Here is a 57,151-nt window from a genome sequence, read left to right as displayed (position 1 = left end):
TAGGCGTTCATGCCGTATTGGCCGTTGTCCCGCAGACAGCTGTGCCGCACCTCCTGGCGATCACCGGCCATCAGCCCGGCGCCGGTGTTGTGCTGCACGGTGGTGTTTTCGATGATCCAGTGCTCGCCCGAATCGTGGTTGACGACACCCTGGTTCTGTGGCGCGACGAAGTTCTGGACGACCAGGCCGCGGATGACGACGTCCTTGGCCTGCTGGGTGAACGCGGCCCGGTTGAGCCGCTGTCCGTCGAGCACGGCGCCGGGCGCGCCGAGGTAGACGTCGCCGTCCTTCGGGATCACCTGGCCGAACTGGTCACCGGCCAGGGTGTGCGTGCCCGGCGGCAGCCAGAACGTGGTGCCTGGCGGGGAGTCCCGCGTGCGGATGGTCAGATCGCCGGGCACCGCCGGGTCGATCACGACGGCGCCGGGTGGCGCTTCCCGGTCGGCGGCGGGCTGGTGATCGCAGACCGCCCACCCTTCGTCCGCGAGCGCGGACGAGGTCGTGAGCGCCGGGGTGACCAGCGAGCTGAGCAGAAGAATGGCGAGCGCGAAAGCGAAGCGCGACATGCCGCCGAACCTACGCAGCGAAGAGTCAGAGTGGCTTCATCCAGAAGTGTTTTGTTTCGCGCTTTCGAGTGGTCGAAATCGGAGTCTGAATGGTGATCAGTTAACAATAGAACGTGAGCTAATTCGGTGCCACGACGCTGCGCTCGACCGCTTCGGTGGCGAAGGCGATCAGCCGTTCCGGCCGGATGCGGTCCTGACGGGAACCGCCGAGGAGCAGATCGTCCGCGACCCCGATGAGCGCGTCCCACACCCAGTGCGCGAGGGCGGGATCCTCGATCAGGGCCTGGCCGTGTGCCTCCGCCGCCTCTCGCAGCGTCTTCACGAGCGCGGTCAGAGTGTGCTGGTACACCGTCGCCGAGGTCGTGACGCCCTTGGACCGGCGCCCGCCCGCGAGCACCTTGGCCTCCCACTGTGGAGCGGACCGGCCGAGCCTGCGCCACAGCTCGACGACCTGCGGCAGGATTTCGCGGAGCACCCCCGCGACACCGATCTTCACGTCCACTTCGGACAGTGTGGCCTGGATGTCCTCGAGGCGCCGGGCCGTCAGCGCGACGAAGACGTCCTCCTTGCCGCCGAAGTACTGGTACACGGTGCCGGAGCTGACGCCGGCCCCGGCGGCGATCGCGCGCATGGTCAACGCGCTGTAGCCGGCCTCCTCGATCAGCTTCTCGGCGGAGGCCAGGATGTCGCGCCGCCTGCCCTCGGCGTCACCCCAGGCGGTCGGCGCCGGCTCGGTGGCCTCGGTCTTCCCCATGGATCCCAGCCTAGCGCACGGCTGGACGATGTTCATTTTGACTATTGGACGTTGTTCATTTTGGCGTTATGGTGGCCGCATGGACGAGATGGACTCGGCACTGGCCCGCCGCCTCGCGGACGCGGCGGGCACGGTGCTGCTGGAGCTGCGGCGCACGGTCCGTGACCGGGACGCCCTGCGCGCGGCGGGGGACCGGCGGGCGCAGGAGGTGCTCGACCGGGAGCTGCGCGCGCATCGGCCGGCGGACGCGGTGCTGTCCGAAGAGGCCCCGGACGATCCGGCCCGGCTGTCCGCCGAGCGGGTGTGGATCGTCGACCCGCTGGACGGCACCCGGGAGTTCGGCGAGCCGGACCGCACCGACTGGGCGGTGCACGTCGCCCTGTGGCGGGCCGGGAAGCTGATCGCGGGCGCGGTCGCGCTGCCCGCGCTCGGCCACACCTACGCCACCGACGGGCCCGTTCCCCCTCCGCCGGCGCGTACCGGCCGGGTGCGGATCGCGGTGAGCCGGACGCGGCCTCCCGAGGCGGCGAGCCACCTGGCGTCCACAATGGATGCCGAGCTGGTGCCGATGGGCAGCGCGGGCGCGAAGACGATGGCCGTGGTCCGCGGCGAGGCGGACCTCTACCTGCACAGCGGTGGCCAGTACGAGTGGGACTCCGCGGCGCCGGTGGCGGTGGCCATGGCCGCCGGGCTGCACGCCTCGCGGCTGGACGGCGGAGCTTTGGCCTACAACAGCCCCGATCCGTACCTGCCCGATCTGCTGGTGTGCCGCCCCGAACTGGCGGACACGGTGCTGGGACACCTGAACGGGAGGGCGGCATGACACTGGGCCATCTCGACCGGCTGGAGGCCGACAGCATCGACATCTTCCGCGAGGCGGTCGCGGAAAGCGAGCGGCCGGTGCTGCTCTACTCGATCGGCAAGGACAGCTCGGTGCTGCTGCACCTGGCGCGCAAGGCCTTCCACCCGAGCCCGCCGCCGTTCCCGCTGTTGCATGTGGACACCACGTGGAAGTTCCGCGAGATGATCGCCTTCCGGGACGAGACCGCGCGACGTCTCGGCCTCGACCTGATCGTGCACCGCAACCCGGACTGCCTCGCCCGCGGGATCAACCCGTTCGACCACGGCTCGGCCACGCACACCGACCTGTGGAAGACCCAGGGACTGCGGCAGGCACTGGACAAGCACCACTTCGACTTCGCCTTCGGTGGCGCCCGGCGGGACGAGGAGGCCTCCCGCGCCAAGGAACGGGTGTTCTCCTTCCGCACCGCCCAGCACCGGTGGGAACCAAAGAACCAGCGGCCGGAACTGTGGCGGCTGTACAACACAAGGATCGGGCCCGGCGAGAGCATCCGGGTGTTCCCGCTGTCCAACTGGACCGAACTCGACGTCTGGCGCTACATCCGGCGGGAGCGGATCCCGATCGTGCCGCTGTACTTCGCCGCGAAGCGCCCGGTCGTCGAGCGTGACGGCGCGTTGATCATGGTCGACGACGACCGGATGCCGCTCGCGGACGGGGAAAAGCCGTCGCCGCGCAGCGTCCGGTTCCGCACGCTCGGCTGCTACCCGCTGACCGGGGCGGTGGAAAGCGAGGCGGCCACCGTGGACGAGATCCTCGCCGAGATGCGGACGGCCACCACGTCCGAGCGGCAGGGACGGGTGATCGACCGCGACCAGTCCGGCTCGATGGAGCGGAAGAAGCAGGAGGGCTACTTCTGATGACCCGGACGATCGCCGAGACACGGGACGACGACGAGGTGGACCGGACCGGGCTGCTGCGGTTCATCACCTGCGGCAGCGTCGACGACGGCAAGAGCACGCTCATCGGCAGGCTGCTGTACGAGTCGCGGCTGCTCTACCGCGACCAGCTGGACGCGCTCACCGCCGACTCGAAACGGCACGGCACCCGTGGCGACGACCTGGACTTCGCGCTGCTGGTGGACGGCCTCGCCGCGGAACGGGAGCAGGGCATCACCATCGACGTCGCGTACCGGTTCTTCGCCACCGAGCGCCGCCGGTTCATCGTCGCGGACACCCCCGGCCACGAGCAGTACACCCGCAACATGGTGACCGGCGCGTCCACCGCGGACGCCGCGGTGATCCTGCTCGACGCGCGCAAGGGCCTGCTCACCCAGACCCGCAGGCACACCAACGTGGTCGCCCTGCTGGGCATCCGGCACCTCGTGCTCGCGGTGAACAAGCTCGACCTCGTCGGCTACGCCCGCGACACGTTCGACGAGATCAGCGCGGAATACCGCGCCTTCGCCGCCGGGCTCGGCATCACCGACGTCACCTGTGTCCCGGTGTCCGCGGTGGAGGGGACGAACGTGGTCGTCCGCAGCGACCGGACACCGTGGTACGACGGGCCGACACTGCTGGAATGGCTGGAGTCGGCGGAGGTGGACGACGGCGCGTCCGACGGCCCGGCCCGGCTGCTCGTGCAGTGGGTGAACCGGCCGGACGAGGGCTTCCGCGGGTTCTCCGGCCGGATGGTGCGCGGCACCCTCGGCGCGGGGGACCGCGTCCGCGTGCTGCCGGGCGGCCAGGAGTCCACTGTGGAGCGAATCGTGACCATGGACGGCGACCGCGCGCACGCCGCGGACGGGAGCTCGGTCACCGTGGTGCTGGCCGACGAGGTGGACGTCAGCCGGGGCAGTGTGCTGGCCGCGGCCGAGGCGCCCGCCGAGGTCGCGGAGGGTTTCCAGGCACATCTGGTCTGGCTGGACGAGCAGGAGATGCTGCCCGGCAGGCGGTATCTGGCGAAGTTCGGGGCCCGCACGGCCGGGTTCACCGCCGAGCACCCGAAGTACCGGATCGACGTGGACACCCAGGCACACCTGCCCGCGAAAACGGTGCGCCTCAACGAGATCTGCGTGACGCACCTGCACATCGACCGTCCGGTGGCCTACGAGCCGTACCGGATCTGCCGCGATCTCGGCTCGTTCCTCGTGCTCGATCCGCTGAGCAACCGGACGGTCGGCGCGGGCATGATCGACTCCGCCACGCGCCGGCCGGCCGAGGTCCGGTGGCAGTCGGTCACCGTGGACAAGCGCGCGCGGGCCGCGCGCAACGGGCACCGGCCCTGCGTGGTGTGGTTCACCGGGCTGTCCGGCGCCGGCAAGTCGACGATCGCGGACCTGGTGGAAAAGGCGCTGCACGCCGACGGCGCGCGCACCTTCCTGCTGGACGGCGACAACGTCCGGCACGGCCTGAACTCCGACCTCGGATTCAGCGACGCGGACCGGGTGGAGAACATCCGCCGGATCGCCGAGGTGTCCGCGCTGATGGTGGACGCGGGGCTGATCGTGCTGGTGTCGTTCATCTCGCCGTTCCGCGCCGAGCGCGCGTTCGCCCGTGGCCTGGTGGAGTCCGGTGAGTTCTGCGAGGTGTACGTCGACACCCCGCTGGAGGTGGCCGAGCGGCGCGACCCGAAGGGGCTCTACGCCAAGGCGCGGCGTGGCGAACTGGCCGACTTCACCGGCATCGACAGCCCGTACGAGCCGCCCGCGGAGTCCGAGCTGCGCCTGGACACCACGACGACGAGCGCCGGGGACGCGGCCGCGGCGGTGCTCGCCAAGCTGCGCGAAATGCGCGTGCTCGACGACCATTGAACGTTGTCCAGATTCCTGTACAGTCATCGCTAGAACGTGTTCTAGGAGGTGTCGTGGCCGAGATCGCCGAGGCCTGGACCGAGTTCTGCCGGGCACTGGAACGGTCCGGGCAGGCCGTGCTGCGGGACGCCGCGCCGGACACGCCGCTGGACCGCGCGGAGGGCTTCCGCTACCTGAGCAGGCTCACCCGCGAGATGCTCTACTCCTGCGTGGACAACGCCGATCCGGACTTTCCCCGGCTGCACGAGCTCGACCTGGTGAAGATGGGGGCCGACAACCCGGACAACGTGTACCTGTCGGCGAACATCCGCGGCGACCGCGACTACCGGATCACCGGGCGGCGCGGCACGATCGCGTACTTCAGCATCGGGTCGAAGGCCAACCGGTACGCCAAGGACGGCACCATGGCCTCCACCGGCGAACTGACCGGCGCCGACCTCGTCCCCGAGCCGGACGGGACCGTCGAGATCATCGCCAGCGCGACCCGGCAGGGCCGCAACTGGCTGCCGCTGGCCGCCGACTCCACCGGGCTGGTGGTGCGCCAGACCTACCTCGACCGGGCCGCCGAGGAACCGGGACAGTGGCGGATCGAGCGGATCGGCGGGCCGGCCGAACCGGCGGAGCTCGACCCGGGGTTCCTCGCCAAGGCGCTGGGGCGGGCCGCGCTGTCGGTGCACGGCACCGCCGAGACCTTCGCGCGGTGGACCGAGAAGTTCATGGCCCGCCTCAACGAACTACCGGACTTCGGCCAGGACTTCTTCCAGCGTGCCGGTGGCGATCCGGAGATCTTCTACCTGCACGGCTACTGGACGCTGGCGCCGGACGAGGCGTGGGTGATCGAGACCGAGGTCCCGGACTGTCCCTATTGGAACTTCCAGCTGGACAACTGGTGGATGGAGTCGCTGGACCAGCGCCGCCGGATCACGGTCAACAAGCACACCGCCGTCCCGGACGAGGACGGCGGCGTCACCATCGTGGTGGCCGGGCGCGACCCCGGCGTCGCCAACTGGATCGACACCTGCGGGCACGCCACCGGTACCGCGCTGCTGCGCTGGCTCGGCGCGAAGGAGCACCCGATCCCGCGCTGCCGAGTCGTTCCGTTGGATTCTTTGACGCGTAAGGAGAATCGATGAGCGCGCCACTGCGCGTCGACGAGTTGCTGGGCACGGCGCGGGACAAGACCGGGCTGACCGAGTTCGGCGACGACTGGTTCCTCGAACCGCTCGGAGTGCTCGTGACCGCGCTCAACGACGAGGCGCGGCTTTCGGAGATCGGGCTCGCGATGACCCGGCGGCGGCTGACCGCGCTGCTGGCCGACCGGCTCCGGCTGCGCGCGCTGCACCGCGAGCACCCGGCGATCCTCGACGTCGAACCGGTGGTGGCGGCCGAGATCTGCGGACTGCCGCGGACCGGCTCGACCCTGCTGTACCGGTTGCTGGCCGCCTCGCCGAAGCTGACTTCCACGCTGTCCTGGGAAACCTCCTACCCGCTCCCGTTCCCTGGCGAAGGGGCAGGGGCCCCCGAGCGCAAGCGCCGTGCCGAGGAACGCGCGAAGGCGTTCCTGGAGCTGTCCCCGGATTTCGGGGACATCCACACCATCGCGTGGGACGCGCCGGAAGAGGACGTGATCCTGGTCGATCGCTCGTTCGTGTCGATGAGCTTCGACTCGTTCTACTGGGTGCCCGGCTACGGCGACTGGCTGCGCGCCGCGGACCAGACCAGGGCGTACGCGGAGCTGTACCAGTGGCTCCAGGTCCTGCAGTGGCAGGATCCGGCGCGGGCGGGCCGGAAGTGGGTGCTGAAGTCGCCGCATCACCTGACCGCGGTGGACACCGTGCTGGACACCTTCGAGGGCTGCAAGATCGTGATGACGCACCGCTCCCCGGCACGCGCGGTCCCGTCCTACGCCTCGATGGTGTGCACGATGTCGGCGCAGTACAGCGAAAAAACCGACCCGGTCGCGGTCGGCCGGTACTGGAGCGACCGGTTCGCCGCCACCCTGCGCGAGTTCTCCGCGGTGCGCGCGAAGCGGCCGGAGCGGTTCGTGGACGTGCGGTTCGACGCGATGCTGACCGAGCCGGTCACCCAGGCCCGCCGGGTACTCGGCGAGCTGGGCCTGACCGCCGACGAGGCCGACGACGCCGCCTTCCTGTCCTATGTGGAGCGTGACCGCGCGGAACGGAAGGCCGCGCATTCCTACACGGCGGAGGAATTCGGGCTTTCGGCCGGGCAACTCGACCGCGACTTCGCGGCTTATCTGGAGGAGTACCTGTGATGCTCGACGGTGAGGTCGTGCTGATCACCGGGGTGGGCCCCGGCCTCGGCGCCAAACTGGCCGCGCGCGCCGCGGCGGAAGGGGCGAAGGTCGTCATGGCGGCCCGGTCCACCGAGGTGATGGAGCAGGAAACGGCGAAGATCACCGCCGCGGGCGGGGAGGCGTTCGGGCTGTCCTGCGACGTCCGCAAGCCCGAGGAGGTCAGCAGGCTGGTGGACGCGGCGGTCGAGCGGTTCGGCCCGATCACCGGGCTGGTCAACTCGGCGTTCGGGCATCCCGGTTTCGCCGCGCTGCTCGACGCCCCGGAGAAGGCGCTCCGCCGGTCGATGGACATCATCCTGTTCGGCGCGCTCAACGTGACCCGCGCGGTGGTCCCGCACATGAAGGCGGCGGGCCGGGGCTCGATCGTCAACATCGGCACGATGGCCACGCGCAAGCCGATGCTGGGCGACGGCGGGTACGCGCTGGCGAAGGCGGCGATGGGCTCGGCGACCCGCTCCCTCGCGGTGGAACTCGGCGAGCACGGCATCCGGGCCAACCAGGCGGTGCTGGGCTGGCTCGACGGGCCCGGTGTCCGCTACTTCCTGCGGATGACCGGCGAGCAGCGCGGGATTGCGGAGCAGGAGGTCTACGACGAGATCGCGGCGCGCAACCCGCTCGGCCGGATCCCGCCGGACGAGGCGTGTGCCGGTGCCGTGCTGTTCCTGCTTTCCCGCTACGCCAGCGAGATCACCGGCGCGACGCTGGATGTCAACGGCGGGGAGTACATGCCCTCATGAGCGAAGCGAGTCGATCGCATGAGTGAGAACGTTGTCGAGTCCATCACGGTCGAGATCGAGGCGCCCGCGGAGTTCGTCTGGGCGGTACTGGTCGACTATCCCCGTTACCCCGAGTGGAATCCTTACACGGTGGAGGTGAGCACCACCCTGAAGATCGGGGATCCGATCGACCTGACCCTGCCCACCATGGACGGTTCGGGGGACACCTTCGTCAACCGCGAGTACCTTCGCGTCGTCGACCCGCCGCGTCACCTGCGTTACGACACCGGCGACGAACTGCCCGGCATCTTCGCCTTCCGTGACCAGTGGGTCGAACCGCTCGGACCGGGGCGGTGCAGCTACCGCACCACGGACAGCTTCAACGGCCGGTACGCGCGGACGGTGCTGGAGCGGACCGGCGCGTGGGTCAAGGCCGGGTTCGACGACGTCGCCCGCGCGCTGAAGAAGCGTGCCGAAGAGCTCTGGGCGGCCGAGGGGAAATGAGGACCGCGGAATCGACCGTCGCGATCGTCGGCGCGGGTGCGGCCGGGGTACTGACCGCGCTCCGGCTGCTGGCCGTCGCCACGCGGACCGGGCGGCGGATCGACCCGGTCCTGGTCGACCCGGCCGGGGAGATCGGGCACGGGACGGCCTTCCGGACGCACGAGCCGGCACACCTGCTCAACACGCCCGCGGGCAAGCTCGGCGCGGACCCCGCCGATCCCGGCGGTTTCGCGCGCTGGTGCGGGGAAACCCTGGGGCGGCCGGTAGGTCCGGAGGAGTTCCTGCCGCGTCGTCTCTTCGGTGACTACCTCGGCGCGCTGCTCGACGTCACGGCCCGGCGCGGCGGCGCGCATCTGGACTACGTGCGCGAACGGGTCGTCCGGCTGACGCGGTCCGGGCCCGGCGTGACGCTGGAACTGGCGTCCGGTTCGCAGTTCACCGCGTCGGCGGCGGTGCTCGCGGTCGGGGCGGGCGCCCCGGACACCGGCTGGGCGCCGCGCGCGCTCCGGGAATCGCCCCGGTTCGTCGCCGATCCCTGGGCACGCGGCCTGACGGCACCCGGGGACGAGGACGTGCTGTTCGTCGGGACCGGGCTGACCATGACCGACCTCGCCGTCCAGCTCGACCGTCCACATCGGACAATGTACGCGGTGTCCCGCACCGGGCTGCTGCCCCGCGTGCACGCGCTGCGGCCGGGTACGCCCGCGGCGGCACCGGACCTGTCCGGTCTCGACCTCGACGAGGTGTGGCGCGCGGTGTCGGCGGGCCGGGGCTGGCGCGCGGCGGTGGACCGGCTGCGCCCGGTCGTCCCGGAGATCTGGCGCGGTCTTTCCCCGGCCGAGCAGCGCCGCTTCCTCGACGAGAAGGCGCGGTACTGGAACGTCCTGCGGCACCGGATGCCGCCCGCGGTCGCGGACAGGCTCCGGCGTATCCGGCGGGACGGCCGTCTGCGCCTGTACACCGGCGAGGTCACGGGCGCGGTGGAGGACCGTGCCGGGCTGTGTGTCGAGCTGTCCGGCGGCCGGGTGCTGCGGGCCGGCCTCGTCGTCAACTGCACCGGCCCGAACCCGGACCCGCGATCGGGCGGGCGGCTGGTGCCGGGGCTGTTCGAGGACGGGCTCGCGATGCCCGGCCCGCACGGGCTGGGCATCGACACCGCCGCCGACGGGCGCGTGCTCGCCCGCACCGGCCCGCACGCTCCTTTGTGGACACTGGGCGCGCCGAGGGTCGGCGGGCTCTGGGAGTCCACCGCCATCCCGGAGATCCGGGACCAGGCGGGAACCCTCGCCGCCGCGGTACTGGCGCACGTGGCCGTGCCGGCGGCCGTGACCGCCTGAGCGGTCCCGTGCCACGCGATTCGGCGCTACCATCGTCGGATGACCCCGGCGAGCGGTCTCGCCCTCGCGCGCGACCCGGTGCCGGTCGAGCGGACCGGCTTCGCGACCTCGGACGCCGAGGTCGCGCAGGCGCTGCTCGGCGAGTTGCGGGTGCGGTGCCGGGTGCATCGGGGCGCCACCGGCGCGTTCACGCTGCGGGTGACCCGCGAGGTGATCGGCGAGCTGTGGCTGGACCAGTGGCGTGTCGAGGGCGGGTTGTCGCTGGACGCCGATCCGTTCCGGGACTTCGTGTTCGGCTTCCTGACCGGCGGCCGATGGGGTGGGAGCACCCGGCGTGAGGAACTGCGGGGGCGCGCCGGGCTGGTCTTCACCCACTCGAACCGGGACGCGGGCGTCTACACCCTGCGTGACGCCGAGTGGTCCGGCCTGCGCCTGCCCGCCGGGACGGTGCGGCGGGTCGCGGCCGAGGAGAGCGGGCACGGGCGGGTCCAGTTCCTGGGCATGGGCCCGGTGAACACCGGCATGCGGGACTACTGGCGATCCGCCGTCGAGTTCGCGCGCGGGCAGCTGTCCGCGCCGGACGGGCCGGGGCGGGACCCGCTGGTGTACGCCGAGCTGGCGAACCTGCTCGCCACCGTCGCGCTCGGCACGTTCCCCAACACCACCATGACCGCCGAGCACCTGCCTTCGCCCGGCACGGCGGGGCCCGCCGCGCTGCGCCGGGCGATCGCCTTCATCGAGGCGCACGCCGACCAGCCGCTCACGCTGTCCGGGATCGCGGACGCCGCGCGGGTCGGCCCGAGGGCGCTGCAGCACGCGTTCCGGCGGCACCGCGCCACCACCCCGCTCCGGCACCTGCGCCGGGTGCGGCTGGACTACGCGCACCGGGACCTGCTCGCCGCCGACCCGGCGGCCGGCGACAGCGTGTCGGCGGTCGGGCGCCGGTGGGGTTTCCCGCATCCCGGCCGGTTCGCCGCTCACTACGGTCGCGTCTACGGGTGCTCACCGCATCGGACCCTGCTGCGGGACACTCCATGACGTTTTTTTCGCCGCGCGGCGAAAGAAAAGGCCGCCGATCGCCCGCGCAAGCCGGATAACGCAATTCGTACCGCCCGATCGGGCGAATTCGCCGTGATTCTCTGCTCCAACCGCGTGGCGCTCCCGCACGCTCTCCTCCTTTTTCCCGCCGGGAGGAGCACACTTCGGGCCGGATCGGCGCTCGGACCCGTGTCGCAGAACCCATGCCAGGCCCAGGAGGCTCACCATGGCCACCTCGCTGCCACCGCAGCCGGACGTTTCGTTCGAGACCGGCGACTGCGATCACGCGGGCGAGTACCTGAGCGGTGCCTACGGCAGCGAGATCCGGCTGCGCAGCAGCGGGGACGGCTACCGCTGCCGGTTCTCCAGGGCGGCCTCCGACGCGTTCGCCGTCGACGTGGTGGGACAGGACGTCCGGATGACCTACGCGGTGGAGGAGTCGCTCCCGGTGCTGGGACTGATCCGCCCGCGCGGCACGGTGCTCGGTTACCGGTGCGGCGACGTCGAGCACCGCGTCGGCTCCGGTGAAGCCATTCTCGTCTCCCGGGCCGAACACGGGCCCGGGTACCAGATCGGCTGGGGCGACGGCGACATCGAGGCCGTCACCATGGTCTTCCCGCTGCTGGACCAGGTCGCCGCGGGCGCGGGGAACCAGCGGAACACGCCGATCCGCTTCACCGACCCGCTGCCAGGAGATCCGGTCGCGGCCCGGCAGCTGGGCGCCACCCTCGACTACCTCACCGGCGCGCTCCGCGACCGGCCGCGGTCGATGAACGAGCCGCTCGTGGTCGGCGCCACCGGGCGGCTGCTGGCCGCGACGTTCCTGAGCGTCTTCCCGAACACCGCGGATTCCGATCCCACCATCGAAGAACGGCACGACGCGCATCCGCACACCCTGCGCCAGGCCGTCGCCTTCATCGACGACAACGCGCACCGGGACATCAGCGTGGCCGACATCGCCACCGCGGCCCACGTCACCATCCGCGCCGTCCAGCACGCCTTCCGCCGCCACCTCGACACCACGCCCATGCGCTACCTGCGGCGGGCCCGGCTGGAGCACGCCCACCGGGAACTCCTGGCCACCGAGCCCACCACCGGCACGGTCACCGACATCGCCGCCCGGTGGGGGTTCTTCCACCCCGGTCGTTTCGCGCGGTACTACCGCGGTGTCTACGGCCGCACGCCCCAGCAGAGCCTGCTGCGCGACGGCCGCTGAGGTTTCCCCGGGGCGAGGTCCGCCGCGCGGCAGTACGCTCGGGAACTCGGGGAGGGATGCGGTGGAGATCGTTTTCGTGCCGTACGCGGCCCGCGGTCATGTCGCGCCGATGCTCGCCGCCGCCTCCGCGCTGGTGACGCGCGGGGTCCGGGTGCGGATGGTCGTGCCCGCGCCGTTCGCCGCCCACGTCCGGGCGGCCGGGGCCGTTCCCGTCGTGCCGGACGTCGTCCACGACGTGCGCGTGCCCGCCGGGAAAGGACCCGGCGCCGTGGGGGAACGCGCCCGGCTCCGCCGGGGTCGGCGAGCGCTGGCCACGGCCACCGCGGAGACGTCGCGGCGCCTGGTCGCCGAACGCCGCCCGTCGCTCGTGGTGATCGACCCGCACACCGCCTGGCTCCGCGGCCTGCCCCTGCCCGGCGGCACCCCGGCGGCGTGGCTGTGGACCACGGCGGGCCGCACGGCGCGCGGGCATCTGCCCGTGCTCGTCAACGGCCTGCCCCAGCTGCGTGCCCGGCGGGGCCGTCGCGACCGGCGGGTCAGGTTCGTCGGCCCGCTGGTGGGCGCGATGACCACGCCGGATCCCGGTCTGCCGTGGGACCGGATCCGGGCGGGGCGCGTCGTGGTGGCGTCACCGGGCACCGTCTTCACTCCCGGGGCGGCGGAGCTGAAGCGGCTGATCGGCGCCTTCGCCGGGACCGAGTGGACCCTCGTGCTGGCGACCGGCCGCGTGCCGGTCGCGGACCTGGGCCCGCTGCCGGGGAACGTCGTCGCGCACCCGTGGATACCGCAGCTGGAGGTGCTGCGGCACGCCGAGGTCCTGGTCACCCACGGTGGGATGAACTCCGTGCTGGAGGCCATCACCTGCGGGGTGCCGATGCTGGTGCGTCCCCGGATCGGGGAACAGCGCCGCACCGCGTCCCGGATCGTCGAACTCGGGGTGGGCCGCAGGCTGCGCCGGTGGACGGACCTGCGCGCGACGGCCGAGCGCCTCGCGGACGAACACACGGTGCGGGCCCGCCTGAGCGGCTTGCGGGAACGGGCACGCGCGGTGCTGGCGGCGGGCGCCGCGGCCGAGGAACTCGTGCGGCTGGCGGAGGCCAACACGAAGTGCTGATCCCCTCACGCTGCGCGCGGAACGCGATAGGGTCGGACAGGCTTGCGACGTTGGAGGGGAATCGTGGTCACCGATCGACTGAACGCGCCGAACATACTGCCGCTGGAGCCGTGGTGCTACGACCGGGACATCGAACGGGAGCTGGTCAAACGGCTGCGTGCCGGCCTGGGTGAGCAGGAGGCACTGCTGCTGGCGGTCTCCGGTCCCGAGGGCGTCGGCAAGACGGTGTTCGCGCTGAGCACGGCGTATCGCCTCCTCGACCACTTTCCCGGTGGTGCGCTGTTCTGTGACGCACAGGGATCGGCGGCACTGGCCGAGGCGTGCCCCGCCGACGAACTGGCGCGGCAGCTGCTGGTCCAGCTCGGCATGCCCTCGGAGAGGGTCCCGGCGGTTGCCGCGGACCGGATCTCCTTACTGCGTAACAGGATCGCCGGAGCACGGGTGCTGATCGTGCTCGACGACGTCCGGCTGGCCAGTCAGGTCGAGCCGCTGCTTGGCAGCCTGGCGGGCTCCGCGGTGATCGTTACCAGCCGCCCCCGTATCCAGACGCTCGAAGGTCCTCGGCGATTCACCCACATCGGTCTGAAACGATTCGACCTCAAGACCTCGCGCGAACTGGTCACCGCGACCGTTGGTGACCTGCCGGAGGAAGTCGTCACCAAGGTCTGTGCCGCCTGCGCCGGACTTCCGCTGGCACTCGGGGCCAGCGTGCGGAGACTCAGCAACGGGGGCGACGTGGAGGGCTTCGCCGACCGGCTCACCCTCGGCGCGCTCGACGAGCTGGAGGTCGACGGTGAGTACGTGGTGAAGCGTGTGTTCGACGCGGTGTACCGCGACTTCGAGCCAGCGCTCCAGCGGGCCTACCGGCTGTTGAGCCTGCTGCCGGGGCCGCACTTCGGCGTCGCGGCTGCGGGGGCCGTCCTGGACGTGAGCAGCCGCATCACCACGAGGGTGCTCGCCGAGTTGGTGCGGGCGAACGTGCTGGAGGACCTCGGCGCGGGGCGCTACCGGTTTCACCTGCTGGTCCGGGAACACGCCGAGGGGAAAGTCCGGGACGACGAGGGAGAGGCCGCGATCCGTCGCGCCGACCGATGGTACGCACGCCGCGCCGTCGCACTGGACAAATCCTTCCTGCCCCGGCCCTTCCCACACGGCACCGGCGACGTCTACGAGATCGTCGGCGAGGCGTTCCCCGAAGCGGGCGGTGCGCGCCGGGCGGCGGCGGAATTCGGCGTGGAATGGCCGAATCTGCTCGCGGCGGCCCGCCGGTCCGCCGAACTCGGCGAGGAGATCTTGGCGCTGACCTTCCCTGCGGCGATGTGTTCCTTCGCCTACCAGTCCGCGCGGTGCGCCGGGGTGATCGACGCCTATCGACGGGCGGAGGGATTCGCGAACACTCCGGCGGCGCGTTGGCAGGTCTACCGCGATCTGGCTCAGCTGCACGAAAAACTGGAGGAGTACGACCAGGTCGAGCACTACGCGCGGCAGGCGGCCGAGGCAGGACACCCGGAAGGAACCGAGAGTGCCTATGCCTGGCATGGGTTTTCCGAGGAAGGGCGGGGCCGGTACCCGCAGGCACTGGACCTGTTCGACAAGGCTCGCGCCGCTGTTCCTCTGATGAGTAGTCCCGCACGGCAGGTTCGGGCGTTAGCGCTGCTGGACATGCACGTCGGCCGCACGAAGCTCAAGATGGGGCTCCACGATGAAGCGCTGCCGGGGCTGCGGCGGGCTCGGGCGTTCTTCGCGGCGAGCGAGAAGGACGAGCAGAACGCCGCGTTGTGCGACGAGCTGCTGGGGGTCATCGCTTCCGCGCAGGGCACCAAGGCCGAAGCCCGGACGCTCTGGAGCGCCGCCCTGGAAGTGTTCCTCGCCTTCGCGATGCGGAAGGAGGCGAGCCGGGTGCTCGGCAAGCTCGCCGCTCTCGCCGAAGCCGAAGGACGGCAAGAGGAAGCCGGAGAACTCCGGGCCAGGGTTGAAAAGCTGGCGGAAGAACCGGAGTCCGATTAGGACACTTCGATGGCGACCCGATGTGTCGTGCCACCGAGTTCGACCGACAGGGCAGACGGCAGGGCCGACCACGAAAGCCCCTCCGCGCGCCAGGCATACAGGATCGAGGCCAGCGCCTCCGGCGGCGCGCCCGGTGCGGTCAAGGTGATGGCCGGACCCTCGCGGACGAGCACCTGGCTGCTCTTCTCGCGGAGGACCGCGGTGAGTACGCAGGCCGGGTGCCGGGCGAGAATGGTTTCGTGCCATCCGCGGACGTTGTGTCCGGCGTCGGCCGCCAGTGCGGTGATGATCGCGGCATTGTCCACAAGGGACCGGACGGGATAGTCCGCTGAACAGCTGAGGTGCGTTTCCTGGTCGTCAAGGCCCGCGCGCTGGACCTCCGCGGGACGGCGGATCAGCCGGACGAGGGTTCCTTCGACGCTTCCCTCGACCAGGTCGGCGAACGGCGGCGTCCCGGCGGGATCGGGGCGGTACGGGGGCACGACCTCGACCGCGACCTCCGCGGCGGGTTCGTCCAGCCTGAGCAGGCGGTAGAACAGTGCGCGCAGCGTCGCGAGCGACCGCCCTGGCAGTGCGGACACCAGATCCCGCACGGCCGTGAAGTGGTCCGGCCGGTGCGCGTCGATCGCGGCGGCGAGGTGCGGTGCGTACGGTCCTCGTGCGGGAAGCCGGGGTGCCGCCGAGCCGAGCATCGTGATCGGGGTTCCGGGCGGGACGTCGTCGAACGCGCCCAGCACGGTCGGTCTGCCGAGGGCGGCCGCGTAGCCGGTGACCGAGCCGTGGTCGCCGACGATGACGTCCGCGGCGAGCAGCCCGGCGCGCCAGCCGTCGAACTCCGGCAGGAACAGCACTCCGGCGCGCTGGCAGTCGGCGTGCCATCGGGTGAGCTGTCCGGGGCCGTGGCCGTGCCAGGTGTTCGGGTGCGGGGCGATGGCGAGTTGCCAGGCGTCCCGGGGTAGTTCGGCGGCGAGTTCTCTCAGGAGTGCGGGGCGGGTGCCGAGCAGTCCGGTGTCCGACCAGGTCGAGGACAGCAGGACCAGCCGCCGGTCGCGGGTGCCGAGCGCTGATCGGTAGCGCTCGCGGAAGGGAACGCTCGCCAGGAGCCGGTCATAGCAGGGGTCGCCGCCGATGGTCGCGCTGGGAAGGGCGGCGGGTGCCGCGTCGGCGAGTTGGCGGAGCTGGCTGGGGTGAGAGAGAACCAGGGCCGCCGCGACCGGTTTTCCGTTGCGCAGGGTCCATTCGGGGCCGATACCGAAGTGGCTCCTGGCTCCTGGCTCCTGGCTCCTGGCTCCTGGCTCCTGGCTCCTGGCTCCTGGCTCCTGGCTCCTGGGCGAGTACTTAGTGTATCCGATTCCGTGGGAAAGAATTGCTTGGGGGTGGGAGAGTTTGCCGAGTTTTCCGTGGTGGCTGGCGGTGATGACGAGGTCGAATGTGGTTGTTTTCGCCTGGCGCCAGGGAATGACGATGATGCCGGTGTTTTCGAGTGCGGTGGTGATTCCGTGCTGGAAGGGGTCGCCGGTGGTCAGGGTGAAGACGAGTTGGACGCGGGTGTCGTTCTCGAACGCCGGGATGATGTCGAGGAGCCGGGTCAGGGTGGTCACGTTGTGTGCGACCAGCAGGACGGTGCGGGCGGGCGTGATGCTCGTCCACCGGCGGGCGTCGCGGCCCACGGGCACCTCGGCGTGTGGCTCCCTGCTCACTCTGTGTATGTCCCTCTGTGCTCGTCCGGTTGTTCTCCGACCGTAGCCGATCCGGGTCGCGGGTGGTGTGCCGGTGGCCCGTGTCGGGTGGCCGGGAAGAGCGGCGGGAATCACAGTGGCTTCGCGGTGAATGCGCGGCCGGTATTTCGCGGGAAATGCGCCGGGTGGTTCAGTCGTTAATGGTCATCGGGCCGGAGATGGTGCCGGATTCCACGGTGATCCGATGTGGACGGTCCGGGGTGAGCGACCACCAGTGGAGGCCCGAGCAGACCAGTGAGATCGGGAGCTCGCCGAGGACGGTCGGCTCGCGGCCGTCGCGGAGGACGGCGGCCCGGCGGCCGTCGATGGTCTCGGCCACGGCCATTCGCGCGCCGCGGAAGGCATTCAGCAGTCGCCGTGCTCTCGTGCGTGCCTGGTCGAAGGTGGGGTGTGGGACGCCGCTGAAGATCGCCGAGGCGTTTTCGAGTGCCTCGATGTCGTCGGAGTACTCGTTCACGACGAGGTGTCCGTCTTCGGGCCGCTCCTCGACGGGGTTTCGGGGCGGCTCGGCGACACGGTGCAGCCGCAGGGTCGCGTGCCCACCGGATTCGTGTGCCCCGGTGAGCACGACGCGGAAGGCGGCTGGTTCCCGGAGCGTGACGTCGGGTGCCGGAAGGGCGTCATTCCCGGTGGGATAGGGGGAAACGGGCAGGTCCATGATCTCGTAGGCGCGGGCGAGAATGGCCGCGAGCGCGTCGTGGGCGGCGAACGAGGAGGCCGCGAGAGCGACGTCCCGTGCGCCGCGCGCCAGCGCCGCGGTGATCTGCGGTTCGAGCGGCTCGCCGGTGCGCAGGTGTGGCAGGGCCCGGCGGAGCCGGTCCATCATCGAGCCCGGCACGACCTCGTCGCCGCCGTCGGCCGCGAAGAGTACCGGCCTGCCCGCGGCGGCGCCGTACACGGTGAGCGAGCCGTGATCGGAGATCACCAGATCGGCGGCGACGAGCGCGCTGCGCCACTCGCCGTGCGCGGGGATCAGCCGCAGTCCGCCGTCGGTCGCCGTCCGGGTCAGGGCCCGTACCTCCAGTTCGAGGTGCCGGGCCCAGACGTTGGGGTGCATGGTCATCGCGACGGCGAACTCGTCGACAGGCAGCGCGTACACGAGGTCGTGTGGCAACCGTGGGTTGCGGCCGAACAGTGAATGCTCGCCCCAGGTCGAGCAGAGCAGCACGAGCTTGCGTTCGCCGACCGCCAGTGCGTCGCGGAAACGCTCACGCAGCGGAAGGTTGCGGACGATCCGGTGGTGGGCGGGGTCCCCGGCGACGAGCGCCCGTGCGGGCAGCCGCGGGTCGATGGCGCGCAGCGTCGCGAGGTCCCGCTCGTGCGCTACGACGACGCAGGCGGGGACGATCCCGCCGTCGTGGACGAGTGCGGTCCGAAGCAGCCCGGAGATTTCGTTGGCGTTGTCCTTGGTGCGACGGTTGAACCCGGCGCCGTGCGCCATGAGTACGACGGGTGTCTTGACGCGGTGCAGCTCTGTCTTGTCGCTCGCGGCCAGTGCGAGGTCGAATCGCTCTTCGATCGCCTCGGCCCAGGGCAGCCGGTGAGCGCCGAGTTCGGTCAGCCGTGCGGGCAGCCCGCCGGAGAAGTCGGAGCTGCTGTCCTCGGAACCGTCGTCAGTGGGACCGTCGTCGACGGTGAACACCACTGCGAGACGCGGGTCGGCGGCGAGTGGCCGGACGAGGTCCCACAACCGGTTCTCGGCGGCCGGATTGCGAAGGACGACCAGCACCCGGCGGTCGTGCCGGACCGTGTCCCAGATATCCGGGTTCCGGGTTCCGGGTTCCGGGTTCCGGGTTCCGGGTTCCGGGTTCCGGGTTCCGGGTTCCGGGTTCCGGGTTCCGGGTTCCGGGTTCCGGGTTCCGGGTTCCGGGTTCATGTTCGCTTACCATGCGGCATTGCCCAGGTCAATTCCTCGATCGGTAGAGCATGCAGCTCGGGGACGGACGCCGGGCCACGGTAGCAATCGATGATCCGGAATGCCCGTGTCCGCGGTCGGCGTCCAGTACCGTGTCGGTCACAGGGAGCCAGCGCGGAGGGAGCGGCGGAATGCACAACGCACTGTCCGGATCGGCTGGGCAGGTGGTGCAGGCGCGCGACATCGGCTCGGTGACCTTCGCGGAGGCCGCGATTCCCACGGTGGTCCCGGCGCTGGTGCCCGCGGCCCCGGCCACCTTCGTCGATCGTGATCTCCAGTTGGAGAAGGTGCTTTCGGAGGCGCGGTCGGCGAGCACCGAGCGCGGACGGCCACCGGTGATCGTGCTGCGCGGTATGCCCGGTGTGGGGAAGACGGCGTTGCTGCGCAGGGCCGCCGCGAAGCTGGGCACGCGGTTCCCGGACGGGACGTTGCACGCGGCGTTCGGGGCCGAAGGTACTTCGCCCGCCGAGGCGCTGGGACGGCTGCTGTTCGCGCTGGGCGTCCCGGAAAAGCTGGTGCCGGCGGATTTCGCACGGCGGCAGGATCTGTACCGCTCGCTGACCGCGAGCAAGGGACTGGTCGCCGTGTTCGACGACGTGACGAGTGCTGCCCAGGTGGAGGCGCTCCGACCGAACTCGGGCGCGAGTGTGGTCCTGGTAGCGGCGAACAGCGCGCTCGACGAACTGTACGCGGACGGTGCCGTCGACGTCCGATTGGATCCGTTGCCACCGGAGCACGGCGTCGAGTTGCTGGGAAGGATCTGCCCGGATGGCCGGATCTCGGCGGAGGGTGCCGCGGCCGCCGAGCTGGTCGAGTTGTGCGACGGACTGCCACTGGCGTTGCAGGTCGTCGGGGCCCGGCTGGCCAGTCGTCCACAAAGGACGGTCCAGTGGCTGGTCGACGAACTCGCGGAGACCAACGCCGACACGGTCAACGAAAAGCTGGCGCGTGTCGTCGACACGGTGTACACCGACCTGCCGGACGAGGCGCGGACGGTCTATCGGGTGCTGGGCGTACTGGTCGGGCCGCACTGCAGCGCGGAACTGGTCGCGGCGATGATCGGCAGGCCGGTCGCCCGCGTGCGCAAGGACCTTGAGCAGCTCTACGCGTGCGCGCTGATCGACGAGAAGGCGGACGGTACGTACACCATGCACCGGATGGTGCGTACCCACGCGCTGGGCAGGGCGGAAGCCGAGGACAGCGAAGCGGACCGGACCGGGTGGCTCTCTCGCGCGGTGGACTGGTGGCTGTTCGGTGCCACGGCGGCCGACGTCGCGATCACCGGCCGGCAGCGGCTGCGCATTGCCGACCCGGCGAGGCTGCTGTCCGCGGACGCGAAGACCCCCGGTGCGCTCGCCGGGCTGGCGTGGTTCGAGCGGGAGCTGAGCAACATCCTCGCCGTGCTGGACGCGGCGGCGGCCCGTGGCTGGCACGAACGGGTTTGGCAGCTGTTCGAAGCCAGCTTCGCCTACTTCGACGCGCGGCGTCCGCTCGCCAGCTGGTACCGCGCGGCGAACGTGGCCGTCGAATCCGCGGGGATCGCCGGCAACGTGGCGGCCGAGGCGCGCTGCCGGTGCCTCCGCGCAAAGGCTTTGCAAGAGCTGGAACGTTATCCCCAGGCGGCGGCCGATCTGGATCGGGCAAGGGAACTCGCGTCCGGCGACGAGTGGCTGCTCGCGTCCACTTACGACTTCACCGGCAACCTGGCGTTGCGGGAAGGGCGGTTCGACGACGCGCTCGGGTGGTTCCGGCGGGCGCTGGAGATCAACATCGCGCTCGAACACGGCCGGGGCACCGCGATGCAGACGTTGTTCGTCGGCCGGGCGCTGGCCGGGCTGGGCCGGAACGAGGAAGCACGCGAGACGCTGGAGCGAGCGCGTGCGCTCGCGGTCGCGGCGGAAGCGGAAAGTGTCGCGGCGAAGGCACTGCTCGCCACGGCGGCGGTGTGCTTGGCGCAAGGCGAGTTCGATCAGGCGGATCTCGTGCTCGAACGGGCGGCGTCCAGCGCGAAGGACGTCGGACAGAGCGCCATCGAGGCCGAGGCGGCGACGCTGCGCGCGTCGGCGGCGCGAAAGCGCGGGCGCGCCGAGGAAGCCGACCGGCACGCGCGCTTCGCCGCCGAAGTCTACGAGCGTATGGGAAGTCCGCGGGCCGGGCAGGTGCTCGCCTGGCTCGGGGTCTGACCGCCGCCGCGGTCCGTCAGCTGCTGCGGTCGACCACTTCGTCGTAGGTCCTGAGGTCTTCGGCCCCGCGGTCGCGGCGGTGGAGCCACTCGACGCGTGCGGCTCCTCGCTCGCGGTCGGCGGCCGCTTCGGCGTCCATGATGCCCCGCAGTTCCTCGGCGGGCTTGTCCGGGTAAAGCTGCCGTAGGCGGGCGAAATAACGCTCCCACAGCTTGTGGTGGGCGTCCCGCAGTTCCCGGTGGTCCTCCTTGTCGTTGTGGCAGTACTCGATCATCGTCTGCTGCAGTTGCCGCCGGGAGAGCTTGAGGTCGTCGACCTCGGTCCGCAACTCCTCGTTCTCCCTGGCGAGCGGATCGTCCTCGGGCTCGTCTCGCAGGAAGGTCACGCGCGGGGTGGGTGCCTCGGTGTCGATGCCCAGGTCGCTGCCGGTGCGGATCATGTCCACGGTGACCTTCGGCCGGCCCGCCCATGAGGGGAGCCGCACCTCGTCGGGCCAGGACGGCACCGCGCCGAGGGCGTCGGGTCCCGCCGCCTGCCGGTACAGGCCCGCCGCGACGGCCATGATCGGCGCGAGCCGTTCCGGGGGGATCTGGACGCGGAGCGCGTCGGCGATCCGTTCCCACGAGGGCCGCCGCAGTGCGCATTTGCCGAGGGTTTTGCCCAGCATGTTCTGGAGCCGCTCCGGTGTGCGCCCGTATGCCCAATGGCCGGGGTCGGTGGCGTGGGCCTCGACCAGCCGCCGGAACATCGTGGCGAGGCACCCGTCCTCGTCGACGAGGACGACGACCAGGAACAGGATCAGGACCCGGTCGGCGAGGCCCAGTTTGCTCTGGTTGGTGAAGTCGTCGGTCGAATTGAGCGATTTCAGGACCGCTTGACCTCGGCGTCGTCGGCGGGGCCGCCACGCGCTGGTATCGGCTGGCACGGGTGTGGCTTTCCTCTTCCTCGGTGTGCCGTGACGGCACACTCCCTCCAAATGCGGAATGGCTCCCTCGGTGGCTCCGCGCGGATTCCCGCCACCCGTCCGTGCAAGGGTTTTCGCGTTTGCCTGCACGGTGAGCGACTCTTGGTGGGGCCGGATGTCGGACTGAACCGTCTGGGTTCCACTGGAGAGTCACCGTACCCGTTGACCGGCTACTTGCTGTCATCGACAACGTTGACCGTCGCCGGAGATCGCTCAGCGGTCATCGGGACGCGGCGAACGAGCACCTGACTCCGGTCGACGGCAGTGAATCTGCCATCCGGTCGAGTGTTGGAACGGCCGATCGGTGGCAATCGAGGCCGGTGGGATCGACGTGGTGTGTGCGTGGAAGCCGGTGGTGACACCCAGAGTGACAGGGCCACGAGGTAGGTCCGAGCGTGGGGACGGTCTTCTCCCGTCGAACTCCGGAATCACAAGACCGCGCCAGTGAACAGTTCTGACCGGTGTGATTTCCGGGTCGCCTTGAGACGGTCAACCGGTACGGACATACGGTTTCCGGCGCTCCCGGACACCTACCGGACGGGCCGTTGTCGGATACCTTTCGGTGGGGCGCAGGTCCACCGGCGAATGCGCCGGGGTGTCGGCCGGTGAGGGAAGAAAATGCGGAAGGTAATCCGGGTTACCGTCCGCCGTGCCGGAAATACCCGCCGGACAAATCCGGACGAGGAAAGCGGGCGGGTAGCTTGTGGAAACCGGCGCCGATGGCTTTAGATCGAAGAGCGAGTTCAGGATTTCGTCATCCGGAATCGATGGAACGTGCCCGTCGAGGGGAGGCGGCGTCCGGGCACACGTCCGTTCGCGGCAGACCGCGTGTTGCGCCGCTCCCCACCAATGATTCGCGAGAGAGAAGTGATTTTCATGTACCGCTTTGTGCCGCGATGGCCACCGCGCACACGGCGACTTCGGCGCGTGTGTCGTGCGGCGATCGCCACCTGCCGGATGCTGGCCCGCCTTGGCTGTGGCTCCAGCAGCGCCAACGCCGAAACGGGTCAGCCCGCGTGAGGGACGATCTCGCCGCTCGCAAGGCACTGCGCGCACCTGCCTCCGGTACGCAGGGGCCGCCGGGTTCGCGGGACGACCCGGCCGATCCGCCGACCGTGCGGAACCTCCGGATCGACGCGCTGATGGCGGCCTCGCCCAGGCCGCCCGCGCCGCTCACGGAGGTGCGTACCCAGCGAGACTTCATGGTGCACCTCCGGCATCTCGTGCAGGTCCGGTGTCCGCTCTCGATGCGCGAGATCAACCGGGCCTCCGAGAAGGCCCACCCGTCCCGCCCCATCGCGCGCAGCACCCTCGGGGACCTGCTCGCCCGTGACACCGTGCCCGCCGACGAACAGCGGATGCGCACCCTGCTGACCATCGTGCTGCGCCACCTGCCCGAGGGCGAGGGCCGGCTCCTTCGCCGCGCGGTCGAGGAATGGCTGTACCACTGGCGGCGGGTGCGGCAGCCCCCGGCCGGTGCGCCGACACTCGCCGCCGCGCCACCCCGGCACCCGCCCCGCTCGCCGGTCGAGCGCGTCCTGCGGGCGCTGCGGGCCGCGGAGCGCGAGGCACACGGCACGCCCGAGGCAGCCGGGCTCGCCAGGGCGTGTCGCATCGTCGCGGACCTGGCCGAATAGCCAACACCACCACTCATCGAGGATCCCCATGCACTCCGTTTCCCCTGCCGGGCCCGCGCCGTCGGTGCCCCCGGCCGTCGTCCCGCGGCTCACCCTGGCCCGGACCGCCCTGCTGACCGTCGTCCTCGGCTTCGTCGGCTGGATGACCGCGTGCCATGTTCCGGTGCTGACCTCGCTCGGCGTCGCGGCCGGCAGTCTCAGCCTGGTGACCACCGTGACGCCCGCGGCCGCGGGACTCCGGCGGCTCGCCGGCGTGCTCCGCGCGCTCGGTGCCTAGCCGTCGGCAGGCGGCGGGAATTTCGGTGTGGGGCATGACATCCATAATGGCTGTTGCATATTTGTAACAGAAGTCGTCAAAGGGTGAAATTCGCGCCGGCCTGGTGTGCGGTGCCCGAACCGCCCTGTTCCGGACGCGGCACGCGAGTGCGGCCGTCGAGGGGAAAGGGTCTTTCCCTGGCGGGAAAGGGCGTATTCTGGAAACCGTCGTGGCCGGGACGAAGTCATCGTGGGAACCGGTTCCCGGCGCGGGCGGGCGGCTCATCCGAGGAGGCGGCGTGAAGGAACATTGGAAGGACGAGCCGGACGAGCACGACTACCCGGCGGCGCGCGACTACCTCACCCTCGTCACCGGCGAGGCCGCGGCGGACCGTCTCGTCGGCGCGCTCACGGCGGGGGAACTGACGCACCGCAAGGCGAAGGACATTCTGCGCGCCAGCGGGTTGGCCCTGTTGCCCGTCGACAATGTCCACGTCGCGAAGGACCTCGAAAAGGTCAAGAAGGGCCGAGCGCTGTCGCCCGTCCTGCTGGTACGCGGGCACACCCACGAGGATCTGCGTGCCGCCGCCGATCTGGTGATCGCCGACGGCTACCACCGGGTGTGCGCCTCCCATCACCTGGACGAGAACGCGGACATCCCCTGCAAGCTCGTCTGACCGGCCGCTGCCCCGCCTCCGGCGGCACAACCCGTTGTGCGGGACCGGGTCCGTCGTTCCCGTGCACGCAGCAAGGGCGGCGTTCCCGGCCGTGATCACACGGTCGGGTGGGAAGACTTGGTGGGCCCGTCGCGCCTGTGCCAGTGTGAATCCGCGGAGTTGATCACCTCGTTTCCCGCGTTTCGTCGTTTTTGCCGTGCTTTTCAGCGTTCCTGGTTCGACCCGGCAGGAATGACGTGACCGGCATGACCGAGCAGGACCGATCATGAGGAGCGGAATCGGATGTGGAATTCACGCGGGCGCTCGGCGCTCGCCGTCGGCACCGTGGTGGCCGCCGCCGCGCTGATGGGCACCGTGGCCGGCGCCGCGGAGCCGGTCGATGTCCCGCCGAAGGGGCAGAACTGCTGGGCGACCCACTACGGGCCGATACCGGCGGGTTCGCGCACGGCCAACGGTGAGCTGTACGACGGCAACGCGATGACCGCGGCCACCTCGCTCAGCCGCGACCCGCAGCTGCCGTTCGGCACCAAGCTCAAGGTCACGAACGTGGCGAACAACAGGTCGGTGACCGTGCGCGTCAACGACCGGGGCACCTACACCTGGAGCTCCGCCGTCCCGAAGTGCCTCGACCTGACCGACGGGGCGTTCGCGAAGATCGGTCAGCTCACGCCCGACCCCGGTCATCTCGTGGTCAAAACCCAGATCGTGAAGTGAACTCGAACCCTTTGTGTCAGCTGGTCGCGCATCGTAAGGAGAAGAAATGGTGATTCGTCGTTTCCTGGCCGGTCTGCTTCCCGCGGCGGCGCTCGGCGCGGTCGCGCTGGCGGGCCCGGCAGCCGCGGCCGAGGAGCAGCCCGCCACGGCGGCGGGGCCGACGGCGTTCGTGGTCAGCCAGGCGCAGTTCGACAAGATGTTCCCCGGCCGCAACGGTTTCTACAGCTACCAGGGGCTCACCGCGGCACTGGGTGCCTACCCGGGTTTCGCGAACACCGGCAACGACACGATCAAGAAGCGGGAGGCCGCGGCGTTCCTCGCCAACGTCGGTCACGAGACCGGCGGGCTGAAATACGTCGTGGAGCAGAACAAGGACAACTACCCGCACTACTGCGACGCGGGACAGCCCTTCGGATGCCCCGCGGGGCAGGCGGCCTACTACGGCCGTGGCCCGCTGCAGCTGAGCTGGAACTTCAACTACAAGGCCGCGGGTGACGCGCTGAAGATCGATCTGCTGCACGACCCGTACAAGGTAGAGAAGGACGCGGCCGTGTCCTGGAAGACCGGCCTGTGGTTCTGGAACAGCCAGCGCGGTGCCGGCAGCATGACCGCGCACGACGCGATGGTCAACGACAAGGGTTTCGGCGAGACCATCCGCAGCATCAACGGCGCGCTGGAGTGCAACGGCAAGAACCCCGCCGAGCGGGAAGACCGGATCAACATCTACAAGAAGTTCGTGGGTGTGCTCGGCGCCGACCCGGGCGGCAACCTGTCCTGCTGACGCCTGCGCGGTGCCCGCGGGTCGCGGACGGCACGACCGTCCGCGACCCGCGGTTCAACTGTCCTTTGTAGACGTAAACGCTACTCGTCCCGATCGGGATCCGCGGACTCGGCGGGGACCCGCAGCCACCGCCAGAGACCCCGCGAGGACAGGAACAGCAGCGTGGCGCCGGGGGCGATGAGGATCAGCGACAGCAGGAGCCTCCTGAGCTCCCGGCCGGTGGCGGATCCGGCGGACGGCCCGCGGGTGACACAGTCGTACGTCGCCGGGTCACAGGATTTCGCGCTCAGATTGAAGCGGATGCCGAACCAGATCAGCGCGATGCCGGCCACCGCGCCGAGGAACAGGCCGAGCAGGGTGACCGTGTCGACGACGAACCCGGTGCGGGCCACCGACCCGAGCGCGGCCGCCGCCCGTGTCCGCGCCAGTGTCCCGGCGAGCAGGGTGACCGCCGGGATGGCGGGCAGCGCGATGGCGGGCAGGAGCCAGTTCCCGGTCGCCAGCGACACGCCGACGAGCACGGGGCCCACCGGCATGAGCACGACCAGGCCGAGGCCCAGGTGATCCTTCCACGTCCGGCGTCTCTTCTTCGGAGCCTGGTCGCGGCCGGACATTTGACCAGGCTATAGGCTCGGGGGCATGCCGGACACCCAATACGAGGATCTTCTCCGCCTGGTCATGGAGACGGGCGCGCGCAAGGGCGACCGCACCGGCACCGGCACGCGGTCGATCTTCGGGCACCAGCTGCGGTATCGGCTGTCCGAGGGTTTCCCGCTGGTCACGACCAAAAAGGTGCACTTCCGCTCGATCGCCTACGAGCTGCTGTGGTTCCTGCGCGGCGACGCGAACGTCGGCTGGCTGCGGGAGAACGGCGTCACGATCTGGGACGAGTGGGCGGCGCCCGACGGTGACCTCGGCCCGGTCTACGGCGTGCAGTGGCGGTCGTGGCCGACCCCGGACGGCGGGCACGTCGACCAGATCGGTGAGGTGCTGCGCACGCTCCGCGACAACCCCGACTCCCGCCGGATCATCGTGTCCGCGTGGAACGTCGCCGACATCCCGCGGATGGCGCTGCCGCCGTGTCACGCGTTCTTCCAGTTCTACGTGGCCGACGGCAGGCTCTCCTGCCAGCTCTACCAGCGCAGCGCCGACCTGTTCCTCGGGGTGCCGTTCAACATCGCGAGCTACGCGCTGCTGACGCACATGATCGCCGAGCAGGTGGGCCTCGGCGTCGGTGACTTCGTCTGGACCGGCGGCGACTGTCACATCTACGACAACCACGTCGACCAGGTCCGCACGCAGTTGTCCCGCGACGCGCGGCCGTTCCCCACACTGAGCCTGAAACCGGCGGAAAGCCTGTTCGACTACGGCTACGAGCACATCACGGTCGAGGGCTACGACCCGCACCCCGGCATCAAGGCACCGGTGGCGGTGTGATCGGGGTCGAGTGGGCACAGTCGTCGAACGGCGTCATCGGCCGTGACGGCGAGCTGCCGTGGCATCTGCCGGAGGACCTGAAGCACTTCCGCGCCCTGACCGCCGGCGCGACCGTGCTCATGGGCCGTCGCACCTGGGAGTCGCTGCCACCGCGGTTCCGGCCGCTGCCGGGCCGCCGCAACCTGGTGCTCTCGCGCACGCCGCAGGAAGGCGTGGAGACCTTCCCCGACCTGGCGGAGGCACTCGCCGCGGTGTCCGGGGACGTGTGGGTGATGGGCGGCGCGGCGGTGTACCGGGCGGCGCTGCCGCTCGCCGACCGGATCGTGGTCACCGAGATCCGGGAGCACTTCGACGGCGACACCCACGCGCCGGAGGTCGGGCGCGCGCCGGACTCGGTCGGGGAATGGCTGGAGTCCTCGACCGGGCTGCACTACCGGTTCCTGACCTGGGGCTGAGCCTCGGCGCGGTCCGCGGTCACCGACCAGGCCGGCAGCCGATGACGGCCCTCGTCGTCGAGCGGCGGCGGTGTGGTGCCGAACACCTCGAACATCTTGTCCGGCACCCTGGCCAGGTACACCGCCGGGCGGAGCGTCGCGAGGGACCAGTGCGGCACGAGCGCGGCGCGGAGGTCGGCCGCGGAGATGCCGGGCAGCGGGCTGTGCTCGGACATGCACACCATGTTCAGTGTCGCGCCGGGGCGGGTGGCCCGGTGCAGGGAGGTCAGGTACTCGCGTTGCCCGGCCCGGTCGAGCACGTGGAACAGCGCACTGTCCACAATGGAGTCGAAGTCCCCGGCGCGGCCGGGGAGGGCGACGGCGTCCTCGACGGCGAACCGGACGTCGAGGCCGCGTGAGGCGGCCAGCCGCTCGCCCCGGCCGACGGCCACCCCGGACAGGTCGATCGCGGTGACCCGGTGGCCGCGTCCGGCGAGGTACAGCGCGTTCCCGCCGGTGCCGCACCCCGCGTCGAGGACGTGGCCGCGGACACGCCCGGCCCGTTCGAACTCCACGATCGCGGGCTGCGGGCCGCCGATGTCCCACGGTGCAGTCGGCGTCGTGATCCCCATCTCGGGCAGGTCGCCCTGGTAGGCGAGGTCGAAGTCCATGGGTGCCTGTCCGGCCGCGACATCGTCGGTCATCGTCACTCCGTTCCGTCGTTCGTGGTCGTGGTGAGCGCGAAGTCGTCCAGCAGGTGGGTGTCGTGGCGTGCCTCGGCGAAGCGGGGGTCGGCGAGCACCGCGGAGAGATAGCGCGCGGTGGTGTGCACACCGGGCCCGCCGATCCGGAACTCGGTGAGCGCGTGCCGCATCCGCGCCAGCGCGGTGTCGCGGCCGGGTGCCCAGACGATCACCTTGGCCAGCAACGAATCGTACGCGGCGGGCACGCGGTATCCGGTGTAGGCGTGGGTGTCCACCCGGACGAACGGGCCGCCCGGCGGGACGAACTCGGTGAGGACCCCGGCGGCGGGCGCGAAGTCGCGGTCCGGGTCCTCGGCGTTGACGCGGCATTCGACGGCCACCCCGGTGAACCGGACGTCCTCCTGGCCGTAGCCGAGCGGTTCCCCCGCCGCCACGCGCAGCTGCTCGGACACCAGGTCGATCCCGGTGACCATCTCGGTCACCGGGTGCTCCACCTGGATCCGGCAGTTGACCTCCATGAAACTGAACCGGCCCGCCGGGTCCACCAGGAACTCGAACGTGCCCGCGCCGACGTAGCCGGTGGCGAGCGCGCCGCGCACGGCCGCGCCGGTCAGCCGGTCGATCAGCGTGTCCGGCAGCGCCGGCGCGGGCGACTCCTCGATCAGCTTCTGCCGTCGGCGCTGCACGGAGCAGTCGCGCACGCCGAGGTGGACGCCGTGCCCGTGCCCGTCGCACAGCACCTGGACCTCGACGTGCCGCGCGTTGGCGAGGTAGCGCTCGACATACACCCGTCCGTCGCCGAACAGGGCGCGGGCGGTCGCCGTCGTCTCCGCGAAGGCGTCGGCGAGTTCCCCGGGGTGGTGGACCACCCGCATCCCCCGTCCGCCGCCGCCCGCGACCGACTTGATGATCACCGGGTAACCGACCTCGGTGGCCAGCAGGGCCGCCTCGTGCGCGGTCGGCACCGGCTCGACGGCGCCGGGCAGCAGCGGCAACCCGGCCGCGGCCATCGCCGCGCGTGCGGTCGACTTGTCGCCCAGCCTGCGCATCACCGCCGCCGGTGGCCCGACGAAGACCAGGCCCGCCGCCGCGCAGGCGTCGGCGAAGTCGGCGTCCTCGGAGAGGAACCCGTAGCCGGGGTGGATGCCGTCGGCGCCGGCCATCAGCGCGGCCTGGATCAGCGCCGGTGCGTTCAGGTAGCTCTTCCGCGCCTTCGGGGGTCCGATGTGGATGGTCCGATCGGCGACGCGGGTCACCGCGGAGTCGCGGTCGGCGCTGGAACACGCAGCGACGACCCGGATCCCGGACGCCCGGCAGGCACGGGCCACGCGCAGGGCGATCTCGCCGCGGTTGGCGATCAGCACGGTGGACAGCCGTCGTCGGCCGGTGCTCACGGCGCGCCCAGTTCCATGAGCGCGTCGCCGTATTCGACCTCGTCGCCGTTGTCGCGGAGGATGCGCACCACGGTCCCGGCGCGGTCGGCCTCCACCGGGATCATCAGCTTCATGGCCTCCACGATGCCCACCTGCTGGCCCTGCCGGACGTGGTCGCCTTCGCGCACGTAAGGGTCGGCCTCGGGGGACGGCGCGCGGTAGAAGACGCCGACGGTCGACGCGGTCACCACCGTGACGTCCGGGCCGGGCCGCTCGGCCACGGTGTCCGCGGTGTCCGCGGTGTCCATTGTGTCCACTGTGGACGTCGGCGCGGGCCCGGCGGGGACCGCGGTCCGGTCCGGCCAGCTGACCTCGATGGCGACCTCGCCTGCCCGGACGGACAGCCGGGCCGGGGCCGGGCCGCTCGTCAGGAGCGTGGCGACCGTGTCGGCGGCTTCGCGCAGCACGGCACGGACCGCCGAGGCGGCGGGCTGGGCGAACACCAGGTCCCGCGCGTAGTCCCAGTCACCGGGGACGTCCCCGGTGCCGGGGGAAAGGCCGACGTCGGTCATGACCGCACCTCCCTGGCGACGGCGGGCGCCGGTGCGCCGAACCGGCGGAACCGGTGCCGCCGCCGGGCGCACAGCTCCTCGCCGGGGACGTCGGCGAGCTCGGCGAGCGCTTCGGTCAGCGCGGCCCGCAGCAGCGCGGCCGCGGCGTCGTGGTCCCCGGCCGGGCTGGCCGGGACGACGCCGTCCGCGATGCCGAGCGCGAGCGTCTGCCGGGCGTCCACGCGCAGTGCCGCGGCCGCGCGCGGCGCGGCGGCGGGATCGTGCCACAGGATCGCCGCGCAGCCCTCCGGGCTGATGACCGAGTACACCGCGTCGGCGTTCATGAGCACCCGGTCGGCCACCGCGAGCGCCAGCGCGCCGCCGCTGCCGCCTTCCCCGAGCACCACCGCGACCACCGGGACCGGGAGCCCCGCGAGGAGCTTGAGGTTCTCCGCGATCGCATACGCCTGCCCGTCCGTTTCGGCCTCCGGACCGGGGTGCGCGCCGGGGGTGTCGATGAGGGTGACGACCGGGATGCCGAGCTTCGCGGCGGTCCGCATGAGCCGTCCGGCCTTGCGGTAGCCCGCCGGGGAGGCCATGCCGAAGGAGTGCGCGGTCAGCTCCGCCGCGGTGTGTCCCTTGCGCGTGCCGATCACCATCACGGGGGACCCGGCCAGCAGGGCGGGGCCGCCCACGATCGCGGGACAGTCCTTGGCCAGCCGATCGCCGTGCAGCTCGAGAAACTCGTCGAAGACCCGTGCGAGGTGGTCCTGCACGGTCGGCCGGCGAAGGTCGCGGGCCGCGCGCACGGCCTGCCACGGGTCGCGGGCGGGGAGCAGGTCCGGGTCGGTGACCACGGCGGGTCCCGCTGGGGCGGTGAAGGTCGCCGGGCCGGTCGTGGCGAGCAGTTTCGTCAGTGTCGCGCGCAGTTCGGCGCGCGGGCACAGCAGGTCGATCAGCCCGTGCCCGGCGAGGAACTCCGCGGTCTGGAAACCGGGGGGCAGCGGGCGGCGGATGGTCTGCTCGATCACCCGCGGCCCGGCGAACCCGAGCCGTGCGCCGGGCTCGGCGATGATCACGTCGGTGAGGGTGGCGAAGGAGGCCGCCACCCCGCCGAAGGTCGGGTCGGTGATCAGCGAGACGGTGAGGATTCCGGCCTCGTCGAGCCGCTGGAGCATCTGGGCGGTCTTGGCCATCTGCATGAGCGACAGCGCGCCCTCCTGCATCCGTGCCCCGCCGGAGGCGGTGACGAGCAGCAGCGGGACCCGGCGGCGCAGCGCCAGCTCGCCCGCGACGGTGATCGCCTCGCCCTCGGCGGTGCCGAGACTGCCGCCGAGGAACCGGAAGTCCAGCACCGCGACGACCAGTGGGTGCCCGCCGACGGTGCCGCTCGCGCAGACCACGGCCTGGTCGAGCCCGGTCCGGGACCGCGCCGCGTCCCGGCGCAGCGGGTAGCGCATGGAGTCGGTGAAGCCCAGAGGGTCCACTTCGGACACCGGGACGGTGATCGGCTCCGCGGATCCCTCGTCCAGCAGCGTTTTCAGCCGGTGCGGCGCGGTCAGCCGCAGGTGGTGGCCGCAGTCGGGGCAGACCCGCAGATCGCGGTCGAGGCGTTTCCGGTAGAGCACTGCCCGGCAGCCGGGACACAGTTCCCAGTGCGGGGCGCGCACCGGTTCGGTGCGCGTGGCCAAGGACGTCATGCTGCGCGTTCCTGTCGTCGGCACGGATGGTCGCCGCCGATCGTGGGCCGGGCCGATCGATCGGTGATCAAGCCGGGGTGAACGCGGCGGGCGTCGAACTCGGGTCCAAACCGGCTCGAAGATCCGGGGTCACGCTCGCCTCAGCCAGGCGATGCGTACCCGGACGGGCCGCGCCGCACCCGAAGGAGCGCCGAAGGGCAGGGAATAGACGGTGGCAGGGAGACGGGACACCCGGAGCGTCGTGGTCACCGGTATCGGGGTGGTCGCGCCCGGCGGGGTCGGCACGAAGCCGTTCTGGGAGCTGCTGACCGCGGGCCGGACGGCGACCCGCCGGATCTCGCTGTTCGACCCCGCGCAGTTCCGCTCGCGCGTGGCCGCGGAATGCGACTTCGACCCGGTCGCGGCCGGGCTGGGCAGGAGACAGATCCGCGCGTGGGACCGGACCGCGCAGTTCGCCGTGGTCGCCGCGACCGAGGCGCTCGCCGACAGCGGGGTCCGCGACGGGCTCGACCCCGGCCGCACCGGGGTGATGGCGGGCACCGCGTGCGGCATGACGATCAGCCTCGACCAGGAGTACGCCGTGGTCAGCGACGAGGGCCGGAAGTGGCTCGTCGACGCCGAGCACGGGGTGCCCTACCTCTACGACTACTTCCTGCCCTCCTCCATGGCCACCGAACTGGCCTGGCTGGCCGGCGCGGAGGGCCCGGTCGGGGTGGTGTCGACGGGGTGCACCTCCGGCATCGACGTCGTGGCGCACGCCGCGGACCTGATCCGGGACGGCGAGGCGGACGTGATGCTCGCCGGTGCCTCCGACGCGGCGATCTCGCCGATCACCGTGGCGTGCTTCGACGCGATCAAGGCGACCACCCCGCGCAACGACGAACCGGAAAGCGCGGCGCGGCCCTTCGACCGCACCCGCAACGGTTTCGCGCTCGGTGAGGGCTCGGCGTTCTTCGTGCTGGAGGAGGGCGAGCACGCTCGGCGGCGTGGCGCGCACATCTACGCCGAGATCGCCGGGTACGCCGCCCGCTGCAACGCCTTCAGCATGACCGGGCTGCGCGACGACGGGAAGGAACTGGCCTCGGCGATCACCGGCGCGCTGGACAGGGCGAAGCTCGACCCGGCCGACATCGACTACGTCAACGCGCACGGCTCGGCGACGAAACAGAACGACCGGCACGAGACCGCGGCGTTCAAGCACAGTCTCGGGCAGCACGCGTACACGACGCCGGTCAGCTCGATCAAGTCGATGATCGGGCACTCGCTCGGCGCGATCTGCGCGCTGGAGATCGCCGCCTGTGCGCTCACCATCGAGCATTCGGTGATCCCGCCGACGGCGAACCTGCACGAGCCCGACCCCGAGTGCGACCTCGACTACGTCCCGCTCGTCGCCAGGGAACAACGGGTCGACGTCGCGCTGAGCGTCGCCAGCGGCTTCGGCGGGTTCCAGAGCGCGATCGTGCTGACCAAGGCCGGGGCGAACACATGAGCGACGCGTGCGAGCGAATCGAGAATGTCATGCGCCATAAGGAATTCGGCACCGTCTCGCGAAGCGGGGCATTCGCATGAGCGGGCCGGTGGTGACCGGGCTCGGGGTGATCGCGCCCAACGGGGTCGGCACCGGCGAGTACTGGTCCGCGGTGCTGCGCGGCGAATCCGGTCTCGGGGTGCTGACCCGTTTCGATCCGTCCGGGTACGCGGCGCGGGTCGCCGGTGAGGTGAACGTCGACCCGGCGGGCCGGGTGCCGGGCAGGCTGCTGCCGCAGACCGACCACATGACCAGGCTGGCGCTGATCGCGGCCGAGGAGGCGCTGACCGACGCCCGGTTCGACCCGGCGGAGGTCCCGGAATACGGGGCGGGCGTGGTGACCGCGGCGTCCGGCGGCGGGTTCGAGTTCGGCCAGCGGGAGCTGGAAGCGTTGTGGAGCAAGGGCGGCGCGTACGTCAGCGCGTACCAGTCGTTCGCCTGGTTCTACCCGGTGAACACCGGGCAGATCTCCATCCGGCACGGCCTGCGCGGCGCGGGCGGGACGCTGGTCACCGAGCAGGCGGGCGGACTGGACGCGGTCGCGAAGGCGCGACGGCACCTGCGTGACGGCGCCGAGCTGATGGTGACCGGCGGCGTGGACGGGTCGCTGTGCCCGTGGTCGTGGCTGTGCATGATCCGCTCGGGCAGGCTCAGCACGGTGGCCGACCCCCGCCGCGCGTTCCTGCCGTTCGACCGCGGGGCCAGTGGCTCGGTGATCGGCGAGGGCGGGGCGCTGCTCGTGCTGGAGTCCGCCGAGGCGGCCCGGCGGCGGGGCGGGCACCGCTACGGCGAGATCGCCGGGTACGCGGCGACCTTCGATCCCCGGCCGGGCAGCGGCCGGGAACCCGCGCTGGGGCGTGCCGTCGAGGCGGCGCTCGCCGAGGCGGGCCTGCGGCCGGAGCAGATCGATGTGGTGTTCGCCGACGCCTCCGGGGTACCGGAGCTGGACCGCGTGGAGGCGCGGACGCTGGCGCGCGTGTTCGGCGCGGGCGCGGTGCCGGTCACCGCGCCCAAGACAATGACCGGGCGGCTGCTCGGCGGCGGCGCGGCGCTGGACCTGGCGACCGCGTTGCTGGCGCTGGAGGCCGGCGTCATTCCTCCGACCGTCCACATCGGACAACAGGCCGAGCCGGACCTGCTCGACCTGGTCGGACCGGAACCCCGGGAGCTGCCGCTGTCCACCGCGCTGGTCCTCGCACGCGGGTTCGGCGGGTTCAACTCCGCGATGGTGGTGCGGCGCGGCTGAAACCTGGCCGTGGCACGACGAGAAGACCCGACGAGAAGACCCGACGAGAAAGGAAGTGACATGACCGAGTTCACGATCGAGCGGCTGGTCGTCCTGTTGCGCGAGTGCGCGGGCGAGGAGGAGGGCGTCGACCTGGACGGCGCGATTCTCGACGAGCCGTTCGAGGACCTTGGCTACGACTCGCTGGCGTTGTTCAACACGGTGAGCCGGATCGAGCGCGAATGCTCCGTCCAGCTCGCCGAGGACGTGGTCACCGAGGCGAAGACACCGCGGGCGCTGCTCGCGGAGATCAACGACCGCATCAGCCAGCTCGCCTAGGCGCGGCACACAGGGAAGGGGTGACCGCGGATGTGCGGAATCGCCGGCTGGGTCGACTTCGAGCGTCCCCCGGTCAGGGAAACGGCGCGCGCGATGACGGCGACGATGGCGTGCCGGGGGCCGGACGACGAGGGGCTGTGGCTGGCCGGGCCGGTCGCGCTCGGGCACCGCAGGCTCGCGGTGATCGACCCGGCGGGCAGCACGCAGCCGATGGCCGCCGAGCGGGAGGGCGCCGTGCTGACCTTCTGCGGCGAGGTCTACAACTTCCGCGAGCTGCGTGCCGAGCTGACCGCGCACGGGCACCGGTTCCGCACGCGCGGCGACACCGAGGTCGTGCTGCGTGCCTACCTCCAGTGGGGCGAGGGATTCGCCGAGCGGCTCAACGGGATGTTCGCGCTCGCGGTGTGGGACACCAGGAAGGAGGAACTGCTGCTGGTCCGCGACCGGATGGGGGTGAAGCCGCTGTACTACCACCCGACCCCGCACGGCGTCCTGTTCGGTTCGGAGCCGAAGGCGATACTGGCGAACCCGGTGGTGCCGCGCCGGGTCGGGGCGGAGGGGCTGTGCGAGATCCTCGACATGGTCAAGACGCCGGAGGCCGCGGTCTTCACCGGGATGGCCGAGGTCCGGCCGGGACAGCTGGTCCGGATCCGGCGGGGCGGGCTGACGAAGCGCCGGTACTGGACGCTGGAGGCGGTGGAGCACACCGAAGACCGGCCCGCCACGATCGCGCGGGTCCGGGAGCTGCTGGAGGACATCGTGGCGCGGCAGCTCGTCGCCGACGTCCCGTTGTGCACGTTGCTCTCCGGCGGTCTCGACTCCTCGGCGGTGACCGCGCTCGCGGCCGGGCACGGCCCGGTACGGTCGTTCTCCGTCGACTTCGCGGGCTCCGCCGAGCGTTTCGCGCCGGACGCGGTGCGGGCGGAGAGCGACGCGCCGTTCGCGCGGGACGTGGCCGGGCACGTCGGCACCGAGCACACCGAGATCCTGCTCGGCACCGGGGAACTCGCCCACCCGTCGGTCCGTGCCGCGGTGCTCGGGGCCACCGATCTGCCGCCCGCGTTCTGGGGCGACATGTGGCCCTCGCTGTACCTGTTGTTCCGCGCGATCCGTGAACGGTCCACAGTGGCCTTGTCGGGTGAGTCGGCCGACGAGCTGTTCGGCGGCTATCGCTGGTTCCACAACCCCGCCGCCCTCCGCGCCCCGACCTTCCCTTGGCTCACCTCGGGTTCCGCGCGGTACTTCGGCGGTCTGGCGCTGCTCGACACCGGACTGCGCGAGAAGCTCGACCTCCCCGGCTACCGCGCGGCGCGGTACCACGAGGCGCTCGCCGAGGTGCCGCGGCTGCCGGGCGAGGACGACGTGGCGCGGCGGATGCGCGAGGTGACCTACCTCAACCTCACCCGTTTCGTGCAGACCCTGCTCGACCGCAAGGACCGGATGAGCATGGCCGTCGGCCTCGAGGTCCGGGTGCCGTTCTGCGATCACCGGCTCGTCGAGTACGTGTTCAACGTCCCCTGGGCGATGAAGACGTTCGACGGCAGGGAAAAGAGCCTGCTGCGCGCGGCGGTCGAGGACCTGCTGCCGCGTTCGGTGGTGGAGCGGGTCAAGACGCCGTACCCGGCGACCCAGGACCCGGGCTACGAGCGGGTGCTGCGTGCCGAACTGGCCGAGCTGGTGTCCGGGCACGACGCGCCGGTGCTGCCCCTGCTGGATCTCGATCGCGTCCGGCGGTTCGCCAGCCGCGCGGTCGGGGAGGTCAGCCGCCCGTACGACCGGGGCAGCCTGGAACTGGCGTTGTGGCTCAACGACTGGCTGGTCCGCTGGGGCGTGACCGTGGACCTGTGAGGCCGGGCGCACCGATCCGGCAGCGGGCCCCGGCGCTTCGAACGCCGGGGCCCGCTGTCGAGGCGTCAGACCACAGTGGACGCTTCGTCACCACGTGACGGGCAGCTCGTGCAGCCCGAAGACGGTGGCGTCCTTGTACGGCAGCTCCGCGGCGGGGATCGCGAGCCGGAGCCCGGGGATCCGGGTGAACAGCGTGCGGTAGACGACTTCGAGTTCCACCCGCGCGAGGTTCTGGCCGACGCACTGGTGGATGCCGTAACCGAAGGCCAGGTGGCCACGCGCGTTGCGGTGGATGTCCAGCTCGTCGGGGCACGCGAACGCGGACGGGTCCCGGTTCGCCGCCGCGTTCACCCCGATCACGCCGTCGCCCGCCTTCAGCAGCGTGCCGCCGACCTCGACGTCGGCGGTCAGCACCCGGGAGGTCAGCTGGTCGGCGATGCTGAAGTACCGCAACAGCTCGTCGACCGCGGGCTCGGCGAGCGCCGGGTCCTCGCGGAGCGCGGCGAGCTGTTCCGGGTGCTCCAGCAGGGCGACGGTGCCGAGCGAGATCATGTTCGACGTCGCCTCGTGGCCAGCCACGAGCAGCATCCTGGCCATGCCCACCAGTTGTTCGTGGTCCTGCGGGGTGTCGCTCTCACGGTTCTTGACGATCATCCGGCCGATCAGGTCGTCGCCGGGGTCCGCCTCCTTGGTTGTGACGAGCTTGTCGAAGTACTCCTGGAGTTCGGCGTTCGCGCGGCCCGCCTCCTCCGGCGTCGCCGACCTGCTGATGATCGCGGTGGTGCTGTACTGGAAGAACTCCCGGTCGGCGTAGGGGACGCCGAGCAGCTCGCAGATCACCAGTGCGGGCACCTTCACCGCGAGCGCGCCGACCAGGTCGGCGGGCCGGTCCCCGGCGAGTATCGCGTCGACGTGTTCGTCGACGATCTCCTGGATCCGCGGGCGCAGCGCCCGCATGCGCCGCAGCGTGAACTCGGGCACGACCAGCCGCCGCTGCGCGGCGTGGGCCGGCGGGTCGAGCGAAACGAGCACGGGACGCAGTTTCGCCAGCTGTTCCGGGGGGAGTTCGAAGAACAGCGGGAAGTTGGGGTGCCTGCGGTCCGAGGTGACCGTCTCGGCGAGGAGGAGCTTCCGGACGTCTTCGTAGCGGGTGAGCAGCCAGGCGACGCGCCCGCTGCCGAGCACCACCCTGCTGACCGGTTCCTCCGCGCGCAGCCGCGCGTACTGCTCCGGCGGGGCGAAGGGACAGGTGCGGGGCATCGGGAAGGAACGGACCTCTGCCGGGTTTTCGAGCGTTGACAAGGAAAACCTCCTCGGAACGGGGCGGAGCGCCGGGCGAAGGGGCTCGCCCGGCGCTCCGGGGACGGACGCGGTGCTCAGCCGCCCGCGGGGATCTGGGCGGCCTCGGGGGCGAGGTAGTCGCGGATCTCCGCGCTCGGGTGGGTCCGCGCCCACTCGGCGACCTGGCGCATCCGGTCCACCGTCGGCTCGATGAACCGCACCTCCGGCCGGTCGAGGCCGAGCGCGGGCAGCATCCAGTCGGCGGCGTGGATCCGCGCGGTCAGCGCGTCGGCGGCGTCCCGTGCGGAAACACGTCCCGCGTGGACGTCCTCGCAGCGGGTGTTGATCTCGTCGAACAGCGCGGCGTAGGAGTCGACCGGCCACCACAGGCCCGGGTAGTCGGTGTCGTCGAGCCGGCGGCAGTAGGTGTCGTCGCCGGTTTCCTTGGTCCTGGCGAGCGCGTTGAGGTAGCGCTTGCCGCCGATCATGCTGCCCGCCGACCAGATCCGGAACACCGCGTTCCACAGGTCGTAGGTGGCGAACGAGATGAACGAGCTGTTGACCAGTTTGTCGTTGTAGTCGAGCAGGCCCTGCTCCAGCCGCTCGACGTAGGTGAACCGGTCGAGGGAGAAGTCGTCGTCGCGCAGGGCGTCCATCAGCCGCCAGGACAGCGTGTTGATGATTTCGCAGGTGTTGGACAGGCCGCGGGAGAACAGCGGGTCGACGAAACCGGCGGCGTGCGACATCAGGCACCAGCGGGGGCCGACCGTCCTGGTGGAGGAGTACTGCATCCGGTCGGTGCGGACCCACTCGCGCACGCTGCGCGCCCCGGCGAGCTGCCGCGCCACCGCGGGGAACCGCCGGGCGTGCGCGAAGAACTCCTCCTCGGCCGACAGCTCCGGCCGCAGCGGGTAGCGGCGCGGGTCGAGCTGGATTCCCACGCTGCACAACGGGTTCGTCGCGTGCTCGTGGTTGTCGAACGGGATGATCCACATCCAGCCGCGGTCGAACATGTGGTGCAGCGTGCCGTCGCTCCACGGTGCCGGTGGCCGGTCCCCGCCGCCGAAACCCAGGTGGTTGTCGGCCGGGTCGACCCCGATCATGTGCGTGAAGATCGAGCGGGCGTGGTGGTGCAGCCTGCTCGGCTGCTCGCGCAGGCCGAGCTGCTGGGCCAGCGGCGAGCGGAACCCGCTGGCGTCCACCAGGTAGCGGGCGTGGTGCACGCTGCCGTCGACCCCGACCACCGCGACACCGTCGTCGGCGAGGTCGACGCGTTCCACCCGGTAGTTCTGCTTCGCTTCGCAGCCGTAGCGGATCGCGGTGTGGAACATGTACGCGTCCGAGTCCTGCCGGAACAGGTGCGCCGCGTTCCCCGCGACGTCGAGCAGCCGCAGCTGGTTGGTCTCGCGCGGGTCGGGTTCCTCGCCGTCGCGGTGCAGGACGAACCCGAAGTTGCTCTTCTGCCCGTGTGAGCCGCCGACGTTCGCCATGATGTCGGCGAAGCTGCCGAGGTAGCCGATCTCCGGCACCCCGTACCGCTCGGCGATCAGCCGGAGCAGGAACAGCGTCTGGCCGATGGTGGACTCGCCGACCGCGAACCGCGGGTGCTGCGTGCCGTCCAGCAACAGGACACGGAAGCCGTGCCTGGCCAGGATCGACCCGAGGATGGTCCCGGACAGTCCCGTCCCGATGATGACCACGTCGTGGTCGTTTTCTCCGTTCCGCACAGGCGAATCCCTTCTGTTCGGCGGGTTTCCCCGGATGGCCTCCAGTGGAACCCGGCCGGATCCAGGCGGGTTCGAGCGGGCACGAAGGATCGCGCGGCTCGAACCCGGCCCCAACGCCGATGGCTAGCTTCGCGGCGAAGAAGCCGTTCCCGACCGCATCGGGGGAGCCATGACCGAGACCGTCACCACCGCCGGCGACGCGCCGCCGAAGTTCCCGGAACCGCGTACCTGTCCGTACGATCCACCGCCCGGCTACGTCCGGATGAGCGAGCGAGGACCGCTGCACCGGGTCACGCTCTACGACGGCTCGATCGGCTGGCTGGTCGCGCGGCACGCCGAGGCACGCAGGCTGCTGGCCGATCCGCGGCTCTCCTCGGACCGCACCCGCCCCGACTTCCCGGTGACCACACCGAGGATGGGCCGGATGCGGACGCAGGCGCCGGCGTTCATCGGGCTGGACCCGCCGCGGCACGGCACGTTGCGGCGCACCGTGCTGTCCGGCTTCACGGTGCGCCGCGTGCGCGCGCTGCGGCCGGACATCGAACGGATCTACCGCGAGTTCGCCGACCGGCTCGCCGTGCGGAAACCACCGGTGGACCTGCTCCCCGCGTACGCCCAGACCGCGCCCACCCAGGTGATCTGCCTGGTGCTCGGGGTGCCCTACGCGGACCGGGAGTTCTTCGAGGAGGCGGGCGTCCGGCTCGCGCTGGCCACCGACACCGAGCAGTCGAAGCAGGCGGGTGCCGACCTGTCCCGCTACCTCGACGGCTACCTCCGGACGCTGGAGGGGCGCCGGTCGGCGTGGGCGGGGCCCGGCCTGCTCGGCAAGGTGGCGGGCCAGGTCACCGCCGGGGTGCTCACCCACGAGGACGCCGTGCGGACCGCGATGCTGGTGCTGCTCGGCGGGCACGAGGCGCTCGCGTCGATGATCGTGCTCGGCACCCTCACCCTGCTGAACCATCCGGCCCAGCTGGCCGCCCTGCGCGCGGACCCGGCCGGGTACCCCGCGGCGGTCGAGGAACTCCTGCGGTACCTGTCGATCGGGGACACCATCGTCAGGGTGGCGAAGTCCGATGTGGACATCGACGGCGTCGTGATCAGGGCGGGCGAGGGCGTCGTGGTGCCCCATGCGGTGGTGAACCGGGACGGCGAGGCCTTCCCCGGCCCGGACGCACTGGACGTGCGCCGCCCGGCGCGGCACCACCTCGCCTTCGGTTTCGGTGTGCACCAGTGCGTCGGGCAGAACCTGGCGCGGATGGAGATCGAGATCGCACTGTCCACCCTGTTCACCAGACTGCCCGGGATCCGGCTCGCCGTGCCCGCCGAAGAGCTTTCCCTGCGGCACCCGTGGCAGGTGCAGGGAGTCAACGAACTGCCGATCACCTGGTAGGAGGAACGATCATGCACGTCACCGTCGATCGGGGTGTCTGCGTCGGCGCCGGGCTCTGCGCGCTGGCCGCCCCGCGCGTGTTCGACCAGGACGAGGAGGGGCTGGTGCTGGTGCTTCAGCCGCGACCGTCCGGCCAGGACCGCGACGCGGCCACCGAGGCCGTCTCGCTCTGCCCGTCCCGCGCCGCCAGGGTTTCGGAGACCTGAGCGTCGCGAACCGTTGTGGCGAAGGGGTTCTCGAAGGCGCCGAGCGCCGCCGAGGGCCCCTTCGTGGCATCCGCCCCCCGCCCGAAATCCGCTCGAAATCGGGTCGAACGGACAAACCTAGCCTGGGGCGACCGGCGAATTCCGTGTGTTTCCGCAGAGTGCGTCCGCCGGCTCACTGCCGCAGAGGAGCCCCAAGATGAATCGCACCGAGAAGCTCGAAGTCTTCCTTGTCCAGCAGGGTGTCTGGGACATGCCGCTGGAGTCCATGCCGCTGGCCTCCGGCTATCTCAAGGCCACCGCGCTGGCCGACGGGCGGATCGCGGACGAGGCAGAGATCACGATCCGCAACTTCCGGGGGAAGGTGACGCTCTCGGCGATGGCCAACGAGCTGTTCGGCACCTCGGTGCCGGACGTGCTGGCGTTTTCCGTGCTGGGCTGGAACTTCCGCGCTTTCGGGACGTTGGCGGAGACCTTCAAGCAGCTCAACCCGAACGGCTGGGTGGTGTTCGGCGGTACCCACGTCGCGAACCAGGCGGACCGGGTGTTCCGGATGTTCCCGGAGGTCGACGTCGTGGTCAACAGCGAGGGCGAGTTCGTCTTCCGTGACGTGCTGACCGCGGTGCTCGACGAGGTGCCCCGGCACGAGCTGGCCGGGATCACCGGTCTGTCCTATCGGGACGCCGACGGCGTGACGGTGACCACCGCGGACCGGACGCGCATCGAGAACCTCGACGAGATCCCCTCGCCGTTCCTCACCGAGGCCATCGAGATGGTCGGCGCCGACGGCCGGTTCCGGTACGACGTGGCGCTGATGGAGACGAACCGCGGCTGCCCGTACAAGTGCGCGTTCTGCTACTGGGGCGGCGCGGTCGGGCAGAAGGTCCGCGCCTTCTCCAGGGAACGGCTGCGCGCGGAGCTGGAGTTCTTCGCGAAGCTCCAGGTGCACACCATCGTGCTCTGCGACGCCAACTTCGGGCTGCTGCCGGTCGACGTCGAGTTCGTCGACGATCTCATCGAGGTCCGCGAGACCTACGGTTTCCCTCGTGCGCTGGAGACCTCGTGGGCGAAGAACAAGTCCAAGACGTTCTACGAGATCGTCGGAAAGCTGAAGAAGGCGGGGATGCGCAGCTCGTTCACGCTCGCGTTGCAGACCCTCGACAAGGGCACGCTCGACCTGATGAACCGCCGCAACATGAAGGTCAACGACTGGGAGGACCTCTCGGATCGGCTGGCCAAGGAGGGGCTCGACTGCTACGCGGAGCTGATCTGGGGCGCACCCGGCGAGACCGTTCAGTCCTTTATGGACGGCTATGACCAGCTGGCCCGCCGGGTGTCGCGGATCGCCTGCTACCCGATGCTGATGCTGCCCAACACCGACTACAGCGAGAAGAAGGACGTGTACGGCATCATCTCCGTGCGCGGCGACAACGACGACTTCGAGTACGTACTGGCCAACAACTCCGTCACCTTCGCCGAGAACCAGCAGATGCAGCGGTTCCTGTTCTGGGCGCGGGCGGTCGCGGAAATGGCCGTGCTGCGGCACATCTGGGTCGCGCTGCGCGGGCTGGCCGGGATCACCCAGACCGAGGTGCTGCGCGATCTGGACACCTGGGTGCACGAGACCGGGGACCCGGCGGCCGAACCGCTGCGGATCGCGGTGGAGGAGGTGGTCACGAACCAGGCGGGGCTCGGCTCCGCGGTCGCCTACCTGTACACCGACCCGGCGGCGAAGGAGATGTTCCGGCACTGGTGGGCGGAGCGGATCCGGCCGAGGGTGCCCGCCGAGGCCGGGCCGGTGCTGGACGCCGTGCTGGAGTACGACCTGCTCACCCAGCCGGTGTGTGCCGAGGGCGAGTCCGGCGGCGCGGAGCCGGGGCTGCCGGTCGTGCGGGTCCGGGGCGAGGAGTACTACCTGCGGTCCGGGGTGCGGCTGGACTACGACGTCCCGGCCGTGGTGGCCGCGCTCCACGCGGAGGCCGAACCCGATCTCACCGCGACCGGGACCGGCTTCGACCTCTACTACCGGATCGGCGCGGAGAACGCGGTCCGCTCGACGAACCACGAGACGATCGTGCACTACATGGGGATGACCGCCGACGAGGTGCGGGCGGGCGCCGCGCTGACCGGCCCGGTGCTCCCGGCGCCGGCAGGCGAGGACGGACGCGGATGACCCCGGGCGGTCCGCCACTGGGATGGCCTGCGGACCGCCCGGGGTCTGGGTGTCCCGTCCGGTTGCTTGGGGGCGGGGACGGGACACGGTGGCGGGCGGGGCGCGGGTCTGGGGGGAGCCCCGCGCGCCGCCCGCGGGTTCAGTGGTGGCCCGCCTTGCCCGGCTCGGGCTTGGGCGCGTTCATCAGCAGGAAGCCGACGATCGCCCCGAAGACCAGCAGGCCCGCCGCCCAGGCCGCGGCGACATTGAAACCGTGCACCGTCGCCGTCACCCTGGCCTGCTCGTCACCGGGGTGCGCTTCGAGGAAGCTGCTGGTGACCAGGGTCGCGATCGTGTTGGACAGGGCGAGGCCGAGCGCCGCGCCCATCTGGCGGCCGGTGCCGACGATGCCGCCGGCGGCACCCGCGTCGCCCGGATCGACCCCGGCGGTGGCGGTGCTGTACACCGGCGCGACCATGCAGCCGATCCCGAGGCCCATCACCACCATCGCGGGCAGGAACGACGACCAGTAGCTGTCCTCCGCGCTGACCTGGGTCAGCCAGACGTAGGCGAGGGCGTAGACGAGCATGCCGACGAGCACGAAGCTGCGGGGCCGGAACCTGGCCGCGATCTTGCCGACCACCGAGTTCGTGACCAGCAGGCCCGCGGTGAGCGGGAGGAAGGTCAGCCCCGTTTCGGCGGGGGTGAAGTGCTTGATGTTCTGGGCGAAGTAGGTCAGGAAGAAGTTCATGCTCAGGATCTGCATGCTGATCAGCAGCATCACCAGGTTCGCCCCGCCGCGGTTGCGGTCGAGCAGCACGCGCATCGGCATCAGCGGGTGCTTGACCTTGGTCTGCAGCACGATGAACACGATGAGCAGCACCAGGCCGCCGATGAGCAGGCCGACGGTGGTGCCGTCGCCCCAGCCGTGCTTGCCCGCCTCGGACAGGCCGTAGGCGAGCGCGAGCATGCTCGCGGTGACCAGCACGGCGCCGGGCACGTCGAACGGCTTGCGCTCTCCCGCCGGGCCTTCCTTGAGCACGAGCATCGCGCCGATCATCGCGATCAGGCCGAGCGGGACGCTGAGGAACAGGCACCAGCGCCAGCCGAGGGAGTCGGTGATCACCCCGCTCAGCAGAAAGCCGATCGTGCCGCCGGCGGTGTTGATCAGGCCGAAGTAGGAGAACGCCTTGCCGCGTTCGGCGGGGTCGGTGAAGGTCGTGGTGATCGTCGCCAGCTGGGCGGGGTTCTGCACCGCGGCGAACACACCCTGCGCGGCGAGGGCGATGATCAGCATCATGGTGGTCTGCGCCGCGCCGCCGACGGCGGAGGCGATCACGAACCCGGCCATCGCGAGCACCATGGTGCGCTTGCGGCCGAAGCGGTCCACGATCCGCCCGCCCGCCATCAGCATGCCGCCGAAGGCCAGCGAGTAGATGCCGAGGACCCAGGCCCGCATCGAGTCGGGGATGCTCAGCGACTGCTGGGCCGAGGGCAGGGCGATGACGACGACGTTGGAGTTGAACTGCAGCATCAGCTGGGCGAGGCCGACGAAGGCGAGCGCGATCCAGCGGGTCCGCGCCGCGTCCGTCACCGCACCCGGCGCGGTCCGCGCCTGGTCGGTGGAGGTTTTGGTCATGGGAAAGGGCTCCTTGGTGCGGGGATCGGCCGGCGGGCCGATCCCGTCGCCGGGGGGATGGGTCAGGAGGATTCGCCGGCGAGCATCAGGTAGATCTCGCGGCGGAGTTCGAGCAGCCGGGTGGCGGCGGTGGTCTTGTGCCCGGTGGTGCCGTGCCTGGCGAGCTGGGCGACGGCGTCGCCGAGCCGGTCGTAGTTCTCGCGCATGCTGGTCGCCGCGGCGTCCGGGTCCTCGACGAGGTCGGCCCAGGGCACGAGGCCGCTTTCGGCGAGCCTGGCCGCTTCGGCCTGTCCGGTGGCGGTGAGGGTGAAGGCCCGTTTCCCGGCCCGGCCCTCGCCGATGATCATGCCTTCGTCCTGCAACAGGGACAGCGCCGGATAGACGGCGCCGGGGCTGGGGCGCCAGGCACCGTTGGTGCGCGCGGCCAGCTCCTGCATGATCTCGTACCCGTGCATCGGACGCTCGGACAGCAGCGCGAGCGCGGCGGCCCGCACGGCGCCGCGGCGTGCCCGGTTGGACCGGCGCTCGGCGCCGGTGGGCTCGGGCGACCTGCGGCGGTCGCTCTGCTCGGTGGGTTCGGGCGTGCCGCGGCGGTCGCCCTGCTCGGCGGGCTCGCCGCGGTCGTCCCCTGCGGGCTCGCGCCGGTCACCGTTGTCGGGACGGCCGGTGCTGTCCTGGTCTCCCCGGCGTCCGCCGCTTTCGAGCAACGCGAGCAGCTCGTCGCGGTCGAGGGACTCCCGTCGTCGCGGCGACGGCTCCTGCCGCTCGGGGCGCGGCTCCTCGTCCTCGTCTCGGCGGCGGCCGGTGAATGGGGGACGCATCGCGTCTTCTCCTGTCTTGCTGGGTTCGGGTCGTTCGTGAGCTCAACTGTCCATCACGTTATATCGTTAACTATCTCGATACAAGGTGACGTGGCTCACATCGAACGCTGCGCGCTTGACAGGGTGAAGGCGGGTCTGTGGGAACATTTTCCCAGTACAGAAGCGGTTTCAGATGAATCGGGCGGCTGTGACACCGGGCTGGAGCGGCTATCGATACCAGTCGCTATCGATAGTCTTAACGTAAGTTAGCGATATCGATAGCGATACTCAGCCCTCGGTGGCCATGGTCAGCGCGGCGGTGACCGCGTCCTCGCCGACCGGCCAGCGGCCGTACTGCCGCCGCCAGTACATGAGCGGGCCGAAGGTCTCCTCGGGTGCCTGGCCGTCGACGATCGCGCCCAGCAGCACGGTGTGGTCGCCCGCGTCGAGCGCGCCGACCAGTGCGCAGTCGGCGTAGGCGATGGTGTCCCGGTACAGCCACGGCAGCCCGGACCCCGGGGCCGGCCGCCAGGCGACCGAGGAGAACCGGTCCTCCTGCCGGGTGGCGAACCGGGTGGAGGTCGCCTCCCGGTTGTCCCGCAGGAAGTTGACGAGCAGCCGTCGCCCGGCGAGGATCGCGGTCAGCACCCGGCTGGCGCTGTGCAGGCAGGTCAGTAGCAGCGGTGGCGTCTGCGAGACGCTGCACGCCGCGCTGCAGGTCAGGCCGAGCGGCCGGTCCTGTTCGTCCACAGTGGTCACCACGGTGACGCCGGACGGGAACGCGCTCATGATCGCGCGGAACCGGTCCCCGTCGATGCAGGAGCCCAGGACGCCGGGCGGGATGTCGAGATGGGTGCGCGGCACGGGGGTCACGGTTTCTCCTTCGGGTCCTCGGTTTCCTCCAGCAGCGCCACCGCCCTTGCCCAGCCCGCCCCCGCCCCGCGCAGCTTCACCGGGAAGCAGCAGACGGTGAACCCGGTCGGGCGGGGCAGCGTGCCGAGGTTGGCGAGCCGCTCGATCTGGCAGTACTCGCGGCGCCGCCCGGTGAAGTGCGCGGGCCACAGCACGGACCGGTCACCGGTGCGGTGGTAGCGGTCGATCATGTCGGCGAACGGCGCGTCGAGGCTGAACGCGTCGGTGCCGATCACCCGCACACCGAGGTCCAGCAACAGTTCGGTGGCCGGCCCGTCGAGGCCGGTGAAGTCGGTGAAGTACTTCGCCGACCCGGCGAGCCGGTCGGCGCCGGTGTGCAGGAGCACGATGTCGCCGGGGCCGGGCACCGCGCCGATCCGGTCGAACTCGGCGCGCAGCCGGTCGGCGCCCGCCGCGCCGACCGGGGCCGCGGTCAGGTCGAGGACCACACCGGGGCCGGTGAACCACTCCAGCGGCAGCGCGTCGATGTGGCGGGGGACGCCGTAGGCGGCCCGGGTCCCGTAGTGCGACGGCGCGTCCACGTGGGTGCCGGTGTGGGAGGTGAGCGTGAACGTGTCGAGGGAGAGCAGTTCCCCGTCCGGGAGCACGGAGACGTCGAAGTCGACGGACCAGTTCTCCCGCATCTGCCGGGCCATGTGCGCGGCGCCCTCGGCGGGGGAGAGGATCCGGTGCTCGACCGGGTTCGCCTCCCACTCCGCCGACGCGTCCACTGTGGACGAAAGATCCACGATCCGCATCGGTGCCTCCCTAGGCCGGTAGCCCGGCGTTCTCGTCCGCGGGGATCAGATGCCGGGCGGTCAGCACGGCGGCCAGCGACGCGGTGCCCTCGTAGGTGCCCTTGGCCGCCAGGTAACCGTCCGGGCGCACCAGCGCGTAGCCGCCGCCGGACAGGCCGAACGCCCGCCGCACCACGTCGCCGGGGTCGGCGAGCGGCCGTTCCCCGTGTGGCGTTGCCGAAACGACGCGCACGGACACCGCCCGCCCGAACTGCTTCGTGGCCCACCCCGGCACGGGATCGGTGGCGTCGTCGGTGTGCAGCAGGAGTGTCCACCGTGGATCGGTGAGTTCGGCGCACAGCTCGCGCCAGCCGGGCGAGCCGCTCTCCTCGGCACCGTCACACGCCACGCGCGTGCCGGGCGCGAACCGCCCGTCCCCGGCGGGGTCGCTCAGCGGGCTTTCCGGGTAGCTCAGCGTCAGCCCGCAGAACCCCCGGATCAGCTTGCGCTCCAGATGTCCCTTCAACGGCTTGATCGCGTTCACCATGCCCAGGCCCGGTGGCATGAACGTCAGCGCGAGCGCGTTGCGCAGTGCCACGAGCGCGGTCGCGGTCCGCGTCGAGCGCAGCAGTTTCTCCCCGATCGGTACCCGTTCCGCGCTGTAGCTGTCCAGCAGCTCCTCGCCCGCGTGCCCGCGGACGACGTCGGCGAGCTTCCACGCGAGGTTGTAGCCGTCCTGGATTCCGGTGTTCATGCCCTGGCCGGAGGCGGGGCTGTGCACGTGCGCCGCGTCGCCCGCGACGAAGCAGCGTCCCTCCCGCATCCGCTCGACCTTCCGCTGCTGCACGGTGAACACCGACAGCCAGCTCGGCGGTGGGACCTCGACCGGACGGCCGAGCGCGCGGGAAAGCTTGTCCGCCAACCGGTTCCGGACGACGTCGGGCTCGCCGGCGTGCGCGGAGTCCTCGGTGTCGACGATCCGCCACTTGCCCGGTTCCGGGAACGGCACCAGCAGCAGCGTGCCCTTTCCGTGATGCACCAGGTGATTGCTGTCCCGGGGGAGGTCGACGTCGAGCACGACGTCGGCGTTGAGCCAGGTCTGGGTCGCGTCGCCGAGCAGCCGGATGCCGAGCGTGCGGCGGACGAGGCTGTGCGCGCCGTCCGTGCCGACCAGCCAGGGCACCACGACCCGCTCCTCCCGGCCCCCGGCGTGCCGCAGCCGGGCGGTCACCTCGGCGGCGCGCCGGTCGAACTCCGTCAGCTCGACGCCCCATTCGACCTCGACACCACGGCGGCGCAGCGCGTCGCGCAGCACCTGCTCGACCACGACCTGGTCGACCATCAGGCTGAACGGGAACCGGGTGGGCATCCGCGAGTAGTCGGCGTCGAAGGAGATCAGCCTGCGGCCCTTGAGGTGGATGGTGAAGTGCCGGACCCGCCGTCCGCGTGGCAGCAGGTCGTCGAGCACCTCCATCTGGTGGCAGATCTCCAGGGTGCGCGGGTGCGTGGCGAGCGCCCTGCTCGACGTCGCCGGTCCGCTCGCCCCGTCCACCACCCGCACGCGCACGCCGCGCCGGACGAGTTCCCCGGCCACGGTCAGCCCGACCGGCCCCGCGCCGACGACGAGCACCTCGGGATCAGACATGGCTCGCCTCGGCGAATTCCTTGGCCAGCGCCAGGGTGTCCCTGCTGTTCCCGCCCGCGGCGCGGCGGACGAACTCCCGTGCCGAGGCGACCGTCGCGCCCGCGCCGAGGACACGCTCGATGGCGTCCTCGTTGAGGGTCACCGTGTGCCGGGAGGTCGCGAGCACGCCGTTGGCGGTGCGCTCGAAGAGCCATTCCCCGGTGTGCGCGGTCATCAGGGACGGCGGGACGAGCTGCTTGTAGACGATGCGCTCGCCGGGGAAGCAGATCCTGATCGACTCGGTGGTGTGCGTGCTGCCGTCCCTGGTCCGGGTCTCCATGGCCATCCGCTGGATGTTCTCGACGTCCTCGGTCAGGTCGAGGCCGGCCACGTGCGGAAGCCGCTCCGGCCACTCGGCGGCCGCGTACAGGAAGTCGTAGACGATCTCCAGCGGTGCCCGGACCAGCACCGCGTCGTCGAAGGCGAACACCAGCTCGCCGGTGGCGTCCCAGTTCTCCGCCAGCGCGCGGATGTTCGCCAGTTCGGTCCTGCTGTTGGTGTCGGTGGCCTCGGTGATCCAGGCGACGCCGGCGGGGTCGTCGCCGACGGCGTCGAAGTCGTGGTCGAGCACCAGCCGGGTGCCGCCGGGGCGCTCCCGCACGTGCCACTCGCCGCCCATGCCCGCGACCGGCGGGCTGGAGACCTCCTGGCGGAACCGGATCCGCCGCGCCGCCGGGTCGAGATGCCGGATCGAGGTCCAGCTCTTCACCTCGGCGTTCGCCGCCGCCCAGATGCGCAGCCGCTCGGTTCCCCTGTCCAAACGCGACTGTTCCACGTGGATGGTCGGGGCGAAGTGCTGCGGCCAGGCGGGTGCGTCGGCGATGATCCGGTAGACCACCTCCGGTGCCGCGTCGATGTCGATCGTGTGCTGGGTGCGATGACGTCCGATGAGGGTCACGGCGACGGCCGCCTTCCTGTGCGTGGGGGAACGGGGATCAGTAGCTGCCGAGGCCGCCACAGACGTTGATCGCCTGCGCGGTCACCGAGGCCGCGGCCTCGGTGACCAGGTAGCCGACCATGCCCGCCACCTCCTCCGGGGTGGCGTAGCGGCCCAGCGGGATCTTGGCGTTGAACCGCGCGAGCACCTCCTCCTCGGCGATGTCCCAGGTGGCCGCGTAGGCCTTGCGGACCCGCACCGCCATCGGGGTCTCGACGTAGCCGGGGCACACCGCGTTGACCGTGATCCCGGTCGTGGCGAGTTCCTTGGCCAGTGCCTTGGTGAACCCGATGACGCCGCCCTTCGCCGCCGAGTACGGCGCGCCGAGCGGGACACCCTGCTTGCCGCCGGTGGAGGCGATGTTGATGATCCGGCCACGGGCGGAGCGGTCCAGCCCGCCGGTGGTGAGCGCTTCGCGGGTGACGGTGAAGACGCTGGTCAGGTTGGCCTCCAGCACGTCGTGCCACAGCTCGTCGGTGAGCTGCGCGGTGATGCCGCCGCCGTTGCGCCCGGCGTTGTTCACCAGCACCTCCAGCGGCCCGAACCGCTCGACCGCGGTTTCCACCACCCGGCGCATGGCGGCGCGGTCGCGCACGTCGCCCTCGACGCCGTCGACCGTCAGACCCTCCTCGCGCAGCTGCTTGACCGTGGAGGTCACGTGTTCCGCGGTGCGGGCGCAGAGGAAGACCCGCAGCCCCTGCCCGGCCAGCCGCCGGACGATCTCGAGGCCGATACCGCTCGTCGCGCCGGTGACCAGCGCGACCTGTCCGGTAGGGGGTGTGCTCATCGGCTTCCCTTCTCCCACAGCCGTTTTCCCGACGTCGGTGAGGCTGGCGGAGTGCGTTCGACGTTCGTCATAACCGCGTTCGAGCGCGGCGCGCTCTATCCGCGGTCGAACGCCCGGTGCGACGGTCGGTCGGGACGGCGGTTCCGCCGGAAGCCGAGATCCCCAGGAGGAAAGCCATGTCGTCGTTCGCCCCGCCCGCAGACCTCGCCGGTGCCACCGCGTTGTACGTGGAGGTCCAGCACTTCTACGGCAGGCAGATGCGTCACCTCGACGAGGGCGAGATCCAGCAGTGGGCGGACACCTTCACCGAGGACGGCGTGTTCACCGCCAACGCCCACCCGAAGCCGCAGGAGGGACGCGCCGCGATCGTCGAGGGAGCCCTTGCCGCACACAGGAAACTGGCCGACCAGGGGATCCGCAGGCGGCACTGGCTCGGCATGCTCCAGGTCGCCGAGCAGCCGGACGGCACCATCCGCGCGGACAGCTACGCGATCGTGCTCGCCATCCCCGCCGGCGGGCAGGCGGCGGTCGAGCTCAGCTGCTCCTGCGCGGACGTCCTGGTGCGGGACGGGGCCGGGCTGCGGGTCCGGCACCGCAGCGTCCGCCGCGACGACCTGCCGCCGCGCTGACCGCGATTCCCCTGTTCGGAAAGGAGAAACCGTGCCGACGACATCCGGGCCGGTGGCCGTGGGTGCCCCGCTGACCTCGATCGCCCCGCTGATCGGCGGACCACTGGTCGACGACCTGCTGCGCGCGGCGGCCGCGGCCGAGCCCGACCGGTGCGCGGTGCGGGCGCCGGGCACCGAGCTGTCCTACCGGGAGCTCGACGCGCGGGCGTCCCGGTTCGCCGCGGCGCTGCGCGCGTCGGCGGGGCCGGGCGAGGTCGTGGCGCTGGCGGCGGTCCTCGACCCGGTGTTCCCGACGGCCTTCTTCGGCATCTCGCGGGCCGGGGCGATCCCCGCGCTGGTCAACCCGCTGCTGCGGGAGGAAGGGCTGGCGCACGTCCTTCGGCTGTGCGAGGCCCGCGTCGCCGTCGTGCCCCCGGAGGTGTACCGGCGGCTGCTCGCGGTGCGGGACACCCTCCCCGCGCTGCGCACGATCCTGCTCACCGAACCGGTTCCCGGCGCGGAGGTGTCCACTGTGGACGAAATGCTCGCGACGGCGCCCGCCGGCATCCCGGCGGTTCCCGGTTCGCCCGGTGACACGGCGTGCCTGCAGTTCACCAGCGGGACCACCGGCCCGCCCAAGGCGGTCCGGCTCTCGCACCGCAATCTCCTGGTGAACGCCGCGCAGACCGCGGCCGCGCACCGGCTCGACGGCTCGTCGGTGCTCTTCGACTACCTGCCGACCTTTCACCTGATGCACCTGACCATCAGCGTCGCCGTGGCGGGCACCCTCGTGCTCTGGCCGGGCGAGGACGAGGCCGCGGCGGTCGACGCCGCCGCCGACGCCGGGGCCACCCACTTCTACAGCCTCCCGGTGCGGATGTCCCGGCTGGCCAGGAATCCCCGGCTGCCCGGCCTCGCCGTACCGGGCCTGCGTGCCTTCCTCTGCGGCGGCTCGGCGCTGCCGCCCGCCACCACCGACGCGCTGCGCCGTCAGTTCGGCGTCCCGGTCGCGCAGGGCTACGGCCTGCAGGAGACCTCGCCGTCCACCCACTTCGACGATCTCGGCGCGCCGGTCGTCGGCTCGTCCGGCAGGCCGGTCGCCGGGACGGACTGCCGGATCGTCGCGGTCGGGGGCACGGCCGTGCTGCCGCCGGGGGAGCGCGGCGAGATCCAGGTACGCGGTCCCCAGGTGATGGCGGGCTACCTCGGCCGCCCCGACGGCGCGGACGTCGACGCGGACGGCTGGTTCGCCACCGGCGACGTCGGCTACGTCGACGCCGGGGGCAGGCTGTTCGTGGTCGACCGCATCAAGGACGTCTTCAAGTGCGACAACTGGCTCGTCTCGCCGACGGAGATCGAGCGGGTGCTGCTGCGGCACCCCGGCGTGGCCGACTGCGCGGTCGTCGACTTCCCCGACGAGCTCAGCGGCGCCGTCGCCTACGGGCTGGTGGTCCCGGCACGGGCCGGGCTCGACCCCGGCGAGGTCACCGCCTACCTCGCCGAGCGGCTGCCCTACTACGAGCGGCCGCGTCACCTCGACCTCGTCGACACGATCCCCCGGTCGCCGACCGGGAAACTGGCCCGCCGCGAGCTGCGCGAGCGGCTCGTCCGGGCCGCGAACGGCAACCCACCCCAGGAAAAGGAGCCGCACGTGTTCACCTTCATCAACCGGTTCACCGTCACCGGCGACGTCGCCGAGTTCGAGCAGGCCCTGCACACGATCACCGAGTACATGGCCGCGCAGCCCGGTTTCCGCTCCTACCAGCTGTACCGATCGGCCGCCGACGCCAAGGTCTACGTGGAGACCGCGGTGTGGGCCGACGCGGCCGCGCACAAGGCCGCCATCTCGGGCGAGGGCTTCCGAGGGCCGGTGCGGCGCGTGCTGGGGCTCGCCGAGGCGGACGCCGCGCCGTTCGAGCTGGTCACCCGCACCGAGGCGGTCGCGGCGAGCTGAGCGCCCCAGGCCGCCCGGAGAAAGGGAATCCATGACCAGCACGGCACCCACACTTCCCGCCGCGGTGACGCGGATGCGGGAACTCGCGCACAGCGCCGCGTGCGCCGCCGCGATCCGCGCCGCCGTCCGGCTCGGCCTGCCGGACGCGCTCGGCGACACCCCGGCCACCGCCGACGAACTCGCCGCGGCGGTGCGCGCCGACCCCGGCGCGCTGCGCAGGCTGCTGCGCGCGTTGACCTGTTACGACGTCTTCGCCGCCGAAGGCGACCGGTTCGTCCACACCGAGACTTCCCGGCTGCTGCGGGAGGACGCGCCACGCGGGGTCAAGTACAACGCCCTGTGGGCGACCGAACCGTGGACCTGGGAGCTGTGGCCCCGGCTCGACGAGGCGGTCCGCACCGGCCGCAGCGTGTTCCCGGATCTGCACGGCGCGGGGTTCTTCGAGTACCTGCACGCCGAGGCACCGGAGTCCGCCGCGGTGTTCGACCGGGCGATGACCCAGTCGAGCAAGCTGTCCAACCAGGCGGTGGCCGACGTCCTCGACGTCGGGGGCGCCGAGGTGCTCGCCGACATCGCGGGCGGCCAGGGCCAGGTGCTCGCGACCGTGCTGGAACGGCACGCCGGGCTGCGCGGGGTCCTGCTCGACCTGCCCTCGGTGGTCGCGGGCGCGGATCCCCGGCTGACCGAGGGCGGGGCGCTCGCCGGGCGGGCCCGGCTGGTGCCGGGCGACTGCCTGGAGTCGATCCCGGTCGAGGCGGATCTGTACCTGTTCAAGAACATCCTGGAGTGGGACGACGCGAGCACCGTGCTCGCCCTGCGCAACGCGGCCGCCGCGGCGCGGCCGGGTGCCAGGGTGGTCGTGGTCGAAAACCTCGTCGACGACAGCCCGGAACCCCGCTTCACCACCGCGATGGACCTGTTGCTGCTGCTCAACGTCGGCGGCAAGAAACACACCAGGGACGGGCTGCTCGGCCTGGTGCGCGCGGCCGGGTTGCGGGTCGTCGACGTCCGTCCGGTCAACTCCTACCTGCACCTGGTCGAGACGGTCGTGCCGGGGTGAGCGGAGTGGCCCTGCTGCTGCCGGGCCAGGGCGCGCAGCACCCCGGGATGGCGACGGCGCTCTACCGCACCGAACCGGTCTTCACCGCGGTGCTGGACGAGTTCTTCGCGGAACTGGGTGCCGAGGGCGACCGGTTGCGGGCCGACTGGCTCGGGCCGCGGCCGGTCGTCCCGCTCGACGACGCGTCCCGCGCGCAGCCGCTGCTGTTCGCCATCGGCTACGCGATGGGCCGCACGGTGCTCGCCCGCGGTCTGGAGGTCACGGCCCTGCTCGGGCACAGCGTCGGCGAGCTGGCCGCCGCCGCGCTGGCGGGCGTGTTCGACCTGCCCGCCGCGGCCGGGATCATGCGCGCGCGGACGGCGGCGCTGGCCGGTGTCCCGCCGGGCGGCCTGCTCGCGGTGGCGGCGGCGCCGGAGCGGCTCACCCGCTGGCTCGGCGGGCCGGACCCGGTGCTCGGCGCGGTCAACGCGCCCGGCCAGACCGTGCTCGCCGGTACCGGCCCCGCCCTCGACGCCGTCGAGAAGTCGTTGCTGGACAACGGGATCGGCTGCCGCAGGATCGGGGCGAGGCAGCCGTTCCACAGCCCGGCCGTCGCCGACGCGGCCGCGGAGTTCGAAGCCGGGTTCGCGACGGTCCGGCTGCGGCCGCCGCGCATCCCGGTCTGGTCGGCGAGCACGGGCGAACCGGTCCGGCCGGACCAGGCGGTCAGCCCCGGTTTCTGGGCCCGGCAGCTCGCCGGGCCGGTGTGGTTCCACCGCGCCCTCGACGGCCTGCTCGGCACGCGGCCCGGCGCGCTCGTGGAGACCGGGCCCGGCCGGAGCCTGTCGATGCTGGCCCGGCGGCACCCGGTGGTCCGGCGGCGCCGGATCCCGGTGCTTCCGCTGCTGCCCGCGGCCACGGCCACGGCGGCGACCGCGGCCCGGTGGCACGAGGCGAAGCACCGCCTCACGGATTTCCTCTCCAACGGCGAGAAAGGGAAGGCAACGTCATGACGATGAACGGTGACCGGGTGGTCGACGCGGTGTCGATCTTCCAGCTGAACCACGGGTTCGCCCAGTCGAAACTGCTGCACAGCGCGGTCGAGATCGGGCTGTTCGAACTGCTCGCCGAGGCACCGGCGGCCGAGCCGGAGATCCGGCGCAGGCTGGGGCTGCACCAGCGGTTCACCCGGGACTTCCTGACCGCGCTGGTCGCGCTCGGCCTGCTCGAACGGGACGGGGAGCGGTACCGCAACACCGAGGTGACCACCGAGCACCTGGTCCCCGGTGGCACGCTCTACCTCGGCGGGCGGGTGCGGGCCGCGAGCAAGCGGCACTTCGTCGCGTGGTCCAGGTTCACCGAGGCGCTGCGGGACGGCAAGCAGAAGGCGGGCGAGGACGACCTGAAACTGTTCGAGACGCTCTACACCGACCCCGAGAAGACCAAGGGGCTGCTCGACCACGTCGACGCGAACACCTCGCTGGTCGGCCCGCAGCTGGCGGAGTTCGTCGACTGGTCGGCCGTCAAGTCCTTTGTGGACGTCGGGGGCTCGCGGGGCAGGCTGGCCACCCACCTGGTCACGGCGCATCCGCATCTGCGCGGGACGGTCTTCGAGCTCCCGCCCGTCGAACCGTACTTCCACGAGCTGATGGCCGAGGTCGGCCTGGCGGACAAGGTGCGTTACCACGCGGGCGACTGCTTCGCCGACCCGTTGCCCGAGACGGACGTGATGATCTTCGGGCACATCCTGCACGACTTCCCGATCCCGCAGCGGCGGGATCTGCTGCAGCGCGCGGCGCGGGCGGTCCGGCCGGGTGGCGCGGTGGTGGTCTACGACCAGATGCTCGACGAGGAGGAGCCCGACCTGCACTGCTTCATCGGCAGCCTGAACGTCGCGCTCAACACGGTCGGCGGCTCCGACTACACGGTGGCCGAGTGTCGCGAATGGATGGAGAAGGCGGGCCTGGTCTTCGTCGCGGCGCAGCGGTTCGCCCGGGGCACCAGCACGGCGGTGATGGCGCGCCGGGAGGCGTGACACACCGGCACGAAAGGAAGGGCGCCTCCCCGCGGAGGCGCCCTTCTTCGGTGGCCGGGGCCGGAAGGAAGTGCTCAGGACA

Annotated in this window: 52 protein-coding genes (2 of these 52 only partly in view); 32 read left to right on the top strand and 20 right to left on the bottom strand. The window is 71.4% G+C overall.

What is annotated here, in order from left to right:
• Together ABD987_RS28905 and ABD987_RS28900 are read right to left on the bottom strand one after the other, a co-directional pair.
• A protein-coding gene (locus ABD987_RS28905; protein WP_345400703.1) for a right-handed parallel beta-helix repeat-containing protein crosses the window boundary here: on the bottom strand, nt 1-566 show its beginning. Its footprint begins 925 nt before the window's first position; 566 of the gene's 1,491 nt are visible here — the first part of the coding sequence; its start codon is at nt 564-566; its stop codon lies beyond the left edge, outside the window.
• Nucleotides 567-684: 118 nt separating this feature from the next.
• Nucleotides 685-1,320, bottom strand: a complete 636-nt coding sequence (locus ABD987_RS28900; RefSeq protein ID WP_345400700.1) for a TetR/AcrR family transcriptional regulator — start codon at nt 1,318-1,320, stop codon at nt 685-687.
• 79 nt (nt 1,321-1,399) lie between these two features.
• Between ABD987_RS28900 and ABD987_RS28895 the strand changes: the two genes are divergently transcribed.
• From ABD987_RS28895 to ABD987_RS28840, 12 genes are all read left to right on the top strand, one after another.
• Nucleotides 1,400-2,143 carry a 3'(2'),5'-bisphosphate nucleotidase CysQ gene (locus ABD987_RS28895; RefSeq protein ID WP_345400697.1) on the top strand — a complete coding sequence of 248 codons (744 nt, stop codon included), beginning with the start codon at nt 1,400-1,402 and terminating at the stop codon, nt 2,141-2,143.
• Nucleotides 2,140-3,039, top strand: coding sequence for a sulfate adenylyltransferase subunit CysD (cysD, locus tag ABD987_RS28890; protein ID WP_345400694.1), 900 nt, complete (start codon nt 2,140-2,142; stop codon nt 3,037-3,039). The genes ABD987_RS28895 and cysD overlap by 4 nt, the downstream gene beginning before the upstream one ends.
• Entirely contained in the window at nt 3,039-4,931 is a 1,893-nt protein-coding gene (gene cysN, locus ABD987_RS28885; RefSeq protein WP_345400691.1) for a sulfate adenylyltransferase subunit CysN, read from the top strand. The genes cysD and cysN overlap by 1 nt, the downstream gene beginning before the upstream one ends.
• Before the next feature lie 53 nt (nt 4,932-4,984).
• Nucleotides 4,985-6,064 (top strand): DUF1214 domain-containing protein, encoded by a 1,080-nt coding sequence (locus tag ABD987_RS28880; protein WP_345400688.1) that lies wholly within the window; start codon nt 4,985-4,987, stop codon nt 6,062-6,064.
• Nucleotides 6,061-7,206, top strand: coding sequence for a sulfotransferase family protein (locus tag ABD987_RS28875; RefSeq protein WP_345400685.1), 1,146 nt, complete (start codon nt 6,061-6,063; stop codon nt 7,204-7,206). Before ABD987_RS28880 ends, ABD987_RS28875 begins: the two co-directional genes overlap by 4 nt.
• The gene (locus tag ABD987_RS28870) at nt 7,206-7,985 is read left to right on the top strand and encodes an SDR family oxidoreductase (protein ID WP_345400682.1); all 780 of its coding nucleotides are present in this window, start codon (nt 7,206-7,208) and stop codon (nt 7,983-7,985) included. The genes ABD987_RS28875 and ABD987_RS28870 overlap by 1 nt, the downstream gene beginning before the upstream one ends.
• A gap of 18 nt (nt 7,986-8,003) precedes the next feature.
• Nucleotides 8,004-8,468 (top strand): SRPBCC family protein, encoded by a 465-nt coding sequence (locus ABD987_RS28865; protein ID WP_345400679.1) that lies wholly within the window; start codon nt 8,004-8,006, stop codon nt 8,466-8,468.
• Nucleotides 8,465-9,805: an FAD/NAD(P)-binding protein gene (locus ABD987_RS28860; RefSeq protein ID WP_345400676.1), complete on the top strand. Its 1,341-nt coding sequence runs from the start codon at nt 8,465-8,467 to the stop codon at nt 9,803-9,805. Before ABD987_RS28865 ends, ABD987_RS28860 begins: the two co-directional genes overlap by 4 nt.
• Before the next feature lie 39 nt (nt 9,806-9,844).
• The gene (locus ABD987_RS28855) at nt 9,845-10,843 is read left to right on the top strand and encodes a helix-turn-helix transcriptional regulator (protein ID WP_345400673.1); all 999 of its coding nucleotides are present in this window, start codon (nt 9,845-9,847) and stop codon (nt 10,841-10,843) included.
• A 226-nt stretch (nt 10,844-11,069) separates the two neighbouring features.
• The gene (locus ABD987_RS28850) at nt 11,070-12,059 is read left to right on the top strand and encodes a helix-turn-helix transcriptional regulator (protein WP_345400666.1); all 990 of its coding nucleotides are present in this window, start codon (nt 11,070-11,072) and stop codon (nt 12,057-12,059) included.
• A gap of 61 nt (nt 12,060-12,120) precedes the next feature.
• Nucleotides 12,121-13,173 carry a glycosyltransferase gene (locus ABD987_RS28845; RefSeq protein WP_345400663.1) on the top strand — a complete coding sequence of 351 codons (1,053 nt, stop codon included), beginning with the start codon at nt 12,121-12,123 and terminating at the stop codon, nt 13,171-13,173.
• Nucleotides 13,174-13,236: 63 nt separating this feature from the next.
• On the top strand, nt 13,237-15,180 hold the full coding sequence (locus ABD987_RS28840; protein ID WP_345400660.1) for a hypothetical protein: 1,944 nt from the start codon (nt 13,237-13,239) through the stop codon (nt 15,178-15,180).
• On the opposite strand, the gene ABD987_RS28835 is transcribed toward ABD987_RS28840, so the two are convergent.
• Together ABD987_RS28835 and ABD987_RS28830 are read right to left on the bottom strand one after the other, a co-directional pair.
• Entirely contained in the window at nt 15,177-16,880 is a 1,704-nt protein-coding gene (locus ABD987_RS28835) for a hypothetical protein (protein ID WP_345400657.1), read from the bottom strand. The two genes, ABD987_RS28840 and ABD987_RS28835, sit on opposite strands and share 4 nt — an antisense overlap.
• 169 nt (nt 16,881-17,049) lie before the next feature.
• Nucleotides 17,050-18,648 (bottom strand): hypothetical protein, encoded by a 1,599-nt coding sequence (locus ABD987_RS28830; protein WP_345400654.1) that lies wholly within the window; start codon nt 18,646-18,648, stop codon nt 17,050-17,052.
• Nucleotides 18,649-18,965: 317 nt separating this feature from the next.
• Here ABD987_RS28830 and ABD987_RS28825 point away from each other — a divergent pair, with 317 nt between their 5' ends.
• Nucleotides 18,966-21,017: a tetratricopeptide repeat protein gene (locus ABD987_RS28825; RefSeq protein WP_345400651.1), complete on the top strand. Its 2,052-nt coding sequence runs from the start codon at nt 18,966-18,968 to the stop codon at nt 21,015-21,017.
• A gap of 16 nt (nt 21,018-21,033) precedes the next feature.
• On the opposite strand, the gene ABD987_RS28820 is transcribed toward ABD987_RS28825, so the two are convergent.
• Nucleotides 21,034-21,942, bottom strand: coding sequence for a hypothetical protein (locus ABD987_RS28820; protein ID WP_345400648.1), 909 nt, complete (start codon nt 21,940-21,942; stop codon nt 21,034-21,036).
• A 1,055-nt stretch (nt 21,943-22,997) separates the two neighbouring features.
• Here ABD987_RS28820 and ABD987_RS28815 point away from each other — a divergent pair.
• The 5 genes from ABD987_RS28815 to ABD987_RS28795 all read left to right on the top strand — a co-directional run bounded on the left by ABD987_RS28815 (nt 22,998) and on the right by ABD987_RS28795 (nt 26,045).
• Nucleotides 22,998-23,618, top strand: a complete 621-nt coding sequence (locus tag ABD987_RS28815; RefSeq protein ID WP_345400645.1) for a hypothetical protein — start codon at nt 22,998-23,000, stop codon at nt 23,616-23,618.
• Between the two features lie 28 nt (nt 23,619-23,646).
• Nucleotides 23,647-23,895, top strand: a complete 249-nt coding sequence (locus tag ABD987_RS28810) for a hypothetical protein (RefSeq protein WP_345400642.1) — start codon at nt 23,647-23,649, stop codon at nt 23,893-23,895.
• 277 nt (nt 23,896-24,172) lie between these two features.
• Nucleotides 24,173-24,550, top strand: coding sequence for a hypothetical protein (locus ABD987_RS28805; protein ID WP_345400639.1), 378 nt, complete (start codon nt 24,173-24,175; stop codon nt 24,548-24,550).
• 282 nt (nt 24,551-24,832) lie between these two features.
• On the top strand, nt 24,833-25,264 hold the full coding sequence (locus ABD987_RS28800) for a septal ring lytic transglycosylase RlpA family protein (RefSeq protein ID WP_345400636.1): 432 nt from the start codon (nt 24,833-24,835) through the stop codon (nt 25,262-25,264).
• A gap of 46 nt (nt 25,265-25,310) precedes the next feature.
• On the top strand, nt 25,311-26,045 hold the full coding sequence (locus ABD987_RS28795; protein ID WP_345400633.1) for a chitinase: 735 nt from the start codon (nt 25,311-25,313) through the stop codon (nt 26,043-26,045).
• Nucleotides 26,046-26,125: 80 nt separating this feature from the next.
• Here ABD987_RS28795 and ABD987_RS28790 read toward each other — a convergent pair whose 3' ends face one another.
• On the bottom strand, nt 26,126-26,659 hold the full coding sequence (locus ABD987_RS28790) for a hypothetical protein (RefSeq protein ID WP_345400630.1): 534 nt from the start codon (nt 26,657-26,659) through the stop codon (nt 26,126-26,128).
• A gap of 25 nt (nt 26,660-26,684) precedes the next feature.
• Here ABD987_RS28790 and ABD987_RS28785 point away from each other — a divergent pair, with 25 nt between their 5' ends.
• Both ABD987_RS28785 and ABD987_RS28780 read left to right on the top strand, forming a co-directional pair.
• The gene (locus ABD987_RS28785; protein WP_345400627.1) at nt 26,685-27,482 is read left to right on the top strand and encodes a thymidylate synthase; all 798 of its coding nucleotides are present in this window, start codon (nt 26,685-26,687) and stop codon (nt 27,480-27,482) included.
• Nucleotides 27,479-27,937 carry a dihydrofolate reductase gene (locus ABD987_RS28780; RefSeq protein WP_345400624.1) on the top strand — a complete coding sequence of 153 codons (459 nt, stop codon included), beginning with the start codon at nt 27,479-27,481 and terminating at the stop codon, nt 27,935-27,937. The genes ABD987_RS28785 and ABD987_RS28780 overlap by 4 nt, the downstream gene beginning before the upstream one ends.
• Here the strand turns inward: ABD987_RS28780 and ABD987_RS28775 are convergent.
• From ABD987_RS28775 to accD, 4 genes are read right to left on the bottom strand one after another with little or no spacing between them, the layout of a single operon-like run.
• On the bottom strand, nt 27,913-28,620 hold the full coding sequence (locus tag ABD987_RS28775; protein WP_345400621.1) for a class I SAM-dependent methyltransferase: 708 nt from the start codon (nt 28,618-28,620) through the stop codon (nt 27,913-27,915). The genes ABD987_RS28780 and ABD987_RS28775 overlap by 25 nt on opposite strands.
• Nucleotides 28,621-28,622: 2 nt before the next feature.
• Nucleotides 28,623-30,014 (bottom strand): acetyl-CoA carboxylase biotin carboxylase subunit, encoded by a 1,392-nt coding sequence (locus tag ABD987_RS28770; RefSeq protein ID WP_345400618.1) that lies wholly within the window; start codon nt 30,012-30,014, stop codon nt 28,623-28,625.
• Complete coding sequence (locus ABD987_RS28765; protein ID WP_345400615.1) at nt 30,011-30,565, bottom strand: acetyl-CoA carboxylase biotin carboxyl carrier protein; 555 nt, start codon at nt 30,563-30,565, stop codon at nt 30,011-30,013. The genes ABD987_RS28770 and ABD987_RS28765 overlap by 4 nt, the downstream gene beginning before the upstream one ends.
• Complete coding sequence (gene accD / locus ABD987_RS28760; RefSeq protein WP_345400612.1) at nt 30,562-32,244, bottom strand: acetyl-CoA carboxylase, carboxyltransferase subunit beta; 1,683 nt, start codon at nt 32,242-32,244, stop codon at nt 30,562-30,564. The genes ABD987_RS28765 and accD overlap by 4 nt, the downstream gene beginning before the upstream one ends.
• A 211-nt stretch (nt 32,245-32,455) precedes the next feature.
• Between accD and ABD987_RS28755 the strand changes: the two genes are divergently transcribed.
• From ABD987_RS28755 to asnB, 4 genes are all read left to right on the top strand, one after another.
• Nucleotides 32,456-33,733, top strand: a complete 1,278-nt coding sequence (locus ABD987_RS28755) for a beta-ketoacyl-[acyl-carrier-protein] synthase family protein (protein WP_345400608.1) — start codon at nt 32,456-32,458, stop codon at nt 33,731-33,733.
• A gap of 76 nt (nt 33,734-33,809) precedes the next feature.
• A complete protein-coding gene (locus ABD987_RS28750; protein WP_345400605.1) occupies nt 33,810-35,018 on the top strand; it encodes a ketosynthase chain-length factor in 1,209 nt (402 codons plus the stop codon).
• Between the two features lie 60 nt (nt 35,019-35,078).
• Nucleotides 35,079-35,336 carry an acyl carrier protein gene (locus ABD987_RS28745; RefSeq protein ID WP_345400602.1) on the top strand — a complete coding sequence of 86 codons (258 nt, stop codon included), beginning with the start codon at nt 35,079-35,081 and terminating at the stop codon, nt 35,334-35,336.
• Nucleotides 35,337-35,366: 30 nt separating this feature from the next.
• A complete protein-coding gene (gene asnB, locus ABD987_RS28740) occupies nt 35,367-37,184 on the top strand; it encodes an asparagine synthase (glutamine-hydrolyzing) (RefSeq protein WP_345400599.1) in 1,818 nt (605 codons plus the stop codon).
• Between the two features lie 87 nt (nt 37,185-37,271).
• Here the strand turns inward: asnB and ABD987_RS28735 are convergent, their stop codons facing one another.
• Both ABD987_RS28735 and ABD987_RS28730 read right to left on the bottom strand, forming a co-directional pair.
• Nucleotides 37,272-38,486: a cytochrome P450 gene (locus ABD987_RS28735; protein WP_378213999.1), complete on the bottom strand. Its 1,215-nt coding sequence runs from the start codon at nt 38,484-38,486 to the stop codon at nt 37,272-37,274.
• Nucleotides 38,487-38,560: 74 nt separating this feature from the next.
• A complete protein-coding gene (locus tag ABD987_RS28730) occupies nt 38,561-40,192 on the bottom strand; it encodes a tryptophan 7-halogenase (protein ID WP_345400596.1) in 1,632 nt (543 codons plus the stop codon).
• A gap of 169 nt (nt 40,193-40,361) precedes the next feature.
• On the opposite strand from ABD987_RS28730, the gene ABD987_RS28725 reads away from it, so the two are divergent.
• From ABD987_RS28725 to ABD987_RS28715, 3 genes are all read left to right on the top strand, one after another.
• Nucleotides 40,362-41,582: a cytochrome P450 gene (locus ABD987_RS28725; RefSeq protein WP_345400593.1), complete on the top strand. Its 1,221-nt coding sequence runs from the start codon at nt 40,362-40,364 to the stop codon at nt 41,580-41,582.
• 11 nt (nt 41,583-41,593) lie between these two features.
• Nucleotides 41,594-41,788: a ferredoxin gene (locus ABD987_RS28720; RefSeq protein ID WP_345400590.1), complete on the top strand. Its 195-nt coding sequence runs from the start codon at nt 41,594-41,596 to the stop codon at nt 41,786-41,788.
• 196 nt (nt 41,789-41,984) lie between these two features.
• Nucleotides 41,985-43,958 carry a KedN5 family methylcobalamin-dependent radical SAM C-methyltransferase gene (locus ABD987_RS28715; RefSeq protein ID WP_345400586.1) on the top strand — a complete coding sequence of 658 codons (1,974 nt, stop codon included), beginning with the start codon at nt 41,985-41,987 and terminating at the stop codon, nt 43,956-43,958.
• A 139-nt stretch (nt 43,959-44,097) separates the two neighbouring features.
• Here the strand turns inward: ABD987_RS28715 and ABD987_RS28710 are convergent, their stop codons facing one another.
• From ABD987_RS28710 to ABD987_RS28680, 7 genes are all read right to left on the bottom strand, one after another.
• Nucleotides 44,098-45,576, bottom strand: coding sequence for an MFS transporter (locus ABD987_RS28710; protein WP_345400584.1), 1,479 nt, complete (start codon nt 45,574-45,576; stop codon nt 44,098-44,100).
• A 62-nt stretch (nt 45,577-45,638) separates the two neighbouring features.
• Nucleotides 45,639-46,397 (bottom strand): PadR family transcriptional regulator, encoded by a 759-nt coding sequence (locus tag ABD987_RS28705; protein ID WP_345400581.1) that lies wholly within the window; start codon nt 46,395-46,397, stop codon nt 45,639-45,641.
• Between the two features lie 267 nt (nt 46,398-46,664).
• Complete coding sequence (locus ABD987_RS28700; protein WP_345400578.1) at nt 46,665-47,249, bottom strand: flavin reductase family protein; 585 nt, start codon at nt 47,247-47,249, stop codon at nt 46,665-46,667.
• A complete protein-coding gene (locus ABD987_RS28695) occupies nt 47,246-48,046 on the bottom strand; it encodes a cyclase family protein (protein ID WP_345400575.1) in 801 nt (266 codons plus the stop codon). Before ABD987_RS28695 ends, ABD987_RS28700 begins: the two co-directional genes overlap by 4 nt.
• A gap of 10 nt (nt 48,047-48,056) precedes the next feature.
• A complete protein-coding gene (locus tag ABD987_RS28690; RefSeq protein WP_345400572.1) occupies nt 48,057-49,670 on the bottom strand; it encodes an FAD-dependent monooxygenase in 1,614 nt (537 codons plus the stop codon).
• The gene (locus ABD987_RS28685; protein WP_345400569.1) at nt 49,663-50,607 is read right to left on the bottom strand and encodes an aromatase/cyclase; all 945 of its coding nucleotides are present in this window, start codon (nt 50,605-50,607) and stop codon (nt 49,663-49,665) included. The genes ABD987_RS28690 and ABD987_RS28685 overlap by 8 nt, the downstream gene beginning before the upstream one ends.
• Nucleotides 50,608-50,644: 37 nt before the next feature.
• On the bottom strand, nt 50,645-51,433 hold the full coding sequence (locus ABD987_RS28680) for an SDR family NAD(P)-dependent oxidoreductase (RefSeq protein ID WP_345400566.1): 789 nt from the start codon (nt 51,431-51,433) through the stop codon (nt 50,645-50,647).
• Between the two features lie 176 nt (nt 51,434-51,609).
• Here ABD987_RS28680 and ABD987_RS28675 point away from each other — a divergent pair, with 176 nt between their 5' ends.
• From ABD987_RS28675 to ABD987_RS28655, 5 genes are read left to right on the top strand one after another with little or no spacing between them, the layout of a single operon-like run.
• Nucleotides 51,610-52,062, top strand: coding sequence for a nuclear transport factor 2 family protein (locus tag ABD987_RS28675; RefSeq protein WP_345400563.1), 453 nt, complete (start codon nt 51,610-51,612; stop codon nt 52,060-52,062).
• A gap of 31 nt (nt 52,063-52,093) precedes the next feature.
• On the top strand, nt 52,094-53,995 hold the full coding sequence (locus tag ABD987_RS28670; protein WP_345400560.1) for an AMP-binding protein: 1,902 nt from the start codon (nt 52,094-52,096) through the stop codon (nt 53,993-53,995).
• 31 nt (nt 53,996-54,026) lie between these two features.
• Nucleotides 54,027-55,055: a methyltransferase gene (locus ABD987_RS28665; protein ID WP_345400557.1), complete on the top strand. Its 1,029-nt coding sequence runs from the start codon at nt 54,027-54,029 to the stop codon at nt 55,053-55,055.
• Entirely contained in the window at nt 55,052-56,047 is a 996-nt protein-coding gene (locus ABD987_RS28660) for an acyltransferase domain-containing protein (RefSeq protein ID WP_345400554.1), read from the top strand. The genes ABD987_RS28665 and ABD987_RS28660 overlap by 4 nt, the downstream gene beginning before the upstream one ends.
• Nucleotides 56,044-57,069 carry a methyltransferase gene (locus tag ABD987_RS28655; protein WP_345400551.1) on the top strand — a complete coding sequence of 342 codons (1,026 nt, stop codon included), beginning with the start codon at nt 56,044-56,046 and terminating at the stop codon, nt 57,067-57,069. Before ABD987_RS28660 ends, ABD987_RS28655 begins: the two co-directional genes overlap by 4 nt.
• A 74-nt stretch (nt 57,070-57,143) precedes the next feature.
• Here the strand turns inward: ABD987_RS28655 and ABD987_RS28650 are convergent, their stop codons facing one another.
• Nucleotides 57,144-57,151 carry the 3' end of a methyltransferase gene (locus tag ABD987_RS28650; RefSeq protein ID WP_345400548.1) on the bottom strand. The gene runs 664 nt beyond the window's last position, so only the last 8 of its 672 coding nucleotides appear in the window; its start codon lies beyond the right edge, outside the window; the stop codon is at nt 57,144-57,146.

Origin of the sequence: Amycolatopsis samaneae (genome assembly GCF_039541975.1) — a bacterium.
In the GTDB taxonomy this organism is placed as follows: Bacteria; Actinomycetota; Actinomycetes; order Mycobacteriales; family Pseudonocardiaceae; genus Amycolatopsis; species Amycolatopsis samaneae.
This window is presented reverse-complemented; position numbering and strand designations above follow the sequence as displayed.

Coding starts and splice junctions, on each gene's coding strand:
- ABD987_RS28900 (WP_345400700.1), bottom strand. CDS start 1,320: ATGGGGAAGACCGAGGCCACCGAGCCGGCGCCGACCGCCTGGGGTGAC.
- ABD987_RS28895 (WP_345400697.1), top strand. CDS start 1,400: ATGGACGAGATGGACTCGGCACTGGCCCGCCGCCTCGCGGACGCGGCG.
- cysD (WP_345400694.1), top strand. CDS start 2,140: ATGACACTGGGCCATCTCGACCGGCTGGAGGCCGACAGCATCGACATC.
- cysN (WP_345400691.1), top strand. CDS start 3,039: ATGACCCGGACGATCGCCGAGACACGGGACGACGACGAGGTGGACCGG.
- ABD987_RS28875 (WP_345400685.1), top strand. CDS start 6,061: ATGAGCGCGCCACTGCGCGTCGACGAGTTGCTGGGCACGGCGCGGGAC.
- ABD987_RS28870 (WP_345400682.1), top strand. CDS start 7,206: ATGCTCGACGGTGAGGTCGTGCTGATCACCGGGGTGGGCCCCGGCCTC.
- ABD987_RS28865 (WP_345400679.1), top strand. CDS start 8,004: ATGAGTGAGAACGTTGTCGAGTCCATCACGGTCGAGATCGAGGCGCCC.
- ABD987_RS28860 (WP_345400676.1), top strand. CDS start 8,465: ATGAGGACCGCGGAATCGACCGTCGCGATCGTCGGCGCGGGTGCGGCC.
- ABD987_RS28855 (WP_345400673.1), top strand. CDS start 9,845: ATGACCCCGGCGAGCGGTCTCGCCCTCGCGCGCGACCCGGTGCCGGTC.
- ABD987_RS28850 (WP_345400666.1), top strand. CDS start 11,070: ATGGCCACCTCGCTGCCACCGCAGCCGGACGTTTCGTTCGAGACCGGC.
- ABD987_RS28825 (WP_345400651.1), top strand. CDS start 18,966: ATGCACAACGCACTGTCCGGATCGGCTGGGCAGGTGGTGCAGGCGCGC.
- ABD987_RS28810 (WP_345400642.1), top strand. CDS start 23,647: ATGCACTCCGTTTCCCCTGCCGGGCCCGCGCCGTCGGTGCCCCCGGCC.
- ABD987_RS28800 (WP_345400636.1), top strand. CDS start 24,833: ATGTGGAATTCACGCGGGCGCTCGGCGCTCGCCGTCGGCACCGTGGTG.
- ABD987_RS28795 (WP_345400633.1), top strand. CDS start 25,311: ATGGTGATTCGTCGTTTCCTGGCCGGTCTGCTTCCCGCGGCGGCGCTC.
- ABD987_RS28790 (WP_345400630.1), bottom strand. CDS start 26,659: ATGTCCGGCCGCGACCAGGCTCCGAAGAAGAGACGCCGGACGTGGAAG.
- ABD987_RS28785 (WP_345400627.1), top strand. CDS start 26,685: ATGCCGGACACCCAATACGAGGATCTTCTCCGCCTGGTCATGGAGACG.
- ABD987_RS28775 (WP_345400621.1), bottom strand. CDS start 28,620: ATGACCGACGATGTCGCGGCCGGACAGGCACCCATGGACTTCGACCTC.
- ABD987_RS28765 (WP_345400615.1), bottom strand. CDS start 30,565: ATGACCGACGTCGGCCTTTCCCCCGGCACCGGGGACGTCCCCGGTGAC.
- accD (WP_345400612.1), bottom strand. CDS start 32,244: ATGACGTCCTTGGCCACGCGCACCGAACCGGTGCGCGCCCCGCACTGG.
- ABD987_RS28750 (WP_345400605.1), top strand. CDS start 33,810: ATGAGCGGGCCGGTGGTGACCGGGCTCGGGGTGATCGCGCCCAACGGG.
- ABD987_RS28745 (WP_345400602.1), top strand. CDS start 35,079: ATGACCGAGTTCACGATCGAGCGGCTGGTCGTCCTGTTGCGCGAGTGC.
- asnB (WP_345400599.1), top strand. CDS start 35,367: ATGTGCGGAATCGCCGGCTGGGTCGACTTCGAGCGTCCCCCGGTCAGG.
- ABD987_RS28725 (WP_345400593.1), top strand. CDS start 40,362: ATGACCGAGACCGTCACCACCGCCGGCGACGCGCCGCCGAAGTTCCCG.
- ABD987_RS28720 (WP_345400590.1), top strand. CDS start 41,594: ATGCACGTCACCGTCGATCGGGGTGTCTGCGTCGGCGCCGGGCTCTGC.
- ABD987_RS28715 (WP_345400586.1), top strand. CDS start 41,985: ATGAATCGCACCGAGAAGCTCGAAGTCTTCCTTGTCCAGCAGGGTGTC.
- ABD987_RS28710 (WP_345400584.1), bottom strand. CDS start 45,576: ATGACCAAAACCTCCACCGACCAGGCGCGGACCGCGCCGGGTGCGGTG.
- ABD987_RS28705 (WP_345400581.1), bottom strand. CDS start 46,397: ATGCGTCCCCCATTCACCGGCCGCCGCCGAGACGAGGACGAGGAGCCG.
- ABD987_RS28695 (WP_345400575.1), bottom strand. CDS start 48,046: ATGCGGATCGTGGATCTTTCGTCCACAGTGGACGCGTCGGCGGAGTGG.
- ABD987_RS28690 (WP_345400572.1), bottom strand. CDS start 49,670: ATGTCTGATCCCGAGGTGCTCGTCGTCGGCGCGGGGCCGGTCGGGCTG.
- ABD987_RS28680 (WP_345400566.1), bottom strand. CDS start 51,433: ATGAGCACACCCCCTACCGGACAGGTCGCGCTGGTCACCGGCGCGACG.
- ABD987_RS28675 (WP_345400563.1), top strand. CDS start 51,610: ATGTCGTCGTTCGCCCCGCCCGCAGACCTCGCCGGTGCCACCGCGTTG.
- ABD987_RS28665 (WP_345400557.1), top strand. CDS start 54,027: ATGACCAGCACGGCACCCACACTTCCCGCCGCGGTGACGCGGATGCGG.
- ABD987_RS28655 (WP_345400551.1), top strand. CDS start 56,044: ATGACGATGAACGGTGACCGGGTGGTCGACGCGGTGTCGATCTTCCAG.